This window comes from Salmonella sp. SAL03688, assembly GCF_046551895.1.
Classification (GTDB): Bacteria; Pseudomonadota; Gammaproteobacteria; order Enterobacterales; family Enterobacteriaceae; genus Salmonella; species Salmonella enterica.
The window spans coordinates 228,310-285,980 of record NZ_JBGDVI010000002.1 but is presented as its reverse complement, the minus strand read 5'-3'; the positions used below and the strand labels follow the sequence as shown (position 1 = coordinate 285,980).

The 57,671-nt window shown below is 50.2% G+C and carries 60 protein-coding genes (2 of these 60 only partly in view); 16 read left to right on the top strand and 44 right to left on the bottom strand.

The features are described 5' to 3' along the window. Positions 1–427: the 3' portion of an arabinose-5-phosphate isomerase GutQ gene (gene gutQ / locus ACLJR2_RS03175; RefSeq protein ID WP_001278201.1), read on the top strand. It extends 539 nt beyond the left edge of the window; only the last 427 of its 966 coding nucleotides appear in the window; the start codon falls outside the window, past its left edge; it ends in the stop codon at positions 425–427. On the opposite strand, the gene norR is transcribed toward gutQ, so the two are convergent. Then, positions 424–1,944, bottom strand: coding sequence for a nitric oxide reductase transcriptional regulator NorR (gene norR / locus ACLJR2_RS03170; RefSeq protein WP_000010817.1), 1,521 nt, complete (start codon positions 1,942–1,944; stop codon positions 424–426). The two genes, gutQ and norR, sit on opposite strands and share 4 nt — an antisense overlap. 185 nt (positions 1,945–2,129) lie before the next feature. Between norR and norV the strand changes: the two genes are divergently transcribed. Together norV and norW are read left to right on the top strand one after the other, a co-directional pair. After that, entirely contained in the window at positions 2,130–3,569 is a 1,440-nt protein-coding gene (gene norV, locus ACLJR2_RS03165; RefSeq protein WP_000026011.1) for an anaerobic nitric oxide reductase flavorubredoxin, read from the top strand. Then, positions 3,566–4,699, top strand: coding sequence for an NADH:flavorubredoxin reductase NorW (gene norW / locus ACLJR2_RS03160; RefSeq protein ID WP_000086353.1), 1,134 nt, complete (start codon positions 3,566–3,568; stop codon positions 4,697–4,699). The genes norV and norW overlap by 4 nt, the downstream gene beginning before the upstream one ends. Before the next feature lie 96 nt (positions 4,700–4,795). On the opposite strand, the gene hypF is transcribed toward norW, so the two are convergent. The 12 genes from hypF to hycA form a co-directional block, all read right to left on the bottom strand. Then, complete coding sequence (gene hypF / locus ACLJR2_RS03155) at positions 4,796–7,036, bottom strand: carbamoyltransferase HypF (protein WP_000963411.1); 2,241 nt, start codon at positions 7,034–7,036, stop codon at positions 4,796–4,798. 145 nt (positions 7,037–7,181) lie between these two features. Then, positions 7,182–7,727 (bottom strand): electron transport protein HydN, encoded by a 546-nt coding sequence (gene hydN / locus ACLJR2_RS03150; protein ID WP_001078791.1) that lies wholly within the window; start codon positions 7,725–7,727, stop codon positions 7,182–7,184. Between the two features lie 200 nt (positions 7,728–7,927). Further along, on the bottom strand, positions 7,928–8,737 hold the full coding sequence (locus tag ACLJR2_RS03145) for a hypothetical protein (protein WP_000902286.1): 810 nt from the start codon (positions 8,735–8,737) through the stop codon (positions 7,928–7,930). A gap of 26 nt (positions 8,738–8,763) precedes the next feature. Then, entirely contained in the window at positions 8,764–9,234 is a 471-nt protein-coding gene (gene hycI / locus ACLJR2_RS03140; protein ID WP_000132988.1) for a hydrogenase maturation peptidase HycI, read from the bottom strand. After that, positions 9,227–9,637, bottom strand: coding sequence for a formate hydrogenlyase maturation HycH family protein (locus tag ACLJR2_RS03135; RefSeq protein WP_000003725.1), 411 nt, complete (start codon positions 9,635–9,637; stop codon positions 9,227–9,229). Before ACLJR2_RS03135 ends, hycI begins: the two co-directional genes overlap by 8 nt. Further along, complete coding sequence (gene hycG / locus ACLJR2_RS03130; protein WP_000067419.1) at positions 9,634–10,401, bottom strand: formate hydrogenlyase subunit HycG; 768 nt, start codon at positions 10,399–10,401, stop codon at positions 9,634–9,636. The genes ACLJR2_RS03135 and hycG overlap by 4 nt, the downstream gene beginning before the upstream one ends. Further along, the gene (gene hycF / locus ACLJR2_RS03125) at positions 10,401–10,943 is read right to left on the bottom strand and encodes a formate hydrogenlyase subunit HycF (protein ID WP_000493767.1); all 543 of its coding nucleotides are present in this window, start codon (positions 10,941–10,943) and stop codon (positions 10,401–10,403) included. Before hycF ends, hycG begins: the two co-directional genes overlap by 1 nt. Positions 10,944–10,952: 9 nt before the next feature. Further along, entirely contained in the window at positions 10,953–12,662 is a 1,710-nt protein-coding gene (hycE, locus tag ACLJR2_RS03120) for a formate hydrogenlyase subunit HycE (protein ID WP_001288155.1), read from the bottom strand. Positions 12,663–12,679: 17 nt separating this feature from the next. Next, complete coding sequence (locus ACLJR2_RS03115; RefSeq protein WP_000110562.1) at positions 12,680–13,603, bottom strand: respiratory chain complex I subunit 1 family protein; 924 nt, start codon at positions 13,601–13,603, stop codon at positions 12,680–12,682. Positions 13,604–13,605: 2 nt separating this feature from the next. Continuing rightward, positions 13,606–15,432 (bottom strand): formate hydrogenlyase subunit 3, encoded by a 1,827-nt coding sequence (gene hycC / locus ACLJR2_RS03110; protein ID WP_000097041.1) that lies wholly within the window; start codon positions 15,430–15,432, stop codon positions 13,606–13,608. Continuing rightward, positions 15,432–16,040, bottom strand: a complete 609-nt coding sequence (gene hycB, locus ACLJR2_RS03105; RefSeq protein WP_001079164.1) for a formate hydrogenlyase subunit HycB — start codon at positions 16,038–16,040, stop codon at positions 15,432–15,434. The genes hycC and hycB overlap by 1 nt, the downstream gene beginning before the upstream one ends. Positions 16,041–16,185: 145 nt before the next feature. Further along, entirely contained in the window at positions 16,186–16,647 is a 462-nt protein-coding gene (gene hycA / locus ACLJR2_RS03100) for a formate hydrogenlyase regulator HycA (RefSeq protein WP_000158075.1), read from the bottom strand. Positions 16,648–16,856: 209 nt separating this feature from the next. On the opposite strand from hycA, the gene hypA reads away from it, so the two are divergent. The 6 genes from hypA to flhA all read left to right on the top strand — a co-directional run bounded on the left by hypA (position 16,857) and on the right by flhA (position 22,842). Further along, positions 16,857–17,213, top strand: a complete 357-nt coding sequence (gene hypA / locus ACLJR2_RS03095; RefSeq protein ID WP_000544461.1) for a hydrogenase maturation nickel metallochaperone HypA — start codon at positions 16,857–16,859, stop codon at positions 17,211–17,213. A gap of 68 nt (positions 17,214–17,281) precedes the next feature. Next, entirely contained in the window at positions 17,282–18,154 is an 873-nt protein-coding gene (gene hypB / locus ACLJR2_RS03090; protein ID WP_000337640.1) for a hydrogenase nickel incorporation protein HypB, read from the top strand. Further along, positions 18,145–18,417: a hydrogenase 3 maturation protein HypC gene (gene hypC, locus ACLJR2_RS03085; protein WP_000334871.1), complete on the top strand. Its 273-nt coding sequence runs from the start codon at positions 18,145–18,147 to the stop codon at positions 18,415–18,417. The genes hypB and hypC overlap by 10 nt, the downstream gene beginning before the upstream one ends. Continuing rightward, positions 18,417–19,538 carry a hydrogenase formation protein HypD gene (gene hypD, locus ACLJR2_RS03080; protein ID WP_001212962.1) on the top strand — a complete coding sequence of 374 codons (1,122 nt, stop codon included), beginning with the start codon at positions 18,417–18,419 and terminating at the stop codon, positions 19,536–19,538. The genes hypC and hypD overlap by 1 nt, the downstream gene beginning before the upstream one ends. Further along, on the top strand, positions 19,535–20,545 hold the full coding sequence (gene hypE / locus ACLJR2_RS03075) for a hydrogenase expression/formation protein HypE (RefSeq protein ID WP_001059962.1): 1,011 nt from the start codon (positions 19,535–19,537) through the stop codon (positions 20,543–20,545). The genes hypD and hypE overlap by 4 nt, the downstream gene beginning before the upstream one ends. A gap of 218 nt (positions 20,546–20,763) precedes the next feature. Beyond that, positions 20,764–22,842 carry a formate hydrogenlyase transcriptional activator FlhA gene (gene flhA / locus ACLJR2_RS03070; RefSeq protein WP_000122677.1) on the top strand — a complete coding sequence of 693 codons (2,079 nt, stop codon included), beginning with the start codon at positions 20,764–20,766 and terminating at the stop codon, positions 22,840–22,842. A gap of 61 nt (positions 22,843–22,903) precedes the next feature. On the opposite strand, the gene ACLJR2_RS03065 is transcribed toward flhA, so the two are convergent. Further along, positions 22,904–23,248, bottom strand: coding sequence for a nitrous oxide-stimulated promoter family protein (locus ACLJR2_RS03065; protein WP_001117940.1), 345 nt, complete (start codon positions 23,246–23,248; stop codon positions 22,904–22,906). Between the two features lie 181 nt (positions 23,249–23,429). Between ACLJR2_RS03065 and sitA the strand changes: the two genes are divergently transcribed. The 4 genes from sitA to sitD are packed head-to-tail and all read left to right on the top strand — an operon-like array spanning position 23,430 to position 26,861. Further along, positions 23,430–24,347 (top strand): iron/manganese ABC transporter substrate-binding protein SitA, encoded by a 918-nt coding sequence (gene sitA / locus ACLJR2_RS03060; RefSeq protein WP_000182929.1) that lies wholly within the window; start codon positions 23,430–23,432, stop codon positions 24,345–24,347. Next, entirely contained in the window at positions 24,344–25,165 is an 822-nt protein-coding gene (gene sitB, locus ACLJR2_RS03055) for an iron/manganese ABC transporter ATP-binding protein SitB (protein WP_000083167.1), read from the top strand. Before sitA ends, sitB begins: the two co-directional genes overlap by 4 nt. Next, positions 25,162–26,022 (top strand): iron/manganese ABC transporter permease subunit SitC, encoded by an 861-nt coding sequence (gene sitC / locus ACLJR2_RS03050; protein ID WP_001104336.1) that lies wholly within the window; start codon positions 25,162–25,164, stop codon positions 26,020–26,022. Before sitB ends, sitC begins: the two co-directional genes overlap by 4 nt. Continuing rightward, positions 26,013–26,861 (top strand): iron/manganese ABC transporter permease subunit SitD, encoded by an 849-nt coding sequence (gene sitD, locus ACLJR2_RS03045; RefSeq protein ID WP_000480207.1) that lies wholly within the window; start codon positions 26,013–26,015, stop codon positions 26,859–26,861. Before sitC ends, sitD begins: the two co-directional genes overlap by 10 nt. 98 nt (positions 26,862–26,959) lie before the next feature. On the opposite strand, the gene avrA is transcribed toward sitD, so the two are convergent. The 10 genes from avrA to prgH form a co-directional block, all read right to left on the bottom strand. Continuing rightward, positions 26,960–27,868 carry a type III secretion system YopJ family effector AvrA gene (avrA, locus tag ACLJR2_RS03040; RefSeq protein WP_077944723.1) on the bottom strand — a complete coding sequence of 303 codons (909 nt, stop codon included), beginning with the start codon at positions 27,866–27,868 and terminating at the stop codon, positions 26,960–26,962. Positions 27,869–28,028: 160 nt separating this feature from the next. Next, positions 28,029–28,784: a transcriptional regulator SprB gene (gene sprB / locus ACLJR2_RS03035; protein ID WP_001246667.1), complete on the bottom strand. Its 756-nt coding sequence runs from the start codon at positions 28,782–28,784 to the stop codon at positions 28,029–28,031. A gap of 384 nt (positions 28,785–29,168) precedes the next feature. After that, positions 29,169–30,056, bottom strand: coding sequence for an invasion transcriptional regulator HilC (gene hilC, locus ACLJR2_RS03030; protein ID WP_000243998.1), 888 nt, complete (start codon positions 30,054–30,056; stop codon positions 29,169–29,171). Between the two features lie 344 nt (positions 30,057–30,400). After that, positions 30,401–30,853, bottom strand: a complete 453-nt coding sequence (locus ACLJR2_RS03025) for a type III secretion system effector protein OrgC (protein WP_000612179.1) — start codon at positions 30,851–30,853, stop codon at positions 30,401–30,403. Further along, entirely contained in the window at positions 30,850–31,530 is a 681-nt protein-coding gene (gene orgB, locus ACLJR2_RS03020) for a type III secretion system linker protein OrgB (protein ID WP_000916654.1), read from the bottom strand. The genes ACLJR2_RS03025 and orgB overlap by 4 nt, the downstream gene beginning before the upstream one ends. Beyond that, a complete protein-coding gene (gene orgA / locus ACLJR2_RS03015) occupies positions 31,487–32,086 on the bottom strand; it encodes an oxygen-regulated invasion protein OrgA (protein WP_001574876.1) in 600 nt (199 codons plus the stop codon). Before orgA ends, orgB begins: the two co-directional genes overlap by 44 nt. Further along, complete coding sequence (gene prgK, locus ACLJR2_RS03010) at positions 32,058–32,816, bottom strand: type III secretion system inner membrane ring lipoprotein PrgK (protein ID WP_000621238.1); 759 nt, start codon at positions 32,814–32,816, stop codon at positions 32,058–32,060. Before prgK ends, orgA begins: the two co-directional genes overlap by 29 nt. Next, positions 32,813–33,118 carry a type III secretion system inner rod protein PrgJ gene (prgJ, locus tag ACLJR2_RS03005; protein ID WP_000020431.1) on the bottom strand — a complete coding sequence of 102 codons (306 nt, stop codon included), beginning with the start codon at positions 33,116–33,118 and terminating at the stop codon, positions 32,813–32,815. The genes prgK and prgJ overlap by 4 nt, the downstream gene beginning before the upstream one ends. Positions 33,119–33,136: 18 nt before the next feature. Further along, entirely contained in the window at positions 33,137–33,379 is a 243-nt protein-coding gene (prgI, locus tag ACLJR2_RS03000) for a type III secretion system needle filament protein PrgI (protein WP_001143113.1), read from the bottom strand. A 24-nt stretch (positions 33,380–33,403) separates the two neighbouring features. Beyond that, complete coding sequence (gene prgH / locus ACLJR2_RS02995; RefSeq protein ID WP_000450196.1) at positions 33,404–34,582, bottom strand: type III secretion system inner membrane ring protein PrgH; 1,179 nt, start codon at positions 34,580–34,582, stop codon at positions 33,404–33,406. A 315-nt stretch (positions 34,583–34,897) separates the two neighbouring features. Between prgH and hilD the strand changes: the two genes are divergently transcribed. The 3 genes from hilD (at position 34,898) to iagB (ending at position 39,077) form a co-directional block, all read left to right on the top strand. Next, positions 34,898–35,827, top strand: a complete 930-nt coding sequence (gene hilD / locus ACLJR2_RS02990) for a transcriptional regulator HilD (protein WP_000432699.1) — start codon at positions 34,898–34,900, stop codon at positions 35,825–35,827. A 1,088-nt stretch (positions 35,828–36,915) separates the two neighbouring features. Beyond that, positions 36,916–38,577 (top strand): transcriptional regulator HilA, encoded by a 1,662-nt coding sequence (hilA, locus tag ACLJR2_RS02985; protein WP_001120085.1) that lies wholly within the window; start codon positions 36,916–36,918, stop codon positions 38,575–38,577. Positions 38,578–38,594: 17 nt separating this feature from the next. Then, entirely contained in the window at positions 38,595–39,077 is a 483-nt protein-coding gene (gene iagB / locus ACLJR2_RS02980; RefSeq protein ID WP_000558927.1) for an SPI-1 type III secretion system invasion protein IagB, read from the top strand. Positions 39,078–39,130: 53 nt separating this feature from the next. Here iagB and sptP read toward each other — a convergent pair whose 3' ends face one another. The 20 genes from sptP to invE form a co-directional block, all read right to left on the bottom strand. After that, complete coding sequence (gene sptP / locus ACLJR2_RS02975) at positions 39,131–40,762, bottom strand: SPI-1 type III secretion system effector GTPase-activating protein SptP (RefSeq protein WP_000922312.1); 1,632 nt, start codon at positions 40,760–40,762, stop codon at positions 39,131–39,133. Then, a complete protein-coding gene (gene sicP / locus ACLJR2_RS02970; protein WP_001147851.1) occupies positions 40,749–41,141 on the bottom strand; it encodes a chaperone SicP in 393 nt (130 codons plus the stop codon). Before sicP ends, sptP begins: the two co-directional genes overlap by 14 nt. 26 nt (positions 41,142–41,167) lie before the next feature. Next, a complete protein-coding gene (locus ACLJR2_RS02965) occupies positions 41,168–41,428 on the bottom strand; it encodes a hypothetical protein (protein WP_000692253.1) in 261 nt (86 codons plus the stop codon). Positions 41,429–41,471: 43 nt separating this feature from the next. After that, a complete protein-coding gene (locus tag ACLJR2_RS02960) occupies positions 41,472–41,720 on the bottom strand; it encodes an acyl carrier protein (RefSeq protein ID WP_001055579.1) in 249 nt (82 codons plus the stop codon). 18 nt (positions 41,721–41,738) lie between these two features. Continuing rightward, positions 41,739–43,796 carry an SPI-1 type III secretion system effector SipA gene (gene sipA / locus ACLJR2_RS02955; protein ID WP_000258809.1) on the bottom strand — a complete coding sequence of 686 codons (2,058 nt, stop codon included), beginning with the start codon at positions 43,794–43,796 and terminating at the stop codon, positions 41,739–41,741. 18 nt (positions 43,797–43,814) lie between these two features. Further along, positions 43,815–44,846: an SPI-1 type III secretion system needle tip complex protein SipD gene (gene sipD, locus ACLJR2_RS02950; RefSeq protein WP_000932248.1), complete on the bottom strand. Its 1,032-nt coding sequence runs from the start codon at positions 44,844–44,846 to the stop codon at positions 43,815–43,817. 70 nt (positions 44,847–44,916) lie between these two features. Then, positions 44,917–46,146 (bottom strand): SPI-1 type III secretion system needle tip complex protein SipC, encoded by a 1,230-nt coding sequence (sipC, locus tag ACLJR2_RS02945; RefSeq protein WP_000909019.1) that lies wholly within the window; start codon positions 46,144–46,146, stop codon positions 44,917–44,919. 27 nt (positions 46,147–46,173) lie between these two features. Further along, positions 46,174–47,955, bottom strand: a complete 1,782-nt coding sequence (gene sipB, locus ACLJR2_RS02940; protein WP_000245788.1) for an SPI-1 type III secretion system needle tip complex protein SipB — start codon at positions 47,953–47,955, stop codon at positions 46,174–46,176. Between the two features lie 2 nt (positions 47,956–47,957). Next, the gene (gene sicA / locus ACLJR2_RS02935; protein WP_000386309.1) at positions 47,958–48,455 is read right to left on the bottom strand and encodes a SycD/LcrH family type III secretion system chaperone SicA; all 498 of its coding nucleotides are present in this window, start codon (positions 48,453–48,455) and stop codon (positions 47,958–47,960) included. A 137-nt stretch (positions 48,456–48,592) separates the two neighbouring features. Next, entirely contained in the window at positions 48,593–49,663 is a 1,071-nt protein-coding gene (spaS, locus tag ACLJR2_RS02930) for an SPI-1 type III secretion system export apparatus protein SpaS (RefSeq protein WP_000097721.1), read from the bottom strand. Beyond that, entirely contained in the window at positions 49,650–50,441 is a 792-nt protein-coding gene (gene spaR / locus ACLJR2_RS02925; protein WP_000498965.1) for an SPI-1 type III secretion system export apparatus protein SpaR, read from the bottom strand. Before spaR ends, spaS begins: the two co-directional genes overlap by 14 nt. A 3-nt stretch (positions 50,442–50,444) precedes the next feature. Next, positions 50,445–50,705, bottom strand: a complete 261-nt coding sequence (gene spaQ, locus ACLJR2_RS02920) for an SPI-1 type III secretion system export apparatus protein SpaQ (RefSeq protein WP_000342503.1) — start codon at positions 50,703–50,705, stop codon at positions 50,445–50,447. Positions 50,706–50,730: 25 nt separating this feature from the next. Then, positions 50,731–51,405 (bottom strand): SPI-1 type III secretion system export apparatus protein SpaP, encoded by a 675-nt coding sequence (spaP, locus tag ACLJR2_RS02915; RefSeq protein ID WP_000526016.1) that lies wholly within the window; start codon positions 51,403–51,405, stop codon positions 50,731–50,733. After that, positions 51,395–52,306 (bottom strand): SPI-1 type III secretion system protein SpaO, encoded by a 912-nt coding sequence (gene spaO / locus ACLJR2_RS02910; protein WP_000058740.1) that lies wholly within the window; start codon positions 52,304–52,306, stop codon positions 51,395–51,397. Before spaO ends, spaP begins: the two co-directional genes overlap by 11 nt. Further along, on the bottom strand, positions 52,306–53,316 hold the full coding sequence (spaN, locus tag ACLJR2_RS02905) for an SPI-1 type III secretion system protein SpaN (protein WP_000503101.1): 1,011 nt from the start codon (positions 53,314–53,316) through the stop codon (positions 52,306–52,308). The genes spaO and spaN overlap by 1 nt, the downstream gene beginning before the upstream one ends. Beyond that, on the bottom strand, positions 53,316–53,759 hold the full coding sequence (gene spaM / locus ACLJR2_RS02900) for an SPI-1 type III secretion system protein SpaM (protein WP_000555884.1): 444 nt from the start codon (positions 53,757–53,759) through the stop codon (positions 53,316–53,318). The genes spaN and spaM overlap by 1 nt, the downstream gene beginning before the upstream one ends. Then, entirely contained in the window at positions 53,737–55,032 is a 1,296-nt protein-coding gene (gene invC / locus ACLJR2_RS02895; protein ID WP_000856766.1) for a SctN family type III secretion system ATPase InvC, read from the bottom strand. Before invC ends, spaM begins: the two co-directional genes overlap by 23 nt. Beyond that, positions 55,029–55,436 carry an SPI-1 type III secretion system chaperone SpaK gene (gene spaK / locus ACLJR2_RS02890; protein WP_001164066.1) on the bottom strand — a complete coding sequence of 136 codons (408 nt, stop codon included), beginning with the start codon at positions 55,434–55,436 and terminating at the stop codon, positions 55,029–55,031. The genes invC and spaK overlap by 4 nt, the downstream gene beginning before the upstream one ends. A 23-nt stretch (positions 55,437–55,459) precedes the next feature. After that, the gene (gene invA / locus ACLJR2_RS02885) at positions 55,460–57,517 is read right to left on the bottom strand and encodes a type III secretion system export apparatus protein InvA (protein WP_000927218.1); all 2,058 of its coding nucleotides are present in this window, start codon (positions 57,515–57,517) and stop codon (positions 55,460–55,462) included. 24 nt (positions 57,518–57,541) lie between these two features. Then, on the bottom strand, positions 57,542–57,671 hold the 3' end of the coding sequence (gene invE / locus ACLJR2_RS02880; RefSeq protein ID WP_000612171.1) for a type III secretion system gatekeeper InvE. The gene runs 989 nt beyond the window's last position; 130 of the gene's 1,119 nt are visible here — the last part of the coding sequence; its start codon lies off the right edge, out of view; the stop codon is at positions 57,542–57,544.

Sequence of the window (57,671 nt, the reverse complement as noted above, 5' to 3'; positions counted from 1 at the left end):
AGATTTCGCCCGTTCGCATCCGGCTGGCGCACTGGGCGCGCGTTTGCTCAATAATGTGCATCACCTGATGCGCCAGGGCGATGCAATACCGCAGGTGATGCTCGCCACCAGCGTGATGGATGCCATGCTGGAACTTAGCCGTACCGGGCTGGGGCTGGTGGCGGTTTGCGATGAGCAACATGTTGTGAAAGGCGTCTTTACCGACGGCGACCTGCGTCGCTGGCTGGTAGGCGGCGGCGCGCTCACCACGCCGGTAAGCGAAGCCATGACGCCCAACGGTATTACGCTCCAGGCGCAAAGCCGCGCCATTGACGCCAAAGAGCTCCTGATGAAGCGCAAAATTACCGCCGCGCCAGTGGTCGATGAAAACGGCAAACTCACCGGCGCCATTAACCTACAGGATTTCTACCAGGCGGGGATTATCTAATCCTTCAGTCCCAGACGCTTCGCCAGCCGATGCAGGTTGGCGACGTCGGTTTCCAGCGCCCGCGCGCTGGCCGCCCAGTTATGATTATTTTGCGCCAGCGCCTGGCGAATCATCTCTCGCTGGAAGTTCTCCGTCGATTCGCGTAAATTGCGGCAAGTCGGCAGCGCCAGAAAGCTTTCCGCAGGCGGCGCGGGTAAAACGTCCTCTGACAAGGCAAAATGCTGCGCCTCCAGTATCACCTCATCCCCTGGCCGGGTCGCTCTCGCCAGTACAACCGCACGGTGAATGGCATGTTCCAGTTCCCGGACGTTGCCCGGCCAGCCATAGTTGAGCAAATGGCGGCGCGCGCCGGGACTCAGCACCACGCGGGACAGCCCCAGCCGCAGTCGGCACTGCTCGCAAAAATAGCCCGCCAACAGCACCACATCATCGCCGCGCTCGCGCAGCGGCGGCACAAAGAGCGGGAAAACGCTCAGGCGATGGAACAGATCGGCGCGAAAACGCCCCGCCAGCACCTCTTCACGCAGGTCACGGTTGGTCGCCGCCAACACCCGCACATCCACGCGCAGGCTACGATCGTCGCCGACGCGTTGAATATCGCCATACTGCAACACGCGAAGTAGTTTGGCCTGTAGCGCCAGCGACAGTTCGCCAATCTCATCCAGAAACAGCGTACCGTTGTCGGCCATTTCGAACTTACCGCTACGATTACTGATAGCCCCGGTAAAAGCCCCTTTTACATGACCAAACAACTCGCTCTCCGCCACGCTTTCCGGCAGCGCGGCGCAGTTGAGATAGACCAGCGGATTAACCGCTCTGGGGGAGCCCTGGTGAATAGCTTTCGCCACCAGCTCTTTACCGGTCCCCGTTTCACCGCCGATCAGCACGTTAAGATCGGAGCCCGCCACAATCTCGATCTCTTTTTTCAACTGCGTCATCGCCGGCGACAAGCCGATCATGTGCGTCTCTTTTATCGGTTCAAACACGCCTGACGACCCCGGCAGCATGTTCTGGCTTTCCAGTTGTTCAATTAACAGCGCATTACTCAATGCCCCGGCGGCCAGCGCGGCGACAAGCCGTAGCTCTTCATCGCTAAATACCTCGAACTGCTCCGGCGTCATAGCATCAAGGGTCAGCGCACCGATGAGGTTCTGTCCGGCAAACAGCGGCAGACCAACACAGGCGTGGACTTTCAGGCTTTCCTGTCCGGGAATTAACCCGTCATACGGATCGGGTAAATCGCTATCAGCCGGAAAACGCACCACGTCCCCCGCGCGGGCGATGGCTTCCAGGCGCGGATGCCCTTCCAGGGTAAAACGTCTGCCGAGAACGTCCTGCGCCAGGCCATCAATCGCCAGTGGAATAAATTGTCGTGATTCATAGCGCAGCAGCGCCGAGGCGTCGCACGCCAGCACCTGACGCAGCGTAGTAATCAGCCGCTGAAAACGATCCTGATGCCCAATGCCGCGTTGTAACTCAATGGCGATGCCCGCCAATACCTCCACGGAAAAACTCATGGTTACCTCATTGTCATTTTGACAACCTATAGTGTCATATTGACAGCATCATTTATAGTCTTTTTGACTACGTCAAAAATAAAAAACCAATATAACTTCATATAAATCAATAAGATGAAAAGTTGGCACACTACCTGCAATAAGCAAAACAACTTTTTGTAAACGTTGAATGAATTGAGGTGGTTATGTCTATTCTGGTTAAAAATAATATTCATTGGGTTGGCCAACGCGACTGGGAAGTACGTGATTTTCACGGCACTGAATACAAAACGCTGCGCGGCAGCAGCTATAACAGCTATCTCATTCGTGAAGAAAAGAATGTGCTGATCGATACCGTCGATCATAAGTTTAGCCGTGAGTTTGTGCAAAACCTGCGCAGTGAAATCGACCTCGCGGATATCGACTACATCATCATTAACCATGCCGAAGAAGACCATGCAGGCGCGCTGACCGAACTGATGGCGCAGATCCCGGACACGCCTATCTACTGTACCGCCAACGCCATTGATTCTATCAACGGCCATCATCATCATCCGGAATGGAATTTTAAGGTGGTGAAAACCGGCGATACGCTGGATATCGGCAACGGCAAGCAGTTGATCTTCGTGGAAACGCCGATGCTGCACTGGCCGGACAGCATGATGACCTATATGACCGGCGACGCGGTGTTATTCAGCAACGACGCCTTTGGTCAGCACTACTGCGACGAGCGCCTGTTCAATGATGAAGTGGACCAAACCGAACTGTTTGAACAATGCCAGCGCTACTACGCCAATATCCTGACGCCGTTCAGCCGTCTGGTAACGCCAAAAATTACCGAAATCCTCGGCTTCAACCTGCCGGTGGATATGATTGCCACCTCACACGGCGTGGTATGGCGCGACAACCCAACGCAAATCGTGGAGCTGTATCTGAAATGGGCGGCAGATTATCAGGAAGATCGTATCACTATTTTCTACGATACCATGTCGAACAATACTCGCATGATGGCGGATGCCATCGCACAGGGTATCAATGAAGTGGACCCCAACGTGGCGGTCAAAATCTTTAACGTCGCCCGCAGCGATAAAAATGAAATATTGACCAACGTCTTCCGTTCGAAAGGCGTGCTGGTCGGCACTTCTACCATGAACAACGTGATGATGCCGAAAATCGCTGGTCTGGTGGAAGAGATGACCGGCCTGCGCTTTCGCAACAAACGCGCCAGCGCCTTCGGTTCTCATGGCTGGAGCGGCGGCGCTGTGGATCGACTGTCCACGCGCTTACAGGATGCCGGTTTTGAAATGTCCCTGAGTCTGAAAGCGAAATGGCGTCCGGATCTGGATGCGCTGGAGTTGTGCCGTCAGCACGGTCGCGACATCGCGCGTCAGTGGGCGCTTGCTCCGCTGCCGGAAACCACACAGAAAACCGCGCCAGTCGAAGAAACCACAACCTGCGCCGCCGCAGACCTCGGCCCCAAAATGCAATGCAGCGTATGCCAGTGGATTTACGACCCTGCGCTGGGCGAGCCGTTGCAGGATGTCGCGCCGGGTACGCCGTGGAACGACGTGCCGGATAACTTCCTGTGCCCGGAATGTTCATTAGGTAAAGACGTGTTCGACGTACTGGCGACGGAGGCAAAATGAGTCGGGGGATCATCATTATTGGGTCGGGCTTCGCCGCCCGCCAGCTTGTCAAAAATATCCGTAAACAAGATGCGCATGTGCCGTTAACCCTGATTGCTGCGGACAGCATGGATGAGTACAACAAGCCCGATCTCAGCCACGTTATCAGCCAGTCGCAGCGCGCCGATGATCTCACCCGCCAGTTAGCGGGGGAATTTGCTGAACAGTTTAATCTGCGACTGCTCCCGCATACCTGGGTTGCTGACATTGATGCCGATGCCCATGTGGTGAAAAGTCAGGATAAGCAGTGGCAGTACGACAAGCTGGTACTGGCGACCGGGGCGACAGCCTTTGTGCCGCCGATTGCAGGACGTGAGTTAATGCTTACTTTGAATAGCCAGCAGGAGTACCGAGCCTGTGAGACACAACTGCGCGACGCGCAGCGAGTGCTGATTGTCGGCGGCGGTCTCATTGGCAGTGAATTAGCGATGGATTTCTGCCGCGCCGGGAAAACGGTAACGCTGATGGATAACGCCGCCAGCCTTCTCGCCTCACTGATGCCACCGGAAGTGAGCAGTCGCTTACAGCATCACCTGACCGATATGGGGGTGCATCTGCTGCTGAAATCGCAGTTGCAAAAACTGGAGAAAATCGAAGCCGGTATCCGCGCTACGCTGGCAAGCCAGCGTAGTATTGAGGTCGATGCGGTGATTGCCGCCACCGGCTTACGCCCGGAGACCGCTCTGGCGCGCCGCGCCGGGGTAGCCGTCAACCGCGGCGTCTGCGTGGATAGCTATCTACAGACCAGTCACCCGGATATTTATGCGATCGGCGATTGCGCGGAAATCAATGGTCAGGTGCTGCCCTTCCTGCAACCGATCCAGTTAAGCGCGATGTACCTGGCGAAAAATCTGCTCGGCGGCAACGCGCCGCTGAAGCTACCGGCGATGCTGGTCAAAGTCAAAACGCCGGAACTGCCGCTGCATCTGGCGGGAGAAACTCAGCGCCGCGATTTAAGCTGGCAGATTACCGCAGAATCTGACGGTATGATTGCCAAAGGCATGAGTGGAGAAGGCCAGCTACGCGCCTTTGTGGTGAGTGAAGACCGCATGAAAGAGGCCTTTGCACTGCTGAAAACGTTGTCGGTATAAGCCTGTGATGCCGGATAGCGCCGCTTCGCGTCTTATCCGGCCTACGAGTGAGCATCTGTTTACAGGCCGAATAAGGCGCAGCCGCCATCCGGTGCCCTACACTTCCCTTAATGCTCGCGCTGCGGCAATCACACCCTGTCCAAACGACAGCCCGCCGTCGCCCGCTGGTAACCGCTGAGGAAATAACAATTTAAAATCAGAAAGATAAAAGGCAAGACGCGCGCGCAGTAAGCGGTTGTGTATCACCCCGCCGCTGAAGACCAGAGTGGTTATCCCCCGCGCCGTAGCCTGCTGGCGCATTAGCGTGGCAAACCCGCACGCCAGCGCATCATGAAAAGCCCAGGCGCGTTGCGCGGGCGTAGCCTGCCAGTTCAACCATTGCCGCCAGAAAACAGCGACGTCCAGTTGAGCGCCGTTAAGCGGCATCGTTACCGGATGCTCAACGTTAGCGCATTGAGAGGCCAGCGCCTCCAGCGCGCAGGCGGCCTCGCCCTCATAGCTAAGCGATGCTGGCGCGCAGCGAAGCGCGGCGGCCACCGCGTCAAACAACCGCCCGCAGGAAGAGGCCAACGGGGCATTGACGCCGCGCTCAATGGCGCGCGCCAGGACACTCCAGTTTTGCTGTTGCAGCCCCGCTGTCTCCGGGTAATCCTGCCAGTCCGGCACAAAGCGCAGGCACTGCGCCAACAGATTACGCCACGGCTGTTTGGCAGCCAGATCGCCTCCCGGCAGCGCCACGGCGGGTAAACCGCCTAAATGTTCGCACTCGCGATAATTGACCCGCAGACATTCTCCGCCCCATAGCGCGCCATTCTCACCCATGCCGATACCGTCTACCGTCAGGGCAATCACTTCTCCACCGTCCAGCGGCCAACCATGCTCGGCCAGGCAAGCCGCCGCATGGGCATGATGGTGTAACACCGTCTCTGTCGGCAAACGCATCTCACTGGCCCACTGACTGGAAACATAGCCCGGATGCGCATCACAGACGATACGCTCTGGGGTAAAATCGTAGATTGACTGGATCAGACGCAATGCCTCGCGCCACTGCGCCTGGATACCGTCATCGCTGAGATCGCCTAAATGCTGGCTGACAACCGCCTGTTCGCCGCGTACCAGACAGAACGTGTTTTTCAGATCCGCGCCCAGACAAAGTATCGGCGGCACATCGCGAAATCCGGGCGGCAACGCAATCGCGTCCGGCACGTATCCCCGCGAACGACGCAGCATTTCGCCGCTGTCGCGTACGACAGAGTCGTCCATGCGCTGTACAATGTCGCGATTGTGCAACAGAAAACCATCGGCAATATCGTGTAAATCGTCCAGCGCCTGTTCGTTGGTGATGGCGGGCGGTTTGCCGCTCAGGTTGCCGGATGTCATCACCAGCGGGTAATTGAGCGCCTGCAACAAGAGGTGTTGCAATGGGTTGGCTGGCAGCATCACACCCACCTCCGTAAGTCCTGGCGCGATGCCCTCACTCAGCGAAGGTACATACTGCTTATCCACCAGTACAATCGGGGCCGCTGGCGTGGTCAGCAGCGAACGCGCCGCGGTCGGCAGCGTTTGCGCCGTGGGCAACATCACCGCCAATGGTTTCGCCGGACGATGTTTACGCGCCCGCAGCATCGCCACTGCGTTAGCGTTGCGCGCATCGCAGGCCAGATGAAAACCACCCAGCCCTTTAACGGCAATAATGCCTCCGGCGTTCAGTTGGGCGACCGCCGCCTGCAAAGCCGCCTCTTTTTCCGCTCGTTCATGTTGGCTCCGCCACTCAAGATGCGGCCCGCATGACGGACAGGCAACGGGCTGGGCATGAAAACGGCGATCGTACGGATCGCGGTATTCGCTGTCGCATTCCGGACACAAGGGAAACGCCGCCATCACCGTAAATGGCCGGTCATAGGGCATAGCGCGAATAATGGTGAAGCGTGGTCCGCAGTGGGTGCAATTGATGAAAGGATAACGGTAGCGCCGCTCGCCTGGGGTATTCATCTCGGCAAGACATGCCGGGCAGGTCGCCGCATCCGGCACGATTTGCGTGTTCATCGAACCGCCTGCGCTCTGACGAATGGTGAAATCCGTCGGTGCGCGCTCCCATACCAACGACGCGTGTTCAACGCTGTCAATGCGCGCCAGCGGCGGGCAATCCTGATAGAGCGCGGCAATAAATTGCGACGGATCTTCCAGCAGCCGAACGACGACGCCGTCGCCGTCATTACACACGTCGCCGTGTAATTGCAACTGCTGCGCCAGCTGCCAGACAAAAGGACGAAAACCGACGCCCTGTACTTTGCCCCGAATGCGTAGCTGTACGCCGGAAGGTGTGTCTATCGCCATCTTATTTTCCCGCCATCATCGAACCCGGATGCCTGATGGCGCGACGCTTATCAGGCCTACAACCGCACGGACCGTAGACCGGATAAGGCATTGATGCCGCCATCCGGCAATGCTTTGTGGCGTATTCTACGCGCAATCGCAGAAATCAGAAAAGCAGCGATGCCGTTGAATCCAGCGCTGCACGACGGCGTTTTTCCGCGCTCAGCTGTTCAAGCTTATTGCGGTCCACGCAGATGAGGGCGTGCGTTGGGCAAGCGGCCATACAGGCCGGACCGGCTTCACGGTGGTGACACAGATCGCACTTGTTGGCTTCGGCTTTTTCGGCACGCACGTTCAGCCCCGCGCCGCTATTGCGAACCACCGGACGTACCACCACTTCCATGGCGCCGTAAGGACATGCCACTACGCAAGTTTTACAGCCAATGCAGCGTTCCTGCATCACATGAACAAAGCCTTTGTCACGGCTGATGGCGCCATTCGGGCAAACGTTGGCGCACGGCGCGTCTTCACACTGGCGACACAGCGTTGCCGTGGAAACATTCACGCCTTTGATGACATGGATACGAGGTAAAAAGGTTTCAGGGGTCAGCGATGCGCAATCCTGATTTTCCTGATGGGATACGACGCAAGCCACTTCACAGGTACGGCAACCAATGCACTTACTCGCGTCTGCAATGATGAAACGGTTCATCAAATTCTCCAGCAATAACAGATGATGTGCCGATATATACACGAATCGTGCCAATTTTTATTTCATTGTTATTTAAGAATATTATTTCTATTTTCGTGAGCATTTACGTGTCATCGTCACAAGTGTCGATGACACGTAATGTCGCCAGTGGTGGTCAAAATTTGCAGTGATAGCCAGCCAACTCTGCACCGCAACTGGCATCAATCCTGATTAACGCCTGGCAATACGTTACCGCGTATTAAACAGCGCTGCGTAAGGGAAAGATCGTCCGTTTGCGGATTCCTTCCGGCAATAGGTTTGATAATTAATTTACGGCCAGGATAGTGATTAAAACGGGTCAGCGCCGGATAACTCAACCGGCCAAACCAGCCGTGTACGCGCTGCCAGCGGGCGTCCTTCACCTGATATAAATTGGTTATCCAGTAGCCTGAGTCAAACTGCATATCCAACAGTTGCGTGCGCCCATTGCCCTGTAAATCAAGCAAATCATCGACGCCAGTATCGGTCGCGGTATAAAACCCCCACGGTTCAAAGACGCAGGGGCGGCCATTCTTGAGAAAGGTGAAAATGATGTATTGCGCGCTCGGCGCCAGGCCCAACCCAGGATTACCCAACCAGATAACCAGATCCTGAATGCCGTTACGATCGAGGTCAGCGCGATAAAATTGCGCATTACCCGCCAAATTAATCAGCATTCCCACCGGGACAACCCACGAATTACCGGCTCTGTCTTTTCCGCTAATCCGCCATTCGTTATCTTTTTTCGGCTCCGGCAGTAGCGTCACGCCACTGACTCCGACCTGGCGAAAATGCCAGGTCTGGTCGGGCGATACAGAATAAGGCAGGGTCAACAGCGGCTTCAGCGCACGCTTTTGCGCATATTCACCGTCGCTCATCGGCAGGTAACCGACAAAACCGGTGGCCAGTGCGCGCGCGGCGATGCAGAAAAATAGCAGTCCGCTCCATACGATAACCTTCACGTCCTTCTTACCGCCTTTGCCGTGTAACACAAATTCTCCCTAAATATGTGCGAATTTTACGCCTCCGGCGCTTCCAGCGCGGCAAATCCGCCGTTTCCCTGCCAGCCTTCCAGGCGCTGATAGACGATATTTACCGCGTCCTTAATCGGTTGAGTCATCGGATAATAAAACCCGACGATATCCGGTTGGATACCAACAAAAATCACCTCGCCGACATCCTCTTTGAGCTGATCGACCAGGTAGTTGAGCGGCATATTGTGGGTGGTCATCATAAACATTTCGACGATATCATCCGGATCGATAATGCGGATCTCGCCCGGATTAAGTCCCATGTCGGTGGCGTCGACAATCAACAGACGCTGCGGGCGCAGTTCGCGAATCGCCACAATGTCGTTTTCCGGCGCGCTGCCGCCATCGATGACAACCCAGTTGCCCTTCGGCTGCGCCGCGCACATTTCCGCCAGTAACGGGCCTGCGCCGTCGTCGCCCATCATACTGTTACCGACACAGAGTAAAACGTCAGTCACGAAGCCTCCTCACCATCAGGTAGATGGCGCTTTCCTGATGAATGTCATGCAGCATACTGAGCATCAGTTTGCTCCATTCTTGCTGCTGCGGGGTCTGCGCGGCGCGCGCCTCATCAAACGCGCGCGCCAGCATTTGCACATGGTTGAAATCGATGACGATCTCGCCATACTTCGGCACGCCTTCCATTTTACGCCGGGCATCGCTACCGGCTTCCAGGGTGGCGATCCACGCCAGATACTCATCCCATGGGCAGGTGAGCGCGGCCTCCAGGCAATCGATAACCCCCAGGTGGTGACCAATCGCCAGGCTGTAATAGACAACCTGCTGCGCCTCGGCGGGCGTCGCATCGTTCTCATCAATAAACTTACGGCTCAGTTGACTGAACACCACCTGTTCGCTCATCGGATACGCGCCTCTTCAACAACATGATTGAGATGGGTGACAATTTCGGTTAAACGCGGATCGTTTTCCGCTTCCAGCCAACGCGCCACTTGCTGCTCGCCCTGCCCCAACTGTGTCAGGTAATCATCGGCGATCTGACGACCATAGCGATAACCCGCCAGCCGGCGCGCCGCGCGATCCACCTTCACGCGCAGCGGCTGCACCATATCCGGATGCAGGATCTCTGCGGGCTGATCGTCCAGCTCACCCGGCGCGCGGGCGTGGATTTTCTGCTCCAGCAGGCCAAGCGCCATCGCAAAGCCATACAGCGTGGCGGCAGGCGTTGGCGGGCAGCCTGGAATATACACATCCACCGGGACGATTTTGTCGGTACCGCCCCAGACGCAGTAGAGATCGTGGAAAATACCGCCGCTGTTGCCGCAGGCGCCGTAAGAGATACAAATTTTCGGATCCGGCGCCGACTGCCAGGCGCGCAGCGCCGGAGAGCGCATGGCGCGGGTCACCGCGCCGGTAAACAGCAGAATATCGGCATGACGCGGCGACGGTACTACTTTGATGCCGAAACGCTCGGCATCAAACAGCGGCGACAGCGTCGCAAAGATTTCGATTTCACAGCCGTTACAGCCGCCGCAGTCCACGCGGTAAACGTATGCCGAACGCTTAATATTTTTCAGTAGAGACGCCTTCATGCTGGCGATGGATTCATCCACCGTCATCGGTACCGGAATGCCGTTGGCGTCACGCGGGCCTAATAAATTGCTCATTAGCTGACCTCTTTCATATGGCGAGTCAGTTCAATACGGTCGGACGGCACCAGGCATTTCTGACGCTTACAGTCCGGGCAGGTCTCAAAGCTTTCGCGGTGGTTTTCCGCGCGGCTGTCGCCGTTGTGCGCAAGCAGCGCAATGGCGTAGTCAATCTCTTTCTGTACGGCGAAAGGACGATTGCACACGCGGCAATTGCACAGCGCAAAGCGGGACTGTTGCAGGAAGTCTTCTTTCTTCCACACTGCCAGTTCGTACTCTTGCGACAGTTTGATCGCCGCCGTCGGGCAAACTTCTTCGCAGCGGCCGCAGAAGATGCAGCGGCCAAGATTGAATTGCCACGCCAGCTCATTGGTCGCAAGATCGGTTTCCACCGTCAGCGCGTTAGACGGGCAGGCATTAACGCAGGCGGCGCAGCCGATGCACTGCTGCGGATTATGTTCCGGCTTGCCGCGGAAGTTTTTATCAACCGCAATCGGCTCCAGCGGATAAGACGAGGTCGCCGTGCCGGTTTTGATAACTTTTTTGATAAAGGTAAACATGGCGATTCCTTATTTCAGCGGCGAGTTTTTACGCTCAATGCTGTAGCGCTCAAGTTCTTTGTACGGCACGACTTTGCTCTTCTTCTTACGCACATCGACCACGGTCATCCGGTCGGTACAGGAGTAGCAAGGGTCGAGGCTGCCGATAATCAGCGGCGCATCGGAGACGGTGTTGCCGCGCAGCATATAGCGCAGCGTCGGCCAGTTGGCGTAGGTCGCCGCACGACAGCGCCAGCGGTACAGCTTTTGGTTGTCGCCGGTCATGCTCCAGTGGATATCATCGCCACGCGGCGCTTCGGCAAAGCCGAGCGCAAAACGGTGCGGAATATAGGTGAACCCTTCCACCATCAGCGGGCCGCCCGGCAGATTATCCAGACCGAAATCGATCATATTCAGAGAGGTGTAGACTTCGTTGATACGGACTTTCAGACGAGAAATCACATCGCAGCCCTGCTCGCTATGTACTTCCATCGGCAGCAGACCGTAACCGACAAACGGGTGATCGGCGCGGGTGTCGCGGGCGTGGCCACTGGCGCGCACCATCGGGCCGACATTACTGAAGTCGCGGGCAATTTCCGGGTCCAGACGGCCGATACCCACGGTACGCTGTTCCATATTCGGCGTGCTCAGCAGCATGTCCACCAGCTCCTGCACGTCACGACGCATCTGCTGCGCCAGTTGACGGGTCTGGATCATGTCCTCTTTGAGCAGATCGCGGCGAATCCCGCCGATCAGGTTCAGTCCGTAAGTTTTGCGCGCCCCGGTCAGTATCTCTGCCATTTTCATGGAGGTTTCACGCACGCGGAAGAACTGCATAAAGCCGGAGTCAAAGCCGGTGAAGTGACAGGCCAGGCCAAGGTTGAGCAGATGCGAGTGCAGGCGTTCCACTTCCAGCAGAATAGCGCGGATCATTTGCGCACGCTCCGGCACCTGAATGCCCATCGCGTTTTCCACGGAAGTGGTGTAGGCGGTGCTGTGGGCGAAGCCGCAGATACCACACACGCGATCCGACAGGAAGGTGACTTCGTTATAACCCATGCGGGTTTCCGCCAGTTTTTCCATACCACGGTGGACGTAGAACAGGCGGTAGTCGGCGTCGATAATGTTTTCGCCATCGACGAACAGACGGAAGTGGCCCGGTTCATCGGAAGTAACATGCAGCGGGCCAATCGGCACCACGTTATTTTTCTTGTCACCCAGCTCGTTAATGAACTCGTAGGTTTCCGCATCGGTGGTCGGCGCCGGGCGCTGACGATAATCCATACTGTCTTTACGCAGCGGATAGAGTTCATCCGGCCAGTCGTCCGGCAGCACCAGACGGCGCTCGTCCGGCAGACCGACCGGGATTAAACCGTACATGTCGCGTACTTCGCGCTCACCCCACACGGCAGCCGGCACGCGCGGCGTAACGGATGGGAATTCCAGCTTATTGGCATCCACTTCAACGCGAACGGTAATCCAGCACTTCGTGCCCTGCTCCATCGACAGCACGTAATAAACGGCATAGTGGCCGCACAGCTGGCGTTCGTCATTACCGAACAGCACCGACAGCCACCCACCCTGCTGGTAGTAAAGAAACTCCACCACTTCCGGCAGATAGTTCACTTTTACCGTAATAGTCAGCTGATCTTTGGTCTGCCAGGCTTCGTCCAGCACGACGCCCGGAAACGCCTGGTGCAGCGCCGCAAGGTATTGTTGACCTAATTTTTCTTCAGACATGCTCAAACTCTCTTAAATCACGCCGCCAGCAAGGAGACGAAGGCTAAAAACGCAAACCCAAAACCGGCCCAGGTCACGCGTGAAGTGGCGCAAAAACGCAGTCGCGCCATGCTGTTTTCAAACAGGGCGATCACCAGTACGCCGACAATCAGCTTGACGATGGCAATCACCAGCGCCAGCAACAGTCCGCCTGCGCTGAAGGTTTCCATCTGTCCCCACGGCAGAAACACGCCGACGAACATTTGCAGCACCACCAGTTGCTTAAGGCTGATGCCCCATTTCAGCACCGCAAAGCCGCTACCGCTGTATTCGGTCAACGGCCCTTCCTGCAACTCCTGCTCCGCTTCCGCCAGGTCGAACGGCAGCTTGCCCATTTCGATAAAGGTGGCGAAGGCGCAGGCGCACAGCGCCAGAATCAGCGGAATACTGCGCGCGACAGGCCAGTGATAAATGGTATCAGCGATATTGCTGATATGAGTTGAACCCGCCACCTGCGCGGCGACCCACAGACCCAGCAGCAGAATCGGCTCCACCAGCACGCCGAGCATCGCTTCACGGCTGGCGCCGATCGCGGTGAACGGACTGCCGGTATCCAGGCCTGCAATAGAGAAGAAGAAACGGGCGATGGCGAACAGGTAAATCAGGGTGATTAAATCACCCAGTTGCGGCAACGGAGATCCAACGGTGACAACCGGCAGCGCGGTGGCGATAGTCAGCATCACGCCGACCATCACAAACGGCGTCAGGCGAAAAACCCAGCCGGAATCAGCGGGCGCAATACTCTGGCGACCGAGCAGTTTGATAATGTCGCGGTACTCCTGCAACACGCCCGGCCCACGGCGATTGTGTAGACGGGCGCGCGCCACGCGAGTAATACCGGACAGCAATGGCGCAACGGCAAATAGCACCAGCGCCTGAATTAACGGATAAAACACACTCATTTTCAGGCTCCTCGTGAAACCACAATCACCACCAGCACCGCCAGCTCAATCAGCGCCAGACGACGGAACAGCACCGCGGCCGCCGCGTTCTGCCAGCCCGGCACCAGCGATACCGGGTTCAGCCATTTACGCAGTTTGAGTACCGGGGCAAAGGCCTCTTTCACCGGCATGGCGAAACCGTGCGCGGTAATCACCATCGACTGCTCATGGTCGTAGCCGCACACCCAGGCCGCGCCGCGAGAACGCGACGGCAGACGGTTGCCTTTGAACATCGCCATAATGATGAACGGCAGTAGCGGACAGGCGACCAACAGCAGCGTGATCATCGGCTGCGATACGGTGGTGTGCGCGGTTTCCAGCGGCAACGGTACCGCAGTGGAAATCATCGGCAGCAGCCACGGCGCGGCAACCCCGCCCAGTACGCAGCAAATCGCCAATGCCACCACGCTGACGCCCATCAGGATCGGCGCGCAGCTGGCGTTTTCAGCTTCCTTCGTGCGCGGCGCGCCAAGGAACGTCACGCCGTAAACTTTCGCCATACACATCACCGCCAGCGCGCCGGTAATCGCCAAGCCAACCGCCAGCAGCGGTCCTAACAGACGACCAACAAATGCGCCGCTGTTGCCCAGTTTGAAGAAGGACTGGTAAATCACCCACTCGCCGGCAAAGCCGTTCAGCGGCGGCAACGCTGCCATCGCCATCAGACCGACCAGCATGGCGATAGAAATAACCGGCATCCGTTTACCAATACCGCCCAGTTTTTCGATATCGCGATGACCGGTACGGAACCAGATGCTGCCCGCGCCCAGAAACAGCACGCTTTTGAACAGGCTATGGTTCAGCAGGTGATAGAGCCCGCCGGTCAGACCCAGCGCGATCAGTACCGGCTGATTGAGAGCAATCCCGGTAACGCCTGCGCCCAGACCGAGCAAAATGATGCCGATATTTTCCAGCGTGTGATAGGCCAGCAGGCGCTGAATGTTATGCTCCATCAGCGCGTACAAACCACCGACAAAGGCGGTGATCATCCCAAGCACCAACAGCGCCACGCCCCACCACAGCGGCGCATTGCCGCCAAGCAGAGATAGCGTGAGAATGCCCAGCAACCCGATTTTCATCACCACGGTCGAGAACAGCGCGGCGGCGGGAGCGCTGGCGTTGGCGTGCGCCTGCGGCACCCAACCGTGTAGCGGGATAATCCCGGCCAGCAGACCGAAGCCGATAACGCCGAGCAGCCAGATATCGGAGCCCAGCGGCAGTTGCTGAGCACGTTGATCCAGCAGCCCCAGATCCAGCGTGCCGTAGCGCTGCCACACCAGCCAGCAGGCGATTGCCAGCAGCAGCGTACCGAGACGGCCCAGCGCAAACCACAGTTTGCCCTCTTTGCTACCGCCGGTGAGGAACACGGCGCAGAGCGCCATGATTTCCGCCATCACCACCATCGTCCCCAGGTTACTGGCGACCACGGCGCAGACGGCTGCCGCCATCAGCAGGTTGATCAACAGTCCGTTGGCTTTTACCTGTGGATGGCGATGCCAGTCGATATTGAACAGGCTGACGAACAGGCCGCACAGCCCCAGCGTAATCAGCCAGATAGCATTCAGCGGCGTAATTTGCAGCATGTGACCGGTAAACGGCATCACGCCGCTCACCGTAACGGCGCTGGTCAGCGCGGTGAACCCCGCGCCTGCCGTACACAGGCTGCCGACCGCGCCGCCGATACCGGCAATCCAGCCGCTCAGCGCTTTATGAAACGAAAACAGAAACGCCAGAACGGCGGCGGCGGCAAACCACGCGACGCCGCTAGTAATCAGTGAAAGTGAACTCATTATGCATCCCCACTCTGAGCCTGCTGAAACAAGGTGAGATCGCCAAAATCGGTATTAAACGTCAGCTCACGTTTACGTTTGCTGGCGCGGGCGATATCCGTGTTCTCCACCAGGTGTAGCGCTTTAGTCGGGCACATCCGCACACAGGCCGGGCCTTGCTCGTCAAAGCTGCACAGGTCGCATTTCACCGCGATAGCGCGTACGCCCGGCACCCAGTCGAGCAACGTACTGACGCGCGCAGGCGCTGGCGGCGCGGGCGGCGCTTTCGGCGTATTGGCGTTCGCTGGAATATGCAGCGGACGGCTGCCGGAAAACTCAATAGCGCCAAACGGACAGGCAATACCGCACAGTTTGCAGCTCACGCACAGGCTTTCATTAAGCTGGACAGCGCCGTCAACGCGATTAATCGCGTTAACCGGGCATACCGTGGCGCATGGCGCATCTTCACAGTGGTGACAAAGCTGCGGCGCAGATTCTTTTTCATTCAGCATCACTTTCAGGCGCGGCATTGACTGCAGGCCATGCTGGCGATGCGTCTCTGAACAGGCGGCCTCACAGGTGTGGCAGCCGATACAGAGAGTGGAGTCAGCAATTACAAAACGATTCACCAGGCATTCCTCAGGTGATTGTCATTTTTGACGAAAACATGCCGTTGAAATGTCATTTTCGACACTTATCGACACGCCCATCCCCAAAACATTCATGACATGGCGCAACGCCATATCGAGAATCAAAGCGGGCAACACCTCAGGCTTATACCGCCGGGCTGTTTCCCTTTACCAATTGACGCAAATTAACCGGCGAGTTGGTTTCTACAGCGGTATAGAGGCTGTCGTAAACGCTGGCGATTTTTTCCAGATAGTGCTCCAGCACCTGCTCGCGATCGCGGTTGTTAACCCGTTCGTCAACCTTGCCGTCGATATCGAGCTGCGCCTGTGCAATCAATTGTTTATCTTCGCCATCTTTGGTTTCAACGTAGTACTCAATGGTGTGGCTGTTAAAACCATCCGCCAACGCGACGTAAATACGAAAGTGCTCAAACAGGACAAAGCAAAGATCCCTTTCCGGCGCGCAGCTCATTGCGTGATGCAGGCGCGCTTTCGAGAGGGTGATCCCCTGAACCAGCGAGTTGCAGTAAATATGCCACTGGTCCTGTAGGCGACGATGCCGTTGCGCGATGTAATCGGCCTTTTCGCTTATTTCCCAAATAGTCATGTCAGGTTACCCGTTTAACAGAGATGCCTGCGTTAAGCATTTTCCATGCCAATTTTTAACTTATTGTTTTTAATAGCAGACGAGCGCAGTTACTGCCGTTTCGACGCGGTGACGACATGTCATTTCGTCATCGTCGACATTAACCTGCCATGGGATAAAAATATTGGCATAAATATTGCTTTACAGGGGCAACCACTACGGGAGGCGATATGCACGAAATCACCCTCTGCCAACGGGCACTGGAATTGATTGAACAACAGGCTTCAGCATACGGTGCAAAACGTGTGACAGCCGTCTGGATCAAAATTGGCGCATTTTCTTGCGTGGAAACCAGCGCTCTTTCCTTTTGTTTTGATCTGGTATGCCGCGGCACGATAGCAGAAGGTTGTAAACTGCACCTCGAAGAACAGGAAGCCGAATGCTGGTGTGAGCATTGTCAACAATATGTCACGTTGTTAACCCACCGTGTACGTCGTTGTCCGCAATGTCATAGCGATACGCTGCGAATTGTGGCCGATGACGGCTTACAAATTCGGCGCATAGAGATTGATGAAACTGAAGATTAATGCCGGATAGACGCTCGCGTCGCCATCCGGCAGAAAGCCTGTAACAAGAAAAAGATCAGGAGTAAGCGATGTGTACGACTTGCGGTTGCGCTGAAGGCAACCTTTATATAGAAGGCGATGAACATAATCCGCACTCAGCGTTTCGTAGCGCGCCCTTTGCCCCAGCGGCTCGCCCGGCGCTGAATATTACCGGCATTAAAACGCCTGACTTTGCCCCAAGTCAGACCGCAGAAGGCGATCTGCATTACGGCCACGGCGAAGCCGGAACCCACGCGCCTGGTATGAGTCAGCGGCGGATGCTGGAGGTTGAAATCGACGTGCTGGACAAAAATAATCGTCTGGCTGAGCGCAACCGCGCCCGTTTCGCCGCCCGCCAGCAACTGGTGCTCAACCTGGTGTCCAGCCCCGGGTCCGGTAAAACCACCCTGCTGACTGAAACGCTAATGAAATTGAAAGACCGTGTACCGTGCGCGGTGATTGAAGGCGACCAGCAGACAGTGAACGACGCCGCCCGCATCCGCGCTACCGGCACGCCCGCCATTCAGGTCAACACCGGTAAAGGCTGCCATCTTGACGCGCAAATGATCGCCGACGCCGCGCCGCGCCTGCCGCTGGATGACCGCGGTATTCTGTTTATCGAAAACGTCGGTAATCTTGTCTGCCCGGCCAGCTTCGATCTGGGCGAAAAGCATAAAGTCGCAGTGCTTTCCGTGACCGAAGGTGAAGATAAGCCGCTGAAGTATCCTCATATGTTTGCCGCGGCGTCGCTCATGCTGCTCAATAAAGTCGATCTGCTGCCCTACCTCAATTTTGACGTTGAGAAGTGCATCGCCAGCGCGCGTGAAGTGAACCCGGAGATTGAAATTATCCTGATTTCCGCCACCAGCGGCGAAGGCATGGATCAGTGGCTGGCCTGGCTGGAGGCGCAGCGATGTGCATAGGCGTGCCGGGTCAAATCCGCGCCATTGACGGCAATCAGGCAAAAGTTGACGTCTGCGGCATTCAGCGCGACGTCGATCTCACATTAGTCGGCAGTTGTGATGAAAACGGTCAGCCGCGTCTGGGTCAGTGGGTGCTGGTTCATGTCGGATTCGCCATGAGCGTCATTAACGAAGCGGAAGCGCGCGACACGCTCGACGCGCTACAAAATATGTTTGATGTTGAGCCGGACGTCGGCGCACTGCTGTATGGTGAGGAGAGATAATGCGTTTTGTTGACGAGTACCGTGCGCCGGAACAGGTAATGCAGCTCATTGAACACCTGCGTGAACGCGCCGCCCTTCTTCCTTACACTGCCGAACGTCCGTTGCGCATTATGGAAGTCTGCGGGGGTCATACCCACGCAATTTTTAAATTTGGTCTCGATCAGTTACTGCCCGAAAACGTGGAATTTATTCACGGCCCCGGTTGTCCGGTCTGCGTGCTGCCGATGGGACGCATCGACAGTTGCGTGGAAATCGCCAGCCATCCGGAGGTGATTTTCTGCACCTTTGGCGATGCCATGCGCGTGCCGGGGAAACAGGGTTCTCTGTTGCAGGCTAAAGCGCGCGGCGCGGATGTCCGTATTGTTTACTCTCCGATGGACGCGCTGAAGCTGGCGCAGGATAACCCGACCCGCAAAGTGGTATTTTTCGGGCTGGGCTTTGAAACCACCATGCCGACCACAGCCATCACGCTACAGCAGGCAAAACAGCGTGACGTGCGAAACTTCTACTTTTTCTGCCAGCACATTACGCTGATCCCGACGCTGCGTAGCCTACTGGAGCAGCCGGACAACGGCATTGACGCCTTTCTTGCGCCAGGCCACGTCAGCATGGTCATCGGCACCGAGGCGTACCAGTTTATCGCCGCCGATTTTAATCGCCCGCTGGTGGTGGCTGGATTCGAACCGCTTGATCTACTGCAAGGCGTGGTCATGCTGGTTGAGCAGAAAATAGCGGCCCTAAGCCAGGTTGAAAACCAATACCGTCGCGTGGTGCCGGATGCCGGAAACATGCTGGCGCAGCAGGCCATCGCCGATGTGTTCTGCGTTAATGGCGATAGCGAGTGGCGCGGTCTGGGCGTGATTGAATCCTCCGGCGTCCACCTGACGCCAGAGTATCAGCGCTTTGACGCCGAAGCGCATTTCCGCCCAGCGCCACAGCAGGTCTATGACGATCCGCGCGCCCGCTGCGGCGAAGTGCTGACCGGCAGATGCAAGCCGCATCAGTGCCCGCTATTTGGTAAAACATGTAATCCAGAGACCGCGTTCGGCGCGCTGATGGTCTCTTCCGAAGGCGCATGCGCCGCCTGGTATCAGTATCGTCAGCAGGAGTGTGAAGTTTGAACAATATACAACTCGCCCACGGCAGCGGCGGCCAGGCTATGCAACAGTTGATTAATAGCCTGTTTATGGAGGCCTTTGCCAACCCGTGGCTGGCGGAACAAGAAGATCAGGCGCGTCTGGAGCTGGCGCAACTGACGGCGGAGGGCGACCGTCTGGCGTTTTCTACCGATAGCTATGTGATTGATCCGCTCTTTTTCCCCGGCGGCAATATCGGCAAACTGGCGATTTGCGGTACGGCGAACGACGTAGCGGTGAGCGGCGCGATCCCCCGCTATCTCTCCTGCGGCTTTATCCTTGAAGAAGGGCTGCCGATGGAGACGTTAAAAAGCGTGGTCAATAGCATGGCGGCGACCGCGCGGGAAGCGGGTATCGCCATTGTAACCGGCGACACCAAAGTTGTGCAGCGCGGCGCGGCGGATAAATTATTTATCAACACTGCCGGCATGGGGGCGATTCCCGCCGATATTCGCTGGGGCGCGCAAACGCTGAGCGTTGGCGATGTGCTGTTAGTCAGCGGTACGCTTGGCGATCACGGCGCCACTATCCTCAACCTGCGCGAGCAACTGGGACTGGATGGCGAGCTGGCGAGCGACTGCGCAGTATTAACGCCGCTAATTCAGACGCTGCGTCATATTGACGGAGTGAAGGCATTGCGTGACGCCACGCGCGGCGGCGTGAATGCGGTCGCCCATGAGTTTGCGGCGTCCTGCGGTTACGGTATTGAATTGTCCGAATCCGCACTGCCGCTCAAACCTGCCGTGCGCGGCGTCTGCGAGCTGTTGGGGCTGGATGCCCTGAACTTTGCCAACGAAGGAAAACTGGTGATTGCCGTTGAACGGCAGGCCGCAGATCGGGCGTTGGCGGCATTACGCGCGCATCCGCTGGGACGTGATGCGGCGCTGATTGGCGAAGTCGTGGAACGCAAAGGCGTTCGCTTAGCCGGACTCTATGGCGTGAAGCGAACCCTTGATTTGCCACACGCCGAACCATTACCTCGTATATGCTAGCAGCCTGTTGGCAGCATACTGTAGGCCGGATAAGACGCATTTGCGTCGACATCCGGCATTAACGCTGCATTAACGCCTGATGGCGCTTTGCTTATCAGGCCTACGGAGTGTGTGACCAGCGAGCTTGCGGTCAGCCATCCGGCAATAACTTACGACTTATACCTATAATTCATTTACCGTTTTCGCACCGTTTTGCGGTATTTTCCTGGAAAAGCAACATGTCGTATACACCCATGAGCGATCTTGGACAGCAAGGCTTGTTCGATATCACTCGTACCTTATTGCAGCAGCCCGATTTGGCGTCGCTCAGTGAAGCGCTTTCGCATCTGGTAAAGCGTTCAGCGCTCGCCGACAGCGCCGGCATTGTGCTATGGCAGGCGCTGTCGCAACGCGCACAATATTATGCGACGCGAGAAAATGGCCGTCCTGTTGAATATGAAGATGAAACCGTACTGGCGCACGGCCCGGTACGTCGCATCCTTTCTCGCCCCGATGCATTGCACTGTAATTTCCATGAGTTTACCGAAACCTGGCCGCAGCTTGCCGCGAGCGGCCTCTACCCTGAATTTGGTCATTACTGTCTGCTTCCTTTAGCCGCGGAGGGCCGTATTTTCGGCGGCTGCGAATTCATCCGTCAGGAAGATCGCCCCTGGAGTGAAAAGGAATATGACCGTCTGCATACGTTTACCCAAATTGTCGGCGTGGTCGCCGAGCAAATTCAAAACCGGGTAAACAATAACGTCGATTATGATCTGTTGTGCCGCGAACGCGATAACTTCCGTATTCTGGTTGCGATTACCAACGCCGTCCTGTCGCGTCTGGATATTGATGAACTGGTAAGCGAAGTCGCAAAAGAGATCCACCACTATTTCAATATCGACGCAATCAGCATCGTGTTGCGCAGCCATCGCAAAAATAAGCTGAATATCTACTCCACCCACTACCTTGATGAGCATCATCCGGCGCACGAACAGAGCGAAGTCGACGAAGCCGGCACGCTCACGGAGCGCGTCTTTAAAAGTAAAGAGATGCTGCTTATCAACCTCAACGAACGCGATCCGCTTGCCCCCTACGAACGCATGCTGTTCGATACCTGGGGCAATCAGATCCAGACGCTTTGCCTGCTGCCGTTGATGTCCGGCAAGACGATGCTTGGCGTGCTCAAACTGGCCCAGTGCGAAGAAAAAGTGTTTACCACCGCCAACCTCAAGCTGCTGCGTCAGATTGCCGAACGGGTAGCCATTGCCGTGGATAATGCGCTGGCCTATCAGGAAATCCACCGACTGAAGGAACGCCTGGTCGACGAAAACCTGGCGCTCACGGAGCAGCTTAATAACGTCGACAGCGAGTTTGGCGAGATCATCGGACGCAGCGAAGCGATGTACAACGTGCTAAAGCAGGTTGAGATGGTGGCGCAGAGCGACAGTACCGTACTGATTCTGGGCGAAACGGGAACCGGTAAAGAGTTGATTGCCCGCGCCATTCACAACCTGAGCGGACGTAGCGGGCGCAGGATGGTAAAGATGAACTGCGCCGCGATGCCGGCGGGGCTGCTGGAAAGCGATTTGTTTGGTCATGAGCGCGGCGCGTTTACCGGCGCCAGCGCGCAGCGGATTGGCCGTTTCGAGCTGGCGGATAAAAGCTCGCTGTTTCTGGATGAAGTGGGCGACATGCCGCTGGAGCTACAGCCTAAGCTGCTGCGCGTCCTTCAGGAGCAAGAGTTTGAACGTCTCGGCAGCAATAAACTGATCCAGACCGACGTGCGGCTGATCGCCGCGACTAACCGCGATCTGAAAAAAATGGTCGCCGATCGCGAATTCCGTAACGATCTCTACTATCGGCTGAATGTTTTTCCGATCCAGCTTCCTCCGTTACGCGAACGTCCGGAAGATATACCACTACTGGTCAAAGCATTCACCTTCAAAATCGCCCGCCGAATGGGGCGTAATATCGACAGCATTCCCGCCGAAACGCTGCGCACGCTCAGCAGCATGGAATGGCCGGGGAACGTTCGCGAACTGGAGAATGTCGTCGAGCGCGCCGTGCTGCTGACGCGCGGCAATGTGCTACAACTGTCGCTGCCGGATATTACCGCCGTAACGCCCGATACCTCGCCTGTTGCGACTGAAAGCGCCAAAGAAGGCGAAGATGAATATCAGCTTATTATACGCGTTCTGAAAGAGACCAATGGCGTAGTGGCTGGACCAAAAGGCGCGGCGCAGCGTCTGGGGCTTAAACGAACCACCCTGCTGTCGCGTATGAAGCGATTGGGTATTGATAAAGACGCGTTAGCGTAACGGGTTGCCGGATCTGATCCGGCCTGGAGATGATGCGCGCCGTAGGCCTGGCGCTTCCCCTTCACTTCTTGCGCTGATATTTTTCCGGCAATTCCGGAACGGGGCGCTTATCGTCGATAAGGTGCCGCACGGTCAGGACAGGGTGTCGCCAAAGCATTCGCGGACCTGCCCAACGCATAATCTGCTTCATCTCCTCGCGTTTAGCCGGCTGATAGCAGTGCACCGGGCACTGCTTACAGGCGGGTTTTTCCTCGCCAAATACGCATTTATCAAGACGTTTTTGCGCGTAGGCGTACAGCGCGTCGTAATGCCCCTGCACCGCTGACGCCTGTGGGCACTGGCTTTCATACAGCGCGATCATTTTTTTGATCGTCAGTTTTTCACGAGCGATACGTTTACCAGGCATCGTGCTCTCTCCGAACATTAAGATGTATTTATTTTACACCTTATCCCTCTTTAGCACTATCACTGCATATCGTCGCTATTTCGCAAATAAGAATTATTTTCATTTATTCATGCCTTGTGCTATATAACATAGCAAAGGCTATATTCGATGATTAATTAACCACATTGTTGCGAGGGATACTATGACGAATCTACATCGTCTGAAAACACTCCTGATTGCCGGTATTGTCGCGATACTCGCGCTATCGCCAGCCTATGCAAAAGAGAAATTTAAAGTCATCACCACGTTTACCGTTATTGCCGACATGGCGAAAAACGTGGCGGGCGACGCAGCGGAAGTCAGCTCGATTACCAAACCCGGCGCTGAAATCCATGAGTATCAGCCAACGCCCGGCGATATTAAACGAGCGCAGGGGGCACAGCTTATCCTCGCGAATGGTCTGAACCTGGAGCGATGGTTCGCCCGCTTTTATCAGCACCTTTCCGGCGTACCGGAAGTCATCGTCTCCACCGGTGTCAAACCGATGGGCATTACCGAAGGCCCGTATAACGGTAAACCGAACCCGCACGCCTGGATGTCGGCAGAAAACGCGCTGATTTATGTCGATAACATTCGCGACGCCCTGGTGAAGTACGATCCGGATAATGCGCAGATCTATAAGCAAAACGCCGAGCGCTATAAAGCGAAAATTCGCCAGATGGCCGATCCGTTGCGTGCCGAACTGGAAAAAATTCCCGCCGATCAGCGCTGGCTGGTCACCAGTGAAGGCGCGTTCTCTTACCTGGCGCGCGATAATGACATGAAAGAGCTTTATCTCTGGCCAATTAACGCCGATCAACAGGGGACGCCAAAACAGGTGCGTAAAGTGATTGATACCATTAAAAAGCACCATATTCCCGCCATCTTTAGCGAGAGTACGGTTTCCGATAAACCCGCCCGCCAGGTCGCGCGTGAATCCGGCGCGCATTATGGCGGCGTACTGTATGTCGATTCTCTGAGCGCCGCTGACGGCCCTGTGCCAACCTATCTGGATCTGCTGCGCGTCACGACCGAAACCATCGTCAACGGCATTAACGACGGACTGAGGAGTCAACAATGAGTCAATCTGCGATTACCGTTGATCAAGTCACGGTGACGTATCGCAACGGTCATACCGCCCTACGGGACACCACTTTTCAGGTGCCAGGCGGTTCAATCGCCGCGCTGGTAGGCGTAAATGGCTCCGGTAAGTCTACGTTATTTAAAGCGTTAATGGGCTTTGTGCATCTTGCGCAGGGCGATATCACTATCCTGCAACAGTCAGTCAACAAGGCGCTGAAAAAAAACCTCATTGCTTATGTTCCGCAATCGGAAGAAGTGGACTGGTCATTTCCGGTGCTGGTAGAAGATGTGGTGATGATGGGACGCTACGGCCATATGGGCTGGCTACGCCGTCCCACTGCGCATGATCACGCCTGTGTTGACGCCGCGCTGGCGCGGGTGGATATGCAGGAATATCGTCACAGGCAGATTGGCGAACTGTCCGGCGGGCAGAAAAAACGTGTGTTTCTTGCCAGGGCCATCGCTCAGGATGGACAGGTAATCCTGTTGGATGAACCTTTTACCGGCGTGGATGTAAAAACCGAAGCGCGAATCATCGATCTACTGCGGGAACTGCGCGATGAAGGCCGCACGATGCTGGTCTCAACGCATAATCTCGGCTCCGTCACCGAGTTTTGCGACTATACGGTAATGATTAAAGGAACCGTACTGGCCAGCGGCCCTACCGAAACCACGTTTACCGCCGCGAATCTGGAACAGGCGTTTAGCGGCGTTCTACGTCATATCGCGCTAAGCGGAGGCGAAGAGCACATCATCACCGATGACGAGCGCCCCTTTATTTCCCGGCGCGTGGCCAGCGGAGGAAAATCGTCATGAACTGGCTTGTTGAGCCGTTTGGCTACCAGTATATGCTCAACGCGATGTGGGTCTCCGCGATGGTGGGCGGTCTGTGCGCGTTTCTCTCCTGCTATTTGATGCTCAAAGGCTGGTCGCTCATTGGCGATGCGCTATCTCACTCTATTGTGCCTGGCGTCGCTGGCGCCTGGATGTTAGGGCTGCCTTTCTCGCTCGGCGCGTTTCTTTCCGGCGGACTGGCGGCAGGCAGTATGCTCTTTCTTAACCAACGCTCACGCCTGAAAGAAGACGCGATTATCGGGCTTATCTTCTCCTCTTTTTTTGGCGTCGGCCTTTTTATGGTGTCGCTAAATCCGATGTCGGTGAATATCCAGACGATTATTCTCGGCAACGTGCTGGCGATCGCGCCAGCGGATATTGCGCAACTGGCGATTATCGGCGCAGTCTCGCTGACGATTCTGCTGTTAAAGTGGAAAGATCTGATGGTCGTCTTTTTCGATGAAACCCATGCGCGTTCTATCGGGCTTAATCCGGGTCGACTAAAGCTGTTGTTTTTCACTCTATTGTCCGTCTCTACCGTGGCGGCCCTGCAAACCGTTGGGGCGTTCCTGGTGATCTGTCTCGTCGTCACGCCGGGCGCGACGGCCTGGTTACTCACCGACCGTTTTCCACGTCTGCTCATGATTGCCGTCGTGATTGGCAGCCTGACCAGTTTTCTGGGCGCATGGCTTAGCTACTGGCTGGATGGCGCCACGGGTGGAATTATTGTCGTCATGCAAACCTTACTGTTCATCACAGCCTTTATTTTCGCCCCGAAACACGGTCTGTTAGCCAACCGTCGACGCGCCCGCCTGCAGAAGGAGCCGACATGTTCTTAACAACGTTACTGGAACCCTTTCAGTTTGATTTTATGGTGAACGCCCTTATGGTTTCGGTCATTGTGGCGATTCCCTGCGCCTTACTGTCCGTGTTTTTAGTGTTAAAAGGCTGGGCGTTAATGGGCGATGCAATGAGTCATGCGGTATTCCCCGGGGTCGTGCTGGCATATATTGTGGGGATCCCCCTGGCGATTGGCGCTTTCATTGCCGGATTATTTTGCGCTATCGCCACCGGCTATCTGGACGATAACAGCCGCATCAAACGTGATACGGTGATGGGCATCGTCTTTTCCGGGATGTTTGGCGCAGGTCTGGTGCTCTATGTTTCTATTCAATCGGAAGTGCATCTGGATCACATCCTGTTTGGGGATATGCTGGGCGTATCGCTGGGGGATATCGTACAAACGTCAGTTATTGCACTGGGTATTGCGTTAATCATTGGGCTGAAATGGAAAGATCTCCTGCTACACGCTTTTGACCCGCACCAGGCGAAAGCCAGCGGGCTGAATACCACGCTACTGCATTATGGCCTGCTATGTATGATTGCGCTGACTATCGTCGCCACGCTGAAATCGGTGGGCATTATTCTGTCAATCTCACTACTTATCGCCCCCGGCGCAATTGCCATTTTGCTGACGCGACGCTTTGCGCGCGCGCTGGCATTAGCGGTGAGTCTGTCAGTTATTACCGCTTTTGCGGGCGTCTATCTGTCTTTTTATCTTGATAGCGCGCCAGCGCCGACCATCGTGGTATTATTTGCCATCGTGTTTATTGCGGCATTTATTTACGCAACATGGCGCGACAGGCGTAATGAAATCGTACCAGAGGCGCAAGGTTAACACTTTTTTGCCTGCTATTCAGGAAACATACGGTCATAATATAGAGTAGTTTTATGGCGCTGGAAGGATTTCCTCTGGCAGGCAACCTCATAATTTCATTACGGTTTAAGTAAAGACTTATATTCAGCTATCCTTTTTTTATGAGCGGATATAGAGAGTTTTTTATCGTTTAGCATAACGGCATTGTTATCGAATCGCTCATAAAGCGTTTCATTCTTTTTGTTTACTATACTGCTTCCCGCCGCCGGATTGGCCTGCACATATTCATTTAATCGTTGTACGCCTTGAGTATGTTTGTAAAAACTCACCGGCAGATAACGGTCTGCTTTATCAGACGGGAGAAAAGGTTCTTCACCACACAGACGTTCACAAATATTATCTTCATGAATTTTTACTAAGTTCATAAATTCAAGCTGAAGTTTTTTGGCGAGCGCCAGGCTAAAAATACCACATTCAGAAGAGCTTCGTTGAATGTCCAGCTCGACCATAGCAAAATAACAATCAGGCAATTGTTCACGTTCAAGAGCTGCTTTGGTCCTCAACGCCAGTAAAGCAGGTCCAAAAGCGCTACACGCTGCTGGTTCGAACAAAATCACCGATGTCTTTCCGTCCATAACTCTAAAATCGACGACTGAAATATGGATACCTGAACTTCCCATATTTACGATAAATCGGGCAGATTCAACGCCTTCCATTCTGGTCTCCTTTATAGAGGAAACAAGCTCATGGACTGACATAACAAATTTAAGATTTAACTCTGGATACTTCTTATTGGCCTGTGCAACAAGAAAAGGCATCATTTCGAGATCGGTTTCCTCGTAACTGATATGAATCCAGCTGCCATCTATAATTTCACTTTCCAGACGCTCAACAATACAGGTCAATGCTTCGGTGTTTAGCTCCCCGCTGACGTCAGGCTGAGGCGATAAACTCGCCCCCATATTACGAGCCGTAGGACTTAGCATACTTTTCCCTCCACATGATAGCTCCTGCACCGAAAATATCATCTTTAACTTTTCAGATTCAATATATTGCCCGCAAAAATATGCCTCAATGATTGAGCCAGGCAACCAATCACCTCCAGATGATTATATATAAGAATTACTACTCAAAAAATCTTTTTTATAATAAAAGCTCAATACATGGTCATAAATGATAAAAAATAGTTTAATTCATTCCTACCGCAATCGGTAACGCGCAATTATCGTCAGGTACACCAGGGTTATGTGCAAAAGCAGTGCGCTGTAAATGCGCGTCTAGTTTCAGTCCCCGGAACAGCGATAGCGGTGAAGAGTCCATCCCCAAACGATACATAACCTTCTTACGATAAATACTGACGGTTTTTGTTCCCAGACCAAATTTTTTCGCCAGTTCAATTGCCGGATGTCCCGAGGATAATAATATCAGCAGCGCATACTTCGCCTGAGTGACGCCGGGAGGTAGATTCCACCAGGCGTATTGATTGATATTAAACAATACCTCTTCCGGCGTCTCGCCGACATTAAAAGCATACGTAGCAGCCACGGTTTTCTTTTGTGGCCTGTGGCAGAAACGCAGCCAGGCTTCCGGAAGACGTAGCTTCTCTCGATCCGAGCGGATAGCGCAGGATAGTTCGTCTTTTAAAACATAATCCATAACGCCAAAATATTGCAGCACACAGCGATCGATATAATACAAGCGATCTGCCACTACCAAAACTTTACGGTTCTGCAACCGCGTTTGCAACGCATGAAAAAGATAAACATGCTCATGCGGGTTCAAAGCTAAAATCAGCCCGGCGTCCGGCATATCGGATAGAGAATGCAAAAGTGCGGTTAATGAGTTACACGTTTTAACGCACTTTTCCGGATATTTTTGCTTAAAAATAGACTGAAGGGCATAACAATTAGTCCAGTTAATACCGTATATAATTACATTTCTCATTTATTTATCCTTTTTTGAAAACTGACCACAGCTTCGGTAATGATTTTTCTTCCTGGGCGACTACTGCGCAAGTAGATAACGCCTTCTTACTACAAAGGTAATAAGACCAGATACGTTATTACATGCGCAATGTCGTTACCGAAATGAATTCCTTTTACAAATCTGATAATGATTAAATTTGCTGTTTTACTTTACTGTAATCTCTTAGAGTACAACCATTGCCCGGCGCCTGGCGGCCATGTATGTCTGACAATGAACGCTTTCGATTCCCTTTCATTAACTATATATCACTGGTGTAGCGATACTGAAATATACACTACGATTAAAAAAATATTTGGTATCTGTAACGCAAACAGATAGTAACGTTTAAAATAATTTCACAAATCAATGGTTCATCGTACGCATAAAGCTAAGCGGTGTAATCTTAAAATGCCGTTTAAAAATAGCGATAAAATAAGAAGGCGTATCATAGCCACACATCGTCGCGACTTGTGAAATATTTCCAGCCCCCATACGTAATAATTTTATAGCCTGATTCATACGAGCATCCAGGTATATTTTGCTAAAACTCACCTCTTCAGCGGCCAGTTTTCGCTTCAGACTTGATACGCTCATAAACAGCTTTCCCGCCACCTCAGCCTGTGACCATTTGCGGGTGAGATCGCTGATAATAATGTTATAAACTTTCTCTTTTGTCGTAATTTTTATTGCTCGCTCAAGGAAATCAAACCCACCGGGCTTACGTACAAATGCCGATATAAGATACATCAATGAGAAATATGAATAATCATGATCATCAATACTCACATTACTACAAACCCGTGGACATGCCACACCATGCAAAATAGAGTCAAAAGTATCACTCATCCCTGGCAACAAGTCCGCATGAAAAAAATACTTTGGTTTCGTTTTTAATGATAGCTCTCGATCATTATAGTTTCTTGTACTGTAAAAAACTTTGTAGAATTTTTGCATTAAGTCATAGGAAACTTCCAGTGAAGAAAAATCAATATGCCCTTCTATTTCGCTCATACTAAGCGTGATTGTTTGATCTTTTTCCAATAAAAATAAACACGGCGCAGATTGTTCGATGAACTCCCCAAATTCGTTTTCAATTCGCAAACTGCCTTTATTAAGTTTAAACAATAAGCAGTTTGCGACATAATAGTCTCTTACGTCAGCTAATCCATTTATTAATGGAAATTTGTTCGGCTGTTGAAGGTGATTATTGCTAATGGCCTCAACTGATTTATTCATTGAAGGCAATACCATATTTTATCCTGTGTGCTATAAGGAACTCAAAATCGTTATATTCTTATAAACAAATAATTAAAACTCACAGAGATGATTTAAATCCGATTTTTTTATTATTATAGCCAATAATTACATTCCAACGCGCGTTCATTTCGTCACAAAAAGATACCCTTACAAACTTTATGCACAATTTTGTAATGAAAGCTTACAATATTAATATAATCATTTCAGAATAAAACGGCTGGCAGACATCTTAATAATCCATATACATCAATAAGATAGACACACTGGCATGGTGCATTTTCTGCATTATTTGCTGATATATACACCATACCTTATCACAAATCGCCAGCAATGGGGGTTCACCAGTCAATTGCCTCTTTGTTTTCCCCGCCCGATAAAATAATCTCCTGCATCCAGGAGGTCATTTGTGACTGTGCGTTCATTGTACCAACTAATACCCCGTTTAAAGCCTCATATAAATGGGTGCCCGGTTCAACTTTTGCTAACATGTTTTGTAGCATAGCCGTTTGCTGCTCAAAAGAAACAAAAGCCGAATCACCACTGTTAGGATCTTTGAAGGCATTCATCTCTTGATAAATGCTATCTTTAAGCGTTTCAGAAGAGGCTGACTCAGGAAGCGCCAAAAGTCGTTGGTAGAATGCATCATAAAGATCAACGTCGCCGCCATTGCTTAAAGGCGCGCTATCCACATTATTCAGCATAGCGGCCCTGGCACTCAACGAAACCACACCCGTCGCTTCAGTATCTGCTGTCGGGACCAAATAAGAAGTCGGAATCGTACCCGGTATCACCTTATAACCTCCGCTTGCGTTTTTGTCTTCCATTCATCAATAAGTGCGTTAATGGCGTTATCAGAAATTGTCCGGCAGTCTTGTGGAAGTTCATCAAGATGATGCTTAATGACGCCTACTGCCGTTTCAACAAATTGTTCAGGTGAAAATTCTGCGATCTGATCGCCGCAACTCATGATAAAGCGCTGTTCCTGATGATATTTAAGATTAAAAGTGCCTGGCCAGTTTTCCATAAGCAACACCATCAGTTTTTGGTGATCTTTTTTCGCATTAACTGGCAGTGTTAAAAAAAGTTGCCCCTCAGGCTTATCGAAATCCCTTAGCCACTCATCCAGGACGGTTAAAAGCGTTTCGGGATGGTCGACCGCAGCTGAAAATAACTCGCGGGCATAAATCTGTATTTTTTCCATCCACTTCCAGGCCATTGTCTGATTATCAGTAAGATAAGCGGCGACCTGCTGTAACGCGTCTATCATTCCCTGCTCGTAACCTTCCTGATAGGCGTACATCCGCAAGGTCTTTGCCTCTTCTTCCGCCTCTCGCAAAATACGCTTAGCCCGTTGATGCGCCTGCTGTTCTAATCTTTCAATAGAGAAATAACGTTCCAGCGTTTTACGCTTTATCAGTATCCCCTCAACAGGCGAAAGCGGGGACGGTATTGGGATATTTTTGAGCATATTGTAAGGCCAGTAGCAAAATTGACATTTCTACAGCATCCTGCTTCAATGCCTCCTCAATAAATGGAGGAAAAAGCAAAGGAAAACGCTGTGCTAAAGATTCAGGTAAAAATTCATTTAGGGCATTTAACTGTGCATACCCGACGCTAAGTAAAAACCGGTGATTCGGCGCCTTATTGCAGACAGATAAACTTGTTCCCTGATGCATTGCCAAAAATGCTTGCGCCCAATCCGGCAGGCCAAGCAAGGCTCCCTGCCTTGCCAGATCGGCTCTCAGTTTATGGCAACCGAGTAAATACGCTACTTGCGGCAGTCGGCGCCACTGACGCAGCCACAGCTGCGTCAGTGAGTTTTGAATACACTCCTTTTCTCCGTTCTTAAGCCGCCATGCCGCCAGTATTAACTCATTTGCCGCCGCCCTGGCGGCGGGTCTGACAATCATTTCCGGCGCTATCTGCAACCGCTGAGGATGGATATACGATAACGGATCAAAAATGATTCTTTGCCAGATAATGGGTAATGGCTGCCTATTCATTTGACGATTTCGCCTTATCATCAGCCGTTATGCCTTTCTTATTGCGGGCATAATGGTTTTTGTAATACCAGACGCCAAAGCCTGCTGACATCACGGATAACAAAATAATCAACACAATCCAACTGGTTGCAAAAGAATTACGTTTTACTGGTGTGCCGGGAGCCTGTAATTGGGCATCAGAACGTTCTGACAACACAACAGAAATGTTGTCATAATCCACATCGGCAAAACTATTCTTTAAGAAACGCTTGATATCGCTGATCTGATGCGCAAGCGGCGAACCTCGTTCATATACGGCTAATGCCGACAGATGAACAGGTTTTGGCGGACGGCCATTTTCACCAGCATCAATATCATAACTAATATGGACCCTGGCGGAGAGCACGCCCTCCATCGTCTGTAATGACTGTTCCAGTCGCTGTTCAATAGCCGAATATAACCTGGCCTTTTCAGCTCGCGGAGACGATACCAGCGAATCCGCCGGGAACATCTGCGCTATTTCCACCCGTGGCCGGGGAGGAAGCTGATAAGTTTTAATCCAGTACACCGCAGCGGTAAAATCAGGCTCAGCAACGGTAATGCTATAGCCCAATTTTCCGCTATCAATTTTATTCGCCTCTATATTGTGCATTTGCAGAACGGCAATGACCTCATTAGCCTGTTCCTGGTCCAGTCCTTTTAAAAGATCCTTATCCTTACAGCCGGCAAGGGTCATTACCAGCAGAAAGGTATATAGATATCGACGAATCATGAGCGTAATAGCGTTTCAACAGCCCCGACTCCTTTACGAGTAAGGGTACTTACCATAGAAACATACAGGTTATAATCTGAAATCATCTCTTGCGAAATAGCCAGCTCTTTAGGATCCGTCACCAGATTAGGGTCCTCAATCCTGTTGGTAATCGTCTGTTTATCCACAGCCGTGGCAATCGCCGAACCAGAAAAAGCCTGGAGTAGCCGGTCATCCAGCGAGACAATGTCCGTCTCCATAGACCTGATATTGACCGCCTGCCCTATAACGGCATTCTCAGGGACAATAGTTGCAATCGACATAATCCACCTTATAACTGATTAACGGAAGTTCTGAATAATGGCAGCATCAATATCCTTAAAGACTTTTACCGTGTTCGATTGCGCGTTACGGTACAAGTTATATTCCGAGAGCTTACTCTGATACGCCGCCAGTAGCGCCGGATCGGAGGGTTTTGCTGCTAATTTATCCAGCGCTTCTGTTACCTGCGTTTGTAGATTATCAACGCCTGTATCAAATTTTGCTGAAACTTCATCCAGATAGCCTGACCAAGGTGTTGGCATAATGACTTCCTTATTTGCGTTAAATTAAAGTGGGCTTGGGAAATACCAATGGCCTGGGCTCATTTTGATATAACCTTCCGCCCCGTACTGAAATGAGCGTCCCTTGAGCCAGTCATCTTTTAATTCGATCGCAAACTGCACATAGCGTCCTCCCCATGTACGGTAATAGCTATCGACAAATTGACGGGCTCTGAGTATTTCTACATCATCGAGCGCCCCCTGAATAACAAACGTTACGCCCCCCTTATGATTCCTGCGGGAATAAGGTAACGCCTGCTGTTTTAGCCCCGCTTCCGCCTGGCCTGCGGCGGTAACATCGTCCATCAACGTGATGTTAACCGAATCCGCGTAAGGCATTAGCGCTCTCAGCTTTTGACTTAACACCTCGAGCTCTTTCTTGCTCATCGTGTTTCGCTGGCGGCTTAGCCAGAAAACGGGTTTACGCGGCTCATCGAAATGAAGCCGATAATAAGCCAGCTGCGGATAATAGGTATCCAGCCAGGTAGAGATACGCTTATTTTCTTCGTTTTCGTTAATCACTCGCGCATTTTTATCATAATCGCCCCTCGCTAAAACCTGACGAGCCCACAGCGTATCTCTTTCATTTTGCGCAGCGACATAGAGCATTTTGTCCCGTCCTGGCAACACCTGAAAGCGCTCCTTCTCCTGCCCCAATAACGAATCGAGCTCTGCGGCCTGCCGCTGCGGCGAGTTAAGTATCCATAACGTCCCCACCGTCCCAATTCCCAATATAAAAAACCCGGCCAGTGCGGCTACAATTCCGTTTTTAAAACGCGGCTCGTTCTTTTTTGCAGACGTTTCTAACTTCTCAGGCTGCTCGGGCACCCACGGCTCGCTTTCCGGGCGAATCAGGATAAGCAATTCACCGACCTGTATTGGCGTATTTAATTGCACCGAACGAGATTCAGAATTTCCTTCTTTCAGCTCATGGAGTATAATTTCGGTCGCATCCGTATCCACCTGGATTTCAAAATTTACTCCGCCATGGTCCAGCGGGATAAAAAAGCTATCGGCAGGTATATCAGGGAGTTGGCCTGAAGCAGTGAGCGCATCACTCTGACCTACCACAAAGAGTGTTCGGCCTGTCAGCAATGGAAACTCACAGCCGTTCAGTGAGCTGTTAAGTAATCGAACTATGTATGGCCCAGGGCTTGTTATCGTCTTCTCTTTTGATGTTTCCATATATACTGTTAGCGATGTCTGTCGTTCTCGATAGCAGCAGATTACCGCACAGGACACAGGGATTCCTGATGAAAATAGAATGAAAAGTGAGAAATAAAATCAATTTATTCTGTATAATGCGTCTCAACACATATTAAAAGAACCATCATCCCCATTGGAGCTTAAACTACTGTAGATAAATTACCCAAATTTGGGTTCTTTTGGTGTAACAATCAGACCATTGCCAACACACGCTAATAAAGAGCATTTACAACTCAGATTTTTTCAGTAGGATACCAGTAAGGAACATTAAAATAACATCAACAAAGGGATAATATGGAAAATGTAACCTTTGTAAGTAATAGTCATCAGCGTCCTGCCGCAGATAACTTACAGAAATTAAAATCACTTTTGACAAATACCCGGCAGCAAATTAAAAGTCAGACTCAGCAGGTTACCATCAAAAATCTTTATGTAAGCAGTTTCACTTTAGTTTGCTTTCGGAGCGGTAAACTGACGATTAGCAATAATCACGATACGATTTACTGTGACGAACCTGGGATGTTGGTGCTCAAAAAAGAGCAGGTAGTTAACGTGACGCTTGAAGAGGTCAATGGCCACATGGATTTCGATATACTCGAGATACCGACGCAACGACTTGGCGCTCTCTATGCACTTATCCCAAACGAGCAGCAAACCAAAATGGCGGTACCCACAGAGAAAGCGCAGAAGATCTTCTATACGCCTGACTTTCCTGCCAGAAGAGAGGTATTTGAACATCTGAAAACGGCGTTCTCCTGTACGAAGGATACAAGCAAAGGTTGCAGTAACTGTAACAACAAAAGTTGTATTGAAAATGAAGAGTTAATTCCTTATTTTCTGCTGTTCCTGCTTACTGCTTTTCTCCGACTCCCGGAGAGTTATGAGATCATCCTTAGCTCAGCTCAGATAACGTTAAAGGAGCGCGTTTACAACATTATATCTTCGTCACCCAGTAGACAGTGGAAGCTTACAGATGTTGCCGATCATATATTTATGAGTACGTCAACGCTCAAACGGAAACTTGCAGAAGAAGGTACCAGCTTTAGCGACATCTACTTATCGGCAAGAATGAATCAGGCAGCAAAACTTTTACGCATAGGCAACCATAATGTTAATGCTGTAGCATTAAAATGTGGTTATGACAGCACGTCCTACTTCATTCAATGTTTCAAAAAATATTTTAAAACTACGCCATCGACATTCATAAAAATGGCGAACCATTAACATTTTTTGTATCTGTCACTCAAGTAAAGATTTTTATTAAAATTGTAATAGTTTAAAATTCAGACTGCGCATTAACACGCTATATCAGAATGGGAGGCTATTCAATATCATTGTTCTGTCCGGAAGACAGCTTATACTGATATCTCTGGTAATTTAAAGTAAGGCTGATTATATAACACGATTTTTGTGAACTTGTCATCGCTATGATGACTGGTAAACCGATATTGCCTTATTCACAGCGTAAGAATTCGTCCAGATGACACTATCTCCTTCCGGCTTTAACCCTGTGGATTAAGGCCGGCATTTTATTCATATTTATACATCATCCGTTCTCTCTGAGAACTATTTGCCTGAACGGTCTACACCGAAACAGTCACGCTTGTTAGCTTTCTGCCAGGCATACCTCTTCTCTTCCTCCTGATATCGATATAATGCCTGGGGGCCAGCCTGAGGATGATACTGCTCATAACCCCCCTGCCTTTTTGACGCTATAGCTGAAGGGAGTAAAGAAAGACGATATCATTATTTTGCAAAAAAATATAAAAATAAGCGCACCATTAAAAACAGTCTTTCATTTATATTTTGACACCTAAGACAAATTACACTCTTAAACTTTCAACGAATGGTCATTTAGTGGAAATCTTCGAGAAAAATGGTTCTGATGGTGTAATTATCAGACCATTAACCATGAAGATATAATAAGCAGCATTTACACCCCCAAAAAATGCAGTAAGATAGCTACAAAACTAATCTCTATTGCAATGAGGCCAAGTTAAATATGTAAATATTTAGATGCCCGGCGCTGACTCTCTGCACCAGGATATACGACAGCGTCCATTCGATAATCACGGTTAGTTATAACAATATTATTACCAACATGTCAGTTATTTAAAGCACAGGCATAAGCTAAATAATCAAATGTTAAAAACATATAAACCCGAGCCCGTAAAATATGACATTAAGCTCATAATAAAAGCTCAACCTGACCGTTAGTACTAACAGCAGAATTACTGAAACAGTAGATTCTATCCTAACGACTTGTATTAGCTATTATAACTTTTCACCCTGTAAGAGAATACACTATTATCATGCCACATTTTAATCCTGTTCCTGTATCGAATAAAAAATTCGTCTTTGATGATTTCATACTCAACATGGACGGCTCCCTGCTACGCTCAGAAAAGAAAGTCAATATTCCGCCAAAAGAATATGCCGTTCTGGTCATCCTGCTCGAAGCCGCCGGCGAGATTGTGAGTAAAAACACCTTACTGGACCAGGTATGGGGCGACGCGGAAGTTAACGAAGAATCTCTTACCCGCTGTATTTATGCCTTACGACGTATTCTGTCGGAAGATAAAGAGCATCGTTACATTGAAACACTGTACGGACAGGGCTATCGGTTTAATCGTCCGGTCGTAGTGGTGTCTCCGCCAGCGCCGCAACCTACGACTCATACATTGGCGATACTTCCTTTTCAGATGCAGGATCAGGTTCAATCCGAGAGTCTGCATTACTCTATCGTGAAGGGATTATCGCAGTATGCGCCCTTTGGCCTGAGCGTGCTGCCGGTGACCATTACGAAGAACTGCCGCAGTGTTAAGGATATTCTTGAGCTCATGGATCAATTACGCCCCGATTATTATATCTCCGGGCAGATGATACCCGATGGTAATGATAATATTGTACAGATTGAGATAGTTCGGGTTAAAGGTTATCACCTGCTGCACCAGGAAAGCATTAAGTTGATAGAACACCAACCCGCTTCTCTCTTGCAAAACAAAATTGCGAATCTTTTGCTCAGATGTATTCCCGGACTTCGCTGGGACACAAAGCAGATTAGCGAGCTAAATTCGATTGACAGTACTATGGTTTACTTACGCGGTAAGCATGAGTTAAATCAATACACCCCCTATAGCTTACAGCAAGCGCTTAAATTGCTGACTCAATGCGTTAACATGTCGCCAAACAGCATTGCGCCTTACTGTGCGCTGGCAGAATGCTACCTCAGCATGGCGCAAATGGGGATTTTTGATAAACAAAACGCTATGATCAAAGCTAAAGAACATGCGATTAAGGCGACAGAGCTGGACCACAATAATCCACAAGCTTTAGGATTACTGGGGCTAATTAATACGATTCACTCAGAATACATCGTCGGGAGTTTGCTATTCAAACAAGCTAACTTACTTTCGCCCATTTCTGCAGATATTAAATATTATTATGGCTGGAATCTTTTCATGGCTGGTCAGTTGGAGGAGGCCTTACAAACGATTAACGAGTGTTTAAAATTGGACCCAACGCGCGCAGCCGCAGGGATCACTAAGCTGTGGATTACCTATTATCATACCGGTATTGATGATGCTATACGTTTAGGCGATGAATTACGCTCACAACACCTGCAGGATAATCCAATATTATTAAGTATGCAGGTTATGTTTCTTTCGCTTAAAGGTAAACATGAACTGGCACGAAAATTAACTAAAGAAATATCCACGCAGGAAATAACAGGACTTATTGCTGTTAATCTTCTTTACGCTGAATATTGTCAGAATAGTGAGCGTGCCTTACCGACGATAAGAGAATTTCTGGAAAGTGAACAGCGTATAGATAATAATCCGGGATTATTACCGTTAGTGCTGGTTGCCCACGGCGAAGCTATTGCCGAGAAAATGTGGAATAAATTTAAAAACGAAGACAATATTTGGTTCAAAAGATGGAAACAGGATCCCCGCTTGATTAAATTACGGTAAAATCTGAGAGAGGAGATATGCATTATTTTTTTATCATCGTAATCTGGTTGCTTAGCATAAATACGGCATGGGCTGATTGCTGGCTTCAGGCTGAAAAAATGTTCAATATTGAATCCGAACTACTTTACGCTATCGCCCAGCAGGAATCGGCGATGAAACCTGGCGCCATTGGCCATAACCGAGATGGTTCAACCGATCTTGGCCTGATGCAAATTAACAGCTTCCATATGAAAAGGCTGAAAAAAATGGGGATTAGTGAAAAACAGTTGTTACAGGATCCCTGCATTTCTGTCATTGTGGGCGCATCCATTTTATCAGATATGATGAAAATCTACGGTTATAGCTGGGAGGCCGTTGGCGCTTATAATGCCGGGACGTCTCCGAAACGATCGGATATAAGGAAGCGTTATGCTAAAAAAATTTGGGAGAATTATAGAAAATTAAAAGAGATGTCAGCAGAAGAGAAAAACAAAAGACTTTCTATCGCGGTAAACAAATAATTATACAGAAATAGCTTACTTTCAGATAGTTCTAAAAGTAAGCTATGTTTTTATCAGCTTGCCGTCGTCATAAGCAACTGGGCTTGCATTGCTTTTAGTTGTACAAACTGTGAGGCGTCTTCCAGCATTCTATTGTTCCGTGAATTCCGGAAATCTGCACGTACCTGCTCCAGATTACTATGAGGATTATCCTTAAGTACAAGGGCCGCCGCCATCGTTCCGGTTCTTCCCACTCCGCCCAGACAATGAATCATCGGTAAATGCTTATCTGATGAACTACGCCCCGGCGCGCCATTTTGGTTACTATTTTTCACTCTATCCGCCAGGTATTCTAACTGATCAGTAGACGGTAACGGCTGGTGATCTGGCCAATTTTTCACATGCAATACCGGGATTGTATACTGCTTTTCCCCGCAGGACAGTTGCATATTGTATTGGTCTATCGCTTCTCCCTGACTGGCTGAACTCACTTTTTGGCTGTTGGTATGCACCTCGCCAAAGGTGTAGCTCCCTCTGAAATAGGCTGGTAATTGTTTTGCCTGCATCTGATCTTCCGACGTTAACACCACCAGGCACGAGCATTCTTTTTCAAGAAGCATTTTCATATGCGCTTCCAGCGCGTCCGGCGTATTTTTTGGGTACGAACCGGCTAATGCCACAGGCTTACCGTCAAAAGTTAACGTATTCACTGGCACAGGCATTCCATCGCTCAGTTTCACCTGGGTTTGCTGATTAATTGGAATGCTGCTGACCGCAAACCGTGCCAGGCCCAGTGTCGGTCCGCTCATCGTCTGTGGCATTGGCGCGCCGGCTTCTATTTTCTCAAGTTCAGCTGTAACATTTTTCAGTTCTTTAGCAATAACGTGAATTTTTTTTACAGCCTGGGTTAATTCATGAGTAGAGGCTTTATCAACCCACCTCTCAACCTCTCCTCCACAGGTTCCCCATTGTGAGAACCGGGCTACACCGACCTTAATATTTGTTAACGTTGTAACATAATCATTAAGTTGTTTAGCCTCTGGAATTTTATTTAAATTCTGTAAATTCGTCATTAATGAACGCAGCGGGCCGTTACCTGAAGCCATCTCCTGGAAGTTTTCTCGCAGGCTATTTCCATCCATTTGTTCCAGTTGCGGTAATGTTCTTTTAAGTCCCTTTAGCGCGATATCGAGTAAAGGTTGCTTACTTTCTGCTCCAACATCGTTATTTTTTTCTGCCACTTTTGTATCGCCGCCTTTTATGACTAAAGCGGCATTCCTGACACCAACATTATCCTTGCTCTTAATAAGGTTTATAAACCCTTCGTCAGCAGCTTTTACACACTCCGTGATCTGCACTGCTAAACGTTGGGTAAGGGGTTTGTTCATATTTATACGGGACATTAACAGTGCGTCATTAACCGCTGTTTCCCCATATTTTTCCGTTAGTGCCTGGAGAAATGTCTGTAAAATCTTTTGGTCCTGTACTCTGATATTTTCCGTATGTTTTTGCACCACTTCAGTGTTTTTAAATAACGGCATTTTTCCAAGCCAGGTTAATACTTTTGACGAAAGTTTTTCAGGCGCAACATATGCCTTGTCAGTATTTTCCTTAGCAATATAAAGTCGTGCATCATTCGACACACCAACTTTTGAAAACGAAGACAACGTTAAATTATTCAATTTTCTCTCCTCATACTTTAGCATATTCCTGCAGTATGTTTTTGAGCGCTTCCTGCTGATTCACAAATGACTCAAGCTGCGATATAATATGGTAAGTATTTGTCAGATCGGTAATTGCATGTATAAACAACAACGTCTCTGCAGCATCAATATACGCTAACGTACCTTCATTATTCGCAGCCAGTTCACCATTAATCACCATAATCTGCCGCCAGATAGAATCGCCACAAACAGGCGATAACGGTATAATCATACCGTTCAATAACCAGATATCATCTTTAGCTTCAATAGACGTAAAAATATCGCTATCGAGTAGTAATAAGCACTGATTGTTGTCGTCAAAAGTGAGCGGTAAACCCAATTTCTCACCAATATTAGCGATAATATCCTGGTGTGCTTGCAATTTACTTTCCTCTTAAATTATATCTTTTATAAGATTGCTTCTTCAAATTTAATCTGGTTACACAATGTCTTGATATTTTTTCGCGCCCATCGCCGGGCGCAATATTTCTCTCCTTTAATCCAGTAGAATAGCCATTCACTACGCATCGGAACACATATCAGCAACTCCTTCGGATCATTTTCAACATGACGTAACTTGCCTTTAATAACAAAACGCGAACTGTCAGCAATATCATCATATATTGCAGCCATACCTGAACCGGGTACTACATGTGTGATGATTTTCATAACAATTAATCTTATTCAATTGTTGTCAAGCGAGAGAAAAATACTACACCCTGGACTCAAGACTTTTTTTAACAACACGGCATATATCCGCAAAGGTCGTCATATCAGGAAGATCGTTTTCATTGCAACTAATGTCAAACTCCTCACTAAGACCAAATACAATATCAATTAAATCCAATGAGTCAGCGTAAAGGTCCTCAACCAGATGGGTCTGACCATTGATACTATCAACATCAACGGCAATACAGGAGGTGATCACTTTTTTGACTCTTGCTTCAATATCCATATTCATCGCATCTTTCCCGGTTAATTAACGCTGCATGTGCAAGCCATCAACGGTAGTAATAACCCGATCCACGCCAGGTTTATTCAGGTATGACTCGTAAGCCGGGCCAGCTCGCCAGCTACCGTCTCCGATAAGGCCGTCCAGCACATTACTTAACACATAGTCAGTTTCCCCTTTTAGTCTGGTCAGCCCCGCCTCTCTGGCAAACTGCAGTGCAATCTCAGCCAGTTTTTCTTTTTGTGGATGATGAGTAATGACCTCTTTGAGAGTCTCCATTTTCGCTTTCAATTCTGGGTGCTTGTCAATATCGCTACATTGCGCTTTCAACGCTGCACTCTTTATCGTGTCATTGGGTAATATTTCCGCACGCAAGCCGTCAAACGCTCTGCGTACAGGGAACGGTGTGGAGGTATCTGGCTCCAGGGCTTTACGTATCACACCCAAAAACGTCTCACGGGCGTCGAAATGCATTGAATGCATATTCGTAACGCTCGGTACTGTTGAGAGGAAACTATTTTGCTTAAACTTCAAACCAGAAAATGGGCCAGTCTTATCTGTCTGACTATTATCATTATCGGTCGTACCGGCTTTATTACCTGTAATTACCGTCGTGTCTGATTGTAAGGTATCGGTTTTAACATTCTCGACGCCAGCCAGTTGACTGGCAAGCGGCTTCACATTCACAATCTCTGCCGTCTGGCTTTGCTGTTTATTATCATCAACGCCGTGCACCGTGGCCTGTACCGGCTTGCCGATAATGCTCTTGCTGGTTACGCCATCGACTTCATCAAAAGAGGTTGTTTCACCCGTAGTGCCCTTTTCTGACGTGACCACCTTTCCATCTTTACTTTCGGATGAAGCGTTGGTCACAGCCTCTGCCGTCGCATGAGCCGTGACGTCAATTTTACCCGCGATGCCATGGTCAATTGCCCCTGTGCTGGCGCTGTGTGCCGTCTCCGTTTGATGCGTAGTCGAATCCACACGCGAATGACTATGACTTACGTTGCTGCTGTTAGTCGAATGGTGTGACTCGCCATTGCGTTGGCTGTTATCAATAAATGTTCGGCTATTATCAATCGTCTTCCGGCTATTATCATGGTTGCTATTATCGATATGGCGCTGGCTATTATCGACATGGCTTCGGCTATTGTTAATATGCTTACTGTTATCCACGCTATGGTTACTGCTATCAATATTAATATTGATATTAATACCCGTAGGTTCTGCTTTTTTCCCACCATCAGGTACTGGTCCAGCCGCAGGCTCCGGAATTTTAGGGTCAGGCAGTTTATCTGCAGGAATTTGTGCAAAAACATTACGTAGCAGCAGGGGTATCAACGTTTGCATTTCAAGGTGCCGGGCTTCCCGTCCTACGCTGGTACCCTGCTCTTGCGTTAATTTTTGGTGGCACATATCAAGCGCCTCAACCGCCTTCGCCGCCGCTTTGTCAACAAGGTGCGTAAGATTGCTGCGGGTTAACGGATCTAACGTACAGCCAAAGTTATGTTCAATGCAGCTGGCAATATAGGGCATCACCTCCTGCATAACAAAATTCGTCGATAATTTACTTAATTCACCGCCAGTGTTATTTTTGATAATATCTAACAGCTGCTTTTCCAGGTTTTCCAGCTTCGCTTCCGCTTTCTTTGTTTCTGGCAGCCATGGCCCAAAAGCTGACTTTTCTTTCAGGCCATCTTTTATGATTTGCGCGGTATACTCTGCCCCCACCTTCATCAGTAGCGTCTTCGCCTCAGGAGAATCACTGGTGGCGTTGAGCGCTGAACGAAAGAGCCCGGCAAACTCCATTATCGCTTTCTTACCGGCGACATTATTTGAATTGGTAAAAACTTCTTTTAACGCCTCAGCGTCTTTCCCGCATTTAAACAATGCATCCAGACTCGCCTGTTTGATCAGCGCGGGAAAATCTTCCAGTTGCGGGCCTTTAATTTCCCCTGACAGCGTCGCTGTGGCACTTTCTCTGACTGCGGAAAGATTCGCCGCAAGATTCGTGGCCTGCGTTTTGATCTCGGTCTGCATACCTGGCATTATGACGGGGGGCTGAGTCCTTACACTTGTAACCATTATTAATATCCTCTTCTGTTATCCTTGCAGGAAGCTTTTGGCGGTTTCCAGGCTGCTACTTATCGTACTGCTCAGCACTTTTACCAGGTTGTCGTACAATGAATTGGCATTGCTATATTTTTGCGTCAGCGTCTGTAATGTGGTTTTCATATTTTCTTCCTGCGCTTTAAAACCCGACTGCCAGGCTTGATATTTGGCGTTATCCATTTCGAGTTTTGAGTCTTTTCCCGGCGCGCCTAAACCATCAATATCCTGAACCATTTTTTGTAATGGCGTCAGATCAACGGTGATGACATAACCGGATCCATAAGATTTCAGGCAGCTATTCGGTAAATTCAATTCACTGAGCCACTGTCTCGCTTCCGCTTCAGTGGCTACTTTAACGCCGCTGCCTGACTGCGCTGGAAATAAAACGGTATTACTGTTTATTTGATTATATTTATTGACTAAACTGTTTAAATCATTTTTGAGTGAGGTAACATCTAGCTTAACGGTATTACCGTCCTTACCTGGTAATAACCAGCCTCCCATTTTGGAAAGAATATCACTGAAGGCCTGATAAAAATCGGTATAGACTGCGACAACGTTTTCATAAACGCCCAGATAGCTGTCACCTATCGCCGATATATTTTGGGAAACCATATCCCAAATCTCAGCATCAGAAATGGTTGTTCTCGGCTGCGCCATAGGCGAAGCGCTAAATAAGGCCGACGTCGGCGCAGAAAACGCGCTCCGCAGGTTCTCATTTTGTTCTGCGGATAATGACACGCCAGACTTCGCCAGCGCATTCAGGCTGCTGGTCAACTGCTGGCGCGCCAGCGTGCGCTCGTCATTATTCTCTTCAGAGATCGGTGGCGTTGACTGCAGCGTCTGCTGTGCCTGCTGGATTTTAGTAGCCGCCTGCGATAATGAAATGATATCTGTACCGCGATGTTCTGTGGTAGACGGTACCACGGCAGTCTCGACGTGCTCGCTCGCCGAGGGAGTCTGCGGCCGTTCGGCAACGATCCCCGGATGAGGAGAAGCGGAATAATTTTGAATATTAAGCATAATATCCCCAGTTCGCCATCAGGAGCGCGATTAAATCACACCCATGATGGCGTATAGATGACCTTTCAGATTAAGCGCGAATATTGCCTGCGATAGCAGCAAGTGCGGATGCTTTCGACTGGTTAATGCTCTCCATTGTTTTCAGCATTTCCTGAATCAGGCTGGTCGATTTACGTGAACTTTCACGGGCTTCGTCCGATGCGGTGCTGGCAACACGGTTATTCACCTGGCTAATTTGCTGCTCGGAACGTTCCTGAGTAGCGGCGTACTGCCCGGACGCCCCTGCAATACCACCGACCGTGACCGAGTTCTTCATAATCAGATCGCCCGTCATCTGCATCTTGCGCGCATCAATTCGGGTCATATCCATGGTATTCTGCTCAAGACGAATATCGGATTCGACAGACTCAAGACGTTTCGACAGAATAGCCTGATGTTCAGGGGAGATTTGTTTATTACTGTCTTTAATACCCAGACTTTCCGTGGCGCTGGTTCCGGCATTAGATTTAAGCGTCGCATCATTAAGATTTTTCGTCGCATCGGTACCGGTTTTCTTCATATTTAACGATTTCAGAGAATCGACGCCTTCAGCACCGAGTTTGACGCTATTCTGCCCGTTCAGCACGTTTTTAATACTGTGGCTTTCAGTGGTCAGTTTATCGATCTTCGCGGCATTATGTTTAAGCGCGCCTCTTTCATTCTGCAGCCCCTTATATTCCAGTTTGGCACCCACGCCAGTGATCCCCAACTGAAGCGCGCTCTGAGAAATACTACCGGACAACGCATTCATCCCTTCGCGCATCATGGAGCTTGCCGTCGTTTTAGCTGCATCAAAGCTGACTAATGACAACTTACCAGACAGTTTGCTATCAGCCTGGTTCAACGTCAGCATTAACGTATTCGCGGCAGCCAACAGCGCAACGGCACTGGAAGACATTCCGCTAATATCAAAAAACTTTCCGACTTCTGCCTGCTGCTCGCGTAACTGGGTTTGCACAACCTCATTCGCTTTAGTCGTGACATTATTTGCCAGAGCATTCAAATCCTGATTCATGTCGGTATTTTGAATACTGGCTTTTAAAAAGGACGTGATCGTTCCGGGGGTTTGCGTTAATACCCCTGGCGCAGGCGCGCTCAGTGTAGGACTCAACCCCAGGTCACTGACTTTACTGCTGCTAATACCAATACTATTCAGAATATCTTTAGCGCTAACGGATTGCGAAGCTGTCTGTGAACTATTCTCAACAGAATGATTATTTAAATAAGCGGCGGGATTTATTCCCACATTACTAATTAACATATTTTTCTCCCTTTATTTTGGCAGTTTTTATGCGCGACTCTGGCGCAGAATAAAACGCGAAGCATCCGCATTTTGCTGTACCGCAGAAGACATGGCTTTTTGCAGTTCCGCCGTTACCTTCTGGTTTTCACCAAATATTTCTACGGATTGTTTAAGCCACTGCTGAATTTGATCCATGGCAAAACGGGCGAGCATAAAATCAGCAAGCGCCTCGCTGGCATTTTTAATAAATACCCCCTCGGCAACACCACCGGCTGACTGGGCTGCGGTATTCGTGACTTCCATGCCCAACGCCACTTTATTTAGGGTATTACCTACCAGCTCTTTACTTAAGGCATTCGTTTGCAGGCCCATCTTGCTACCCACATTACCCAGGCCGCTAGTAATACGTTGCATCCCCTGGGTAAAGAGTTTGCTGCCGTTTTGTGCTAACTGTTTCAGCACGTTAGGCACCAACTTCTTAATCGTTTCGCCCATCATTTTGCTCAGCGCGTTACCCAGTTTCGCCGCCGCGCCTTTCCCGACAACTGCGACCACCACAATGACCGCTACCATCGCAATAGCGGCAACAATCGCACCAACAATGCTGCCTGCCATCTCTGCCGTTTTCTTATCGACGCCTAATCCTTCCAGCGCTTTGGTAATCGCCTTGCCAATCAGCTCCATTAACGGCTTCAGCACATGCTCCATAATCGGGTTTAGCGCCTGCTGAATAAACGACACCCCCGTCGCCGCCTTCACAATTTCATCGGCAACCATTACCGCAAGTCCCACCGCAGCCAGCGCCAGACTCGCCCCACCGGTAAAAACAGCTGCCACAACGCTGACAATGGTTAGCAGCGCGCCGAGGACTTTCCCGATACATCCCATAATGCGGTTCGTTTCCTCGGCTTTGCGCGTCTCTTCCTGGAATTCAGCCGATTTCTTTTCCATCTCCGCCTGACGCCCTTCCTGCAAGGCGTTGAAAAGCGCAAGATCGTTTTGCAGGCTTTCTTCCGTATTTTTGCCCACAATCTCAATAAACATGGCCATGAGCATAGTGAGGCGGGCGACATTTGACAGATTATCCTGCTCACCCTGGGAAACCTGATTCTGAGAGGCGGCATTAGCCGTTCCCTGGAATTTGGTCAGAATGTTATCCGCTTTCTCGGCTTTCGCTTTGGCGTCTGTGCCTGCTTTAACCGTCGCATCCGTGGCCTTATCTAAGGCCTCTTTCGCCTCTGTCGCTTCTTTTCCGGCCTGTTCTACCGCGGCTTCAGCTTGTGCATAGCCGGGGTCAGCCGGGTCCAGCGATTGCAATTTATTTTGCGCCTGCGTCAGTTTTTTGGTCGCAGCGTCATAAACACTCTTGGCGGTATCCGTCTTTTTGATACTGGCTTCATAGAGATCCGTCGCCTCCTGAGCCTCTCCCAGAGCCGTCTGGAATTCTTTCGATACCTGAATCCCCATCTCTTTTTGTGACTCAATCATCGCCTGCCATACCGCCAGACGAGACTCCAGTTGAGACAGCGAAACATCGCCCAGTAGTGTCATTAACTTGCCAAGCAGTAATGTCAATTGTCCTTCGCTGGAGAGTTTTTCCCGGGCGGCGTCCGTAGGCGGCTTCAGACCCACCGTATTAATAGCGCTCTCGCCGGACTTTGTTCCGGCTTTAAGGTCGCCCGCTTTCGTTGCCACCACATCTTTAAAAGCTTTATCCGCCGCTTTTAAAAAGTCCGTGTTCTTACGAACGCCTTCAAAAGCCGCCTCAGCGAGGCGCGGATTTTGGGTATATCCGCTACGGCTAATGCTACTTGCGTCATTTACCATAATTATTCCTTTTCTTGTTCACTGTGCTGCTCTGTCTCCGCCGTTTTTAGCGCCTCCAGATAGACCAACGCTTTTGCCCGCAGAGACTCATCTTCAGTACGTTCATTGACAAGTTCAAAACACTGCCTGGCTTTTGCCGCCTTACGCATTAATAATTGACACTGCCCGGTAAAAAAAACGGGGCGATAATCATTTTTAAGTAACGTAAACGCTACTGCATAAAGGTCACATGCTTTCTGAAATTGTTTTTTCAGTTGGCATACCGCCGCCAGTCCCATGGTGTAATCGGGATTGTAAAAATCATAAATGCATAAGAAACGAAAGAATGTCTCAGCTTCATCCAGTCGTCCCTGGTTATAAAACTCATAAGCATGAGCATATAAACCGTCCATCATATCTTGAGGGATCCCATGAACGTCTTTTAGCGTGGCGCCTTCACTAACGGCATCCCAAATCATTTCCGCAACACGTTCTTCGCTGACATTATTTTGATAATCCATTACTTACTCCTGTTATCTGTCACCGACTTTGTAGAACTTAACGACTGCGTTTATCTGATGCAGTTATTAAACCCCGACGGTGGTTAGTGAACATTCAAAAAACGCCCAATGAATACATCGCTACTGCTTTACGCGGCTCAATGCCGTACCTCGTTTTCTTGTGGCTGAATAACGTCTTTGCCCGCGTTTTCTACCTCTTCCAGCCAAACCAGAAGACGTAAAACTTCATCAATTTCTTCCAGACTCACCAGATCATAACGGCGATGGGTTTTGAAAAGACTGCGTGCCAGTTTGATATCGACGATCACAGGTACGCCAACCTTCTCCGCATAGGCGCGGACGGCCAGCGCGCGCTGATTCGTTTCATACACCGAGATCATCGGAATCGGCATCAGTTCGGGTTTAAAATAAATCCCGATCGTAATATGCGTGGGGTTGGCAACAATCAGGCGTGAGTTTTCAATATCGGATTTCACCTGTTCAGACAGAATTTCCATATGAACTTCACGTCTTTTAGATTTAACCTCTGGGTTCCCTTCCTGCTCCTTCATTTCACGCTTCACTTCTTCCTTATCCATTTTCATATCTTTCATGGTCAGGAAATATTCCGCAATAGCATCCAATAATAAGACAATCAATGCGCAAGCAAGGCAAGTTAATACCAATGCGAGGAGAAGTTCACGCCAAATGACGGCAATATCCACAACATTGCCATTTAACTGAGAAAAGATTTCAACCTTATATTTCTTCCAGCAAATGATGGCGGCCACCACAAAGGATGAGAGATACAGTAGGGTTTTGACCGTATCTTTAACCGTGCGCATACTAAAAAGTTTTTTCGCCCCTTCTACCGGGTTTAACGCCGATAAATTAGGTTTTAATGCTTCTGTCGCCAGCACAAAACCGGCCTGTAATAATGCCGGTAATGCGGAACACACTAAACAGAGCAGCATAAATGGAATCAGATATTTTAATCCTATCCCAAAAACGGCCAAACTGTAATCAGCCATGCTCTGATCAAAATTATCCGCAATAATGATCTTAATTATCCCCATAAACTCATTAAATGAGCCATACGACACCAGATAGGCAATTCCTCCCAGCGTCAGGCAGGCGATAATGAGATCTTTACTTTTAAATGACTGGCCTTTTTTAGCGGAGTCTTCCAGCCGTTTTTTAGTCGGTTTTTCTGTTTTATTCGAGGACATGCGTCGCCCCTCGCTCGTAAAACCAACTGCTTAATCCTGTGGCCTGGAAAGAGAGTCGCAGTACATTGTCCGGTAGTACCGGGGAGAAATAAAGCAGCATAATTAAAACAGCAATACCGCTTTTTACCGTCAGTGAAATCGCAAAAGCGTTCATTTGCGGAGCAAAGCGCGACAATAAACCCAGGAATACTTCTGACAGCAACAGCACTAATACCACCGGACTGGCCAGAACCAACGCGTTTTGAGCCACCTGATTAATAAACGTTAATAGCGGCGGTAATGAAGGCGTGCACTCGTTCATCGGATCGCATAGCTGATAGCTTTTATTTAACACGTCAACCATCGTGACCAGACCGCCGTTTTGTAAATAAACGACAGCGGCAAACATATTCAGGAAATTAGCCATTTCCGAGGTATCAATGCCGTTTGCCGGATCGATACTGCTACTTAGCGTTGCCCCTCGCTGGTTATCGATAATACAACCCAGCGCATGCATAACCCAAAAAGGCCATGACAGCAGACAGCCCAGCATGACGCCTACCGCCGCTTCTTGCAGAACTAACGGGATCATCGCCACCGATAAAAACGGCGGCGCCTCGTTCAATGCATGCGGCCATACTCCCAATGCCACCAAGATGATAATGGCGTTTCTCGGCGCACCGCTTAATACCCCGCTATTCAAAAACGGCAGGAAGAAAAAAATCGGCGCCACGCGAGCAAACCCTAGCGCCGCAGACGCAACCAGGTGATGAATTTCAAAGTACAACGCGTAAAACATTTTTTACCCCTTAGCCAACGCCAGGAATATCACCTGACGCCCGTAAGAGAGTAAAACTTCGCCATACCAGCCAGACAGTAAAAACAAGCATAAACACACGCCAAGTAATTTAATGCCAAAAGGCAGCGTCTGTTCCTGTAATTGCGTTACCGTCTGGAATAACCCTACCAGGAGGCCGATAATCGTTGCGACAATCGTCGGCCACCCTGACAGGATCAAAACAAGATAGAGCGCCTTATTACCTGCAAACACTAAATCATCCATTTAACTATCCCGTCTCGTAATGATGTCATGTTGCAATGTCCATATACTGTAATATCAATCCCTTAGACAGTAAGGTCCAGCCATCAAGCGCGACAAAAAGCACCAGCTTAATAGGTGTAGATATCGTCACCGGACTCATCATCATCATCCCCAGCGCCAGTAGCACGCTGGATACCACCAGGTCGACGACGACAAAGGGCAAATAAAGATAAAAACCAATTTTAAACGCGCTTTTTATTTCGCTCAGCGCATAAGCAGGTAATAACGCAAATATTGATGGTTTTTCAATTTCATCTTTGTCACGCTTTACCGTCTCGGTCTCTTCTCCATACTGACGCTTCAGTTGCGCGTTTTCAAAAAACTGAACTAACTCGCGATCTGAATATTTGATCAGATAATCGCGATAACCATCCAGGCCTTCATCAACGTGTTTACTTAATGACGAAATATCATTAAAGGTGACATCTTCGTCCTCAAAATAGACGTAGGCATCATGCATTATGGGCCACATAACAAACATAGAAAGCAGCAATGCGACGCCGTTAAGCGTCATATTTGAAGGTATCTGCTGCAATCCCAGGGCGTTACGCACCATGACAAATACAATAGAAAATTTAACGAAACAGGTTCCTGACGCAATAATAAATGGCAACAGGGTGGAAAATGCCAGTAAGGCAATTAATGAGATATCATTCCCCATTACCAGACTCGCTCAGCCATTCATGGATCTCAACGCCTAAGGTGTCATTCATCTGTACCAGTTCGCCATTACCCAGCAAAACACCATTCGCCATAATTTCAACGTTAAGTTCAGCATTGGTCGGCAGTGATAATAGCTGTTGCTGCCCCATGGCTTCGAGTTCGGCGAGGGTAACGTTCTTACGATACAAAACAAATTCCAGTTTGACGGGCAATTGATTCAAGCCAGGCAGAGTTTCTGCAGTTTCAGTTGTATTATTTTCTTCTTCGATATGTTGAATATCTAACGTTTCCACAATAATTCCCCCTTCAACACGGTTGAAATGACCTAACTTTTTCGCGTAGCAATAAACTTCCGCACCGGAAGTACGAATCAGGAGTACATCTCCGATCCCGATTCGGCCCAGCAACGAACGCTGCGTATCACTGCTACCGATTACAAAGCGCAACGGCCAACGCAGCATTTTCGGCCTGCCGCCCCCGACTGCAGGCAGTTCAGGAAGATATTCAAACCACAGGCCGCCCCGATCGCTCATAATGTGCAACAATTTCCCTTCCGGCAGCGCGCTTCCCGGCACGGGGTTCTCTACGCATAAACGCCGACAGGACAAATGCGGCACGGGCAACTCAAACGGTCGCTCTGTCGCAGCAAGCCAGGGAACGACCAGGTGCTCAGCGCCAGCAGAAACCGCCGCCCCCGCCAGAGCGGGAGAGACATGCTCAAGCCAGTCCCCAGGTTGAATCCACGCCGACCACCGTTTTTCTGCATCGCTCAACCGAACCCACATTCCCTGTCGCGTCGGATATTCCAGCGTCGCTTCCCGGCCATGGCGCTGGCATTCTGTCGCGGTTTGCGCCAATAGCCATTCGCGACGATCAATCTGTCTCACACGCAATGACATCAGGCGTCATCCTCCTCGCCAGATTGTTGTCTGTGCTGTTGCTGCTGCGGATTTTGTTGATCGTCTCGCGTCAGGTGCCAGCGCTGGGGATTACCGTTTTGCCATTGATCATGCAAACGATGTTCAACCTGCGTATTTGACGGTATTAACGAAAACTCCCCTGCTTGCCGCGCCTGAATATTGACGGAATAGTCATTTCCCCAGCGCTGAAAACGGTAAGTCAGCGAGCTATCCTCTCCTTTCACGCCATCGGCAGTGGGAAAAATAGTCATCATCGGCTTTGATTGCGCCGCTAAAGGCATTTTTTCATCGCCGCCGGTTAATTGGCTAAGATCGGCGATAGTGGTTGGTTGCAGCGGAAGCTGAGAAACATCTTTAACCTTTTTATGATCTTTATCGTCAGGCTTACCGGTATTGGCTGCGGCCATTCGGGCAGGTGCGACATCCCGCGCCAGCGGCGCGCCCTCTTTACGAACGCCTTCGCCCGCGATGGCTTTATTATCCCCAGGCAATGCCTTGATATTATCGTCAGAGATTCCCGTGGCGTTATCGGTTACTTCACTAACGGATTCCACAGCTTTTAAATCAGCAGATAATTTTTTACCGCTTACGCTTTCTAACGGCCTATTTTTAGGCGATAGCAACGCTGCGGATTTATCTACTTTGGCCTCCGCAGAGATCAAACCGACAGATTTTTCAGCAGTGACTTTCAACAGTTTTTCAGCAATCCTGAGTTCGCCTTTTCCGTTATGATGCAGACCAGAAACGTTGCCATTGTGATGTTCTGATTTCGCTGGCGCGCCATGTCGCCATGCCGCCAGTAATACCGGTAAAGCCGTTTCTTTATGCATTACGAAAGCATCGCCATAGTCGCGATCTTTTTTATCACCGGAATATTCTGTCTTATGTTTTTCCACCGCTTTTTTTAATGCTTCTGATAAACCGCCAACCTCATCCTGCTGCGGCAGTAAAATGTTCCCGGATGAACTGACAGCTGACACATCGCCCATTAAATTATCTCCTCTGACTCGGCCTCTTCCTGCTGTATCTCTCGCTGGATATAGTGTCTTTTCTGACGGATTATCCAGCGTTGATAGTTCCCTTCTTTGCGCAACCAATATTTACTTTTTTTCTGAAACTCTTCCCTTTTCTTTTCCAGCTCGCTCCGTTTTTCCTGAATTTGTATAATCTGGAGTTCTAAATCTTTTATCTGCCGGCGAACAATAGACTGCTTACGTAATAACGTATAAATTTCCTCACGACTGAGCTGTCTGTTTTCTGCACGCAGCGTATCTAATAACAATTTCAGACCCGCTATTTGTTCAAGGATCGCCTCCTCCTCGGCCTGCAGCCCGCGGTCCTCATCCTGATAGCGAAGTAATATCGACTCACACTGTGAATGAAATACCGTACAGCGCCGCTGCAATACTTTAATTCTGGTCAGCGAATGCATTCATACCGCTCAGCGTGTCATCAAAGGATGAATATTGCGCTACCGGCTGGCATAACCAGGCTTTCAGGCTATCCCGCATCTGCATCGCCCGATCGTTATCGATATTTTCGCCAGGACGATATTCTCCCAAGTCAATGAAAAGCTGGAGCTCTTCCAGACGCGTCATTAATTTACGCACGGCAGATGCCTGTTCAGCATGTGTCGGCGTCGTGACTTGTCCAAAAACGCGGCTTACGCTTTTCAGTACATCGATTGCCGGGTAATGTCCCTGCCCGGCCAGCTTTCTGCTCAGATACAGGTGACCGTCAAGGATAGAGCGAATTTCATCCGCCATCGGGTCCGCCTCTTCCTCGCTTTCCAGCAGTACCGTATAAAAGGCAGTAATGCTTCCCTCGCTGGTCGCCCCGGGGCGTTCCAGCAAGCGGGGCAAATTATCGAATACGGAGGCGGGATAACCTCGACGGGCCGGACGCTCTCCTGACGCCAGTGCCACGTCTCGCAAAGCACGCGCATAACGGGTCATGGAATCGATAAAAAGCACGACCCGTTTTCCCTGGTCGCGAAAATATTCCGCTACGGTTGTCGCCAGTTGCGCCGCATTGCAGCGATCGACCGAGGGGAAATCGGAAGTGGCAAAAACCAGCACGCATTTTTCTTTCTTATGCGAAGCGCGCAACATATCCACGAATTCAGTGACCTCGCGGCCTCGTTCACCGATAAGACCAATAACAAAAACATCTGCCTCCGTTTGCTCGATCAGCATATGCATCAGCATGGTCTTACCGCATCCTGCGGAGGCAAAAATGCCCATTCGCTGGCCTACGCCACAGGTCAATAACCCGTCAATCGCGCGCACACCGGTAATCAGCGGTTCACGGACGCCAACGCGCGAAGCGTAAGAAGGCGGTGCGACATCAATAACGCGTTCTTCGCTAATCGGCGCCACTTCAGGGGTAAAACGCTCAACGATTTTCCCCGTCGGATCCAACACCGCGCCTAATACCGAGTATCCCACCCACGCCGATAACGCACGTCCAGTGGGATAAAGCACGACATCGCGGCTCAGCCCCTGGGCATTGCCGATAAGGCTCAGCACGGTGCGTTCCCGCTGTAAGCCAACCACCTGCGCACGTGCAACAACCTGTTTTTGGTGCCAGCCACGGCGTATTTCACACAGTTCGCCAATGGCTACATCGCGCAATTCCGCCTCAATAATTGGGCCGGTTATTTTTTGTGGGTAGGCCAGATATTGCAGTAAACGAGGTGTTTTCATCTCATTAGCGACCGACTAAAAACTTCCAGATAGTTGTAAAACCCATTCAAGGCAGTAGAGAACTTTTCACCGTCAGATAAAAAATCCGGATGCACTAAGGCTTTAAGCGTTAGCTCCCCATTCTGCTCCCCCAGTAGTAATTGCCCGCCGCGGGCAAAATGGCATCCTTCCATTATGGTCATTAAGATTTCATAAGCCCGCTGTTGTAATACCACCATGCTGTCAGCACCCAATTGCGCCCAGATCCATACATCATCGTCCTTGACGCTGATACAGATACTTGGCAATGCAAATAAATCCAGAACAATTGTTGAATGGCTATCTATTCCTCCAATTAATGAAGGATCGCAACCACTTACTTCCAGTGCGGAACGAACTAATTCAGCGATATCCAAATGTTGCATAGATCTTTTCCTTAATTAAGCCCTTATATTGTTTTTATAACATTCACTGACTTGCTATCTGCTATCTCACCGAAAGATAAAACCTCCAGATCCGGAAAACGACCTTCAATCATTTTCTTAATAAATCGACGGACATCGACAGACGTAAGGAGGACAAGATCTTTATGTGCAATCAATAAATCATCCAACTTAAGTGTAATGAGATCCATCAAATTAGCGGAGGCTTCCGGGTCAAGGCTGAGGAAGGTACTGCCAGAGGTCTGACGGATCCCTTTGCGAATAACATCCTCAACTTCAGCAGATACCATTACTGCTCGTAATTCGCCGCCATTGGCGAATTTATGACAAATATAACGCGCCATTGCTCCACGAATATGCTCCACAAGGTTAATGACATCTTTTTCTCTTGGCGCCCACAATGCGAGCGCTTCCATAATTAATTTCATATTACGCACGGAAACACGTTCGCTTAACAAACGCTGCAAAACTTCAGATATACGTTGTACCGTGGCATGTCTGAGCACTTCTTTAAGTAAATCAGGAAATTTCGCTTCCAGTTGGTCCAGCATATGTTTTGTTTCCTGAATACCGAAATATTCATTGACGTTGCGCGCCAGCGTCACCGCCAGACAGTGGTAAAGCTCATCAAGCGCGTTCCGCAACACATAGCCAAGCTCCCGGAGTTTCTCCCCCTCTTCATGCGTTACCCAGAAATACTGGCTGCTACCTTGCTGATGGATTGTTGGATTAATGCCAAAGGAAACAACTTCATCGGAATAATTTATCACTCGCATCAAATCAAAATAGACCGTAAATTGTTCAACACGGATCTCATTAATCAACAATACGATGCTGTTATCGTCCAGGCCCTCGCCATCGCGTAACAATACTTCCGGCAGGCGCACGCCATAATCAATAAAGAACTGACTACGTAGACGCTCCGCAAGTTGAGCTTTTTCCAGATCTTCACGCCGGCTCTTCGGCACAAGTAATATCAACGGTACAGTCTCTGTAGAGACTTTATCGAGATCGCCAATCAGTCCTAACGACGACCCTTCTTTTTCCTCAATACTGAGCGGCTGCTCGCCTTTGCTGGTTTTAGGTTTGGCGGCGCTACGTTTTGCTTCACGGAATTTAAAATAGAAGAGTACGCTTAAAACCACCGATAAAATAACAAATACCGGCAGCGGGAATCCCGGAAGAGTTCCCATTGAAATGGTCAAAATAGCCGTAACAACCAATACAAATGGGTTGTTCAACAGCTGCGTCATGATATTCCGCCCCATATTATCGCTATCGCCATTTACGCGAGTCACGATAAAACCGGCACTAATCGCAATCAACAATGCGGGGATCTGGGCGACAAGACCATCACCAATGGTCAGCATGGTATAAGTAGACAGAGCGGAGGACAAATCCATACCATGGCGGGTCATCCCCACCGAAATACCGCCAATAAAGTTCACAAAGATAATAATGATGCCGGCAATAGCGTCACCTTTGATAAACTTCATCGCACCGTCAAAAGAACCGTAAAGCTGGCTTTCCCTTTCCAGTACGCTTCGCCGTTCGCGCGCAGCATCCGCATCAATAATACCGGCCTTCAAATCGGCATCAATACTCATCTGTTTACCGGGCATACCATCCAGAGAAAATCGGGCCGCGACTTCCGCGACGCGTTCTGAACCTTTGGTAATAACGATAAACTGAACCACGGTGACAATAGAGAAGACAACAAAACCCACCGCCAGGCTATCGCCAATAACGAATTGCCCGAACGTGGCGATAATTTCACCGGCATCGGCTTCAATCAAGATAAGACGGCTGGTACTGATCGATAATGCCAGACGAAAGAGCGTGGTAATTAACAGTACCGCAGGAAACGTTGAAAAACTGAGGATTCTGTCAATATAGAACGACCCCATAAACACCAATATCGCCAGTACGATATTCAGTGCGATCAGGAAATCAACCAGATAGGTAGGTAATGGAATGACGAACATAGAAATGATCATCACCATTAGTACCAGAATCAGTAATTCAGGTCGTAAACGAGCACTGTTAAGTAGAGAAAGCAGCACTATAGGTATCCTGTTAATATTAAATTAAGACAGCTTTTCAATAGTACGACGCTGTTCTGCCATTTCATGCTTGTAGGCAATATCGGTCATACTACGTAACGCCATTAACAATTCTTCCTGCCAATATTCTTCATAAAAGAGTGAAGAGGGTATG

Coding starts and splice junctions, on each gene's coding strand:
- norR (WP_000010817.1), bottom strand. CDS start 1,944: ATGAGTTTTTCCGTGGAGGTATTGGCGGGCATCGCCATTGAGTTACAA.
- norV (WP_000026011.1), top strand. CDS start 2,130: ATGTCTATTCTGGTTAAAAATAATATTCATTGGGTTGGCCAACGCGAC.
- norW (WP_000086353.1), top strand. CDS start 3,566: ATGAGTCGGGGGATCATCATTATTGGGTCGGGCTTCGCCGCCCGCCAG.
- hypF (WP_000963411.1), bottom strand. CDS start 7,036: ATGGCGATAGACACACCTTCCGGCGTACAGCTACGCATTCGGGGCAAA.
- hydN (WP_001078791.1), bottom strand. CDS start 7,727: ATGAACCGTTTCATCATTGCAGACGCGAGTAAGTGCATTGGTTGCCGT.
- ACLJR2_RS03135 (WP_000003725.1), bottom strand. CDS start 9,637: ATGAGCGAACAGGTGGTGTTCAGTCAACTGAGCCGTAAGTTTATTGAT.
- hycG (WP_000067419.1), bottom strand. CDS start 10,401: ATGAGCAATTTATTAGGCCCGCGTGACGCCAACGGCATTCCGGTACCG.
- hycF (WP_000493767.1), bottom strand. CDS start 10,943: ATGTTTACCTTTATCAAAAAAGTTATCAAAACCGGCACGGCGACCTCG.
- hycE (WP_001288155.1), bottom strand. CDS start 12,662: ATGTCTGAAGAAAAATTAGGTCAACAATACCTTGCGGCGCTGCACCAG.
- ACLJR2_RS03115 (WP_000110562.1), bottom strand. CDS start 13,603: ATGAGTGTGTTTTATCCGTTAATTCAGGCGCTGGTGCTATTTGCCGTT.
- hycC (WP_000097041.1), bottom strand. CDS start 15,432: ATGAGTTCACTTTCACTGATTACTAGCGGCGTCGCGTGGTTTGCCGCC.
- hycA (WP_000158075.1), bottom strand. CDS start 16,647: ATGACTATTTGGGAAATAAGCGAAAAGGCCGATTACATCGCGCAACGG.
- hypA (WP_000544461.1), top strand. CDS start 16,857: ATGCACGAAATCACCCTCTGCCAACGGGCACTGGAATTGATTGAACAA.
- hypB (WP_000337640.1), top strand. CDS start 17,282: ATGTGTACGACTTGCGGTTGCGCTGAAGGCAACCTTTATATAGAAGGC.
- hypC (WP_000334871.1), top strand. CDS start 18,145: ATGTGCATAGGCGTGCCGGGTCAAATCCGCGCCATTGACGGCAATCAG.
- hypD (WP_001212962.1), top strand. CDS start 18,417: ATGCGTTTTGTTGACGAGTACCGTGCGCCGGAACAGGTAATGCAGCTC.
- flhA (WP_000122677.1), top strand. CDS start 20,764: ATGTCGTATACACCCATGAGCGATCTTGGACAGCAAGGCTTGTTCGAT.
- ACLJR2_RS03065 (WP_001117940.1), bottom strand. CDS start 23,248: ATGCCTGGTAAACGTATCGCTCGTGAAAAACTGACGATCAAAAAAATG.
- sitA (WP_000182929.1), top strand. CDS start 23,430: ATGACGAATCTACATCGTCTGAAAACACTCCTGATTGCCGGTATTGTC.
- sitB (WP_000083167.1), top strand. CDS start 24,344: ATGAGTCAATCTGCGATTACCGTTGATCAAGTCACGGTGACGTATCGC.
- sitC (WP_001104336.1), top strand. CDS start 25,162: ATGAACTGGCTTGTTGAGCCGTTTGGCTACCAGTATATGCTCAACGCG.
- sitD (WP_000480207.1), top strand. CDS start 26,013: ATGTTCTTAACAACGTTACTGGAACCCTTTCAGTTTGATTTTATGGTG.
- avrA (WP_077944723.1), bottom strand. CDS start 27,868: ATGATATTTTCGGTGCAGGAGCTATCATGTGGAGGGAAAAGTATGCTA.
- sprB (WP_001246667.1), bottom strand. CDS start 28,784: ATGAGAAATGTAATTATATACGGTATTAACTGGACTAATTGTTATGCC.
- hilC (WP_000243998.1), bottom strand. CDS start 30,056: ATGGTATTGCCTTCAATGAATAAATCAGTTGAGGCCATTAGCAATAAT.
- orgB (WP_000916654.1), bottom strand. CDS start 31,530: ATGCTCAAAAATATCCCAATACCGTCCCCGCTTTCGCCTGTTGAGGGG.
- orgA (WP_001574876.1), bottom strand. CDS start 32,086: ATGATAAGGCGAAATCGTCAAATGAATAGGCAGCCATTACCCATTATC.
- prgK (WP_000621238.1), bottom strand. CDS start 32,816: ATGATTCGTCGATATCTATATACCTTTCTGCTGGTAATGACCCTTGCC.
- prgJ (WP_000020431.1), bottom strand. CDS start 33,118: ATGTCGATTGCAACTATTGTCCCTGAGAATGCCGTTATAGGGCAGGCG.
- prgI (WP_001143113.1), bottom strand. CDS start 33,379: ATGCCAACACCTTGGTCAGGCTATCTGGATGAAGTTTCAGCAAAATTT.
- prgH (WP_000450196.1), bottom strand. CDS start 34,582: ATGGAAACATCAAAAGAGAAGACGATAACAAGCCCTGGGCCATACATA.
- hilD (WP_000432699.1), top strand. CDS start 34,898: ATGGAAAATGTAACCTTTGTAAGTAATAGTCATCAGCGTCCTGCCGCA.
- hilA (WP_001120085.1), top strand. CDS start 36,916: ATGCCACATTTTAATCCTGTTCCTGTATCGAATAAAAAATTCGTCTTT.
- iagB (WP_000558927.1), top strand. CDS start 38,595: ATGCATTATTTTTTTATCATCGTAATCTGGTTGCTTAGCATAAATACG.
- sptP (WP_000922312.1), bottom strand. CDS start 40,762: ATGCTAAAGTATGAGGAGAGAAAATTGAATAATTTAACGTTGTCTTCG.
- ACLJR2_RS02965 (WP_000692253.1), bottom strand. CDS start 41,428: ATGAAAATCATCACACATGTAGTACCCGGTTCAGGTATGGCTGCAATA.
- ACLJR2_RS02960 (WP_001055579.1), bottom strand. CDS start 41,720: ATGAATATGGATATTGAAGCAAGAGTCAAAAAAGTGATCACCTCCTGT.
- sipA (WP_000258809.1), bottom strand. CDS start 43,796: ATGGTTACAAGTGTAAGGACTCAGCCCCCCGTCATAATGCCAGGTATG.
- sipD (WP_000932248.1), bottom strand. CDS start 44,846: ATGCTTAATATTCAAAATTATTCCGCTTCTCCTCATCCGGGGATCGTT.
- sipC (WP_000909019.1), bottom strand. CDS start 46,146: ATGTTAATTAGTAATGTGGGAATAAATCCCGCCGCTTATTTAAATAAT.
- sipB (WP_000245788.1), bottom strand. CDS start 47,955: ATGGTAAATGACGCAAGTAGCATTAGCCGTAGCGGATATACCCAAAAT.
- sicA (WP_000386309.1), bottom strand. CDS start 48,455: ATGGATTATCAAAATAATGTCAGCGAAGAACGTGTTGCGGAAATGATT.
- spaS (WP_000097721.1), bottom strand. CDS start 49,663: ATGTCCTCGAATAAAACAGAAAAACCGACTAAAAAACGGCTGGAAGAC.
- spaR (WP_000498965.1), bottom strand. CDS start 50,441: ATGTTTTACGCGTTGTACTTTGAAATTCATCACCTGGTTGCGTCTGCG.
- spaQ (WP_000342503.1), bottom strand. CDS start 50,705: ATGGATGATTTAGTGTTTGCAGGTAATAAGGCGCTCTATCTTGTTTTG.
- spaP (WP_000526016.1), bottom strand. CDS start 51,405: ATGGGGAATGATATCTCATTAATTGCCTTACTGGCATTTTCCACCCTG.
- spaO (WP_000058740.1), bottom strand. CDS start 52,306: ATGTCATTGCGTGTGAGACAGATTGATCGTCGCGAATGGCTATTGGCG.
- spaN (WP_000503101.1), bottom strand. CDS start 53,316: ATGGGCGATGTGTCAGCTGTCAGTTCATCCGGGAACATTTTACTGCCG.
- spaM (WP_000555884.1), bottom strand. CDS start 53,759: ATGCATTCGCTGACCAGAATTAAAGTATTGCAGCGGCGCTGTACGGTA.
- invC (WP_000856766.1), bottom strand. CDS start 55,032: ATGAAAACACCTCGTTTACTGCAATATCTGGCCTACCCACAAAAAATA.
- spaK (WP_001164066.1), bottom strand. CDS start 55,436: ATGCAACATTTGGATATCGCTGAATTAGTTCGTTCCGCACTGGAAGTA.